This is a genomic window from Williamsia sp. Y853 (genome assembly GCF_056786495.1).
In genome coordinates, this window is the sequence record NZ_JBXCJC010000001.1 from 454,589 (window position 1) to 510,705 (window position 56,117).

Annotated in this window: 59 protein-coding genes (2 of these 59 running past the window's edge); 29 read left to right on the top strand and 30 right to left on the bottom strand. The window is 64.4% G+C overall.

The window, feature by feature from the left end; all coding sequences use genetic code 11:
- Nucleotides 1-1,785, top strand: partial view of an N-acetylmuramoyl-L-alanine amidase gene (locus tag AC1TPF_RS02240; protein ID WP_482136722.1) — the 3' portion only. 210 nt of this gene lie to the left of the window's left edge; 1,785 of the gene's 1,995 nt are visible here — the last part of the coding sequence; its start codon lies beyond the left edge, outside the window; it ends in the stop codon at nt 1,783-1,785.
- Nucleotides 1,786-1,899: 114 nt separating this feature from the next.
- On the opposite strand, the gene AC1TPF_RS02245 is transcribed toward AC1TPF_RS02240, so the two are convergent.
- Nucleotides 1,900-2,730 carry an HAD family hydrolase gene (locus AC1TPF_RS02245; protein WP_482142463.1) on the bottom strand — a complete coding sequence of 277 codons (831 nt, stop codon included), beginning with the start codon at nt 2,728-2,730 and terminating at the stop codon, nt 1,900-1,902.
- A 1-nt stretch (nt 2,731) separates the two neighbouring features.
- The gene (locus tag AC1TPF_RS02250; protein WP_482142465.1) at nt 2,732-3,490 is read right to left on the bottom strand and encodes a lysophospholipid acyltransferase family protein; all 759 of its coding nucleotides are present in this window, start codon (nt 3,488-3,490) and stop codon (nt 2,732-2,734) included.
- Nucleotides 3,491-3,689: 199 nt separating this feature from the next.
- On the opposite strand from AC1TPF_RS02250, the gene AC1TPF_RS02255 reads away from it, so the two are divergent.
- The gene (locus AC1TPF_RS02255) at nt 3,690-4,118 is read left to right on the top strand and encodes an STAS domain-containing protein (RefSeq protein WP_482142467.1); all 429 of its coding nucleotides are present in this window, start codon (nt 3,690-3,692) and stop codon (nt 4,116-4,118) included.
- A 47-nt stretch (nt 4,119-4,165) separates the two neighbouring features.
- Nucleotides 4,166-4,615 (top strand): ATP-binding protein, encoded by a 450-nt coding sequence (locus tag AC1TPF_RS02260; RefSeq protein ID WP_482142468.1) that lies wholly within the window; start codon nt 4,166-4,168, stop codon nt 4,613-4,615.
- On the opposite strand, the gene AC1TPF_RS02265 is transcribed toward AC1TPF_RS02260, so the two are convergent.
- Complete coding sequence (locus tag AC1TPF_RS02265; protein ID WP_482136717.1) at nt 4,603-5,373, bottom strand: lysophospholipid acyltransferase family protein; 771 nt, start codon at nt 5,371-5,373, stop codon at nt 4,603-4,605. The genes AC1TPF_RS02260 and AC1TPF_RS02265 overlap by 13 nt on opposite strands.
- 94 nt (nt 5,374-5,467) lie before the next feature.
- On the opposite strand from AC1TPF_RS02265, the gene AC1TPF_RS02270 reads away from it, so the two are divergent.
- Both AC1TPF_RS02270 and AC1TPF_RS02275 read left to right on the top strand, forming a co-directional pair.
- On the top strand, nt 5,468-7,030 hold the full coding sequence (locus AC1TPF_RS02270) for a Rieske 2Fe-2S domain-containing protein (protein ID WP_482142470.1): 1,563 nt from the start codon (nt 5,468-5,470) through the stop codon (nt 7,028-7,030).
- A gap of 102 nt (nt 7,031-7,132) precedes the next feature.
- The gene (locus AC1TPF_RS02275) at nt 7,133-8,626 is read left to right on the top strand and encodes an FAD-dependent oxidoreductase (protein ID WP_482136715.1); all 1,494 of its coding nucleotides are present in this window, start codon (nt 7,133-7,135) and stop codon (nt 8,624-8,626) included.
- 23 nt (nt 8,627-8,649) lie between these two features.
- Here AC1TPF_RS02275 and AC1TPF_RS02280 read toward each other — a convergent pair whose 3' ends face one another.
- Both AC1TPF_RS02280 and AC1TPF_RS02285 read right to left on the bottom strand, forming a co-directional pair.
- Entirely contained in the window at nt 8,650-9,051 is a 402-nt protein-coding gene (locus tag AC1TPF_RS02280) for an ATP-binding protein (protein WP_482136714.1), read from the bottom strand.
- Nucleotides 9,052-9,177: 126 nt separating this feature from the next.
- Entirely contained in the window at nt 9,178-10,005 is an 828-nt protein-coding gene (locus tag AC1TPF_RS02285; RefSeq protein WP_482136713.1) for a SigB/SigF/SigG family RNA polymerase sigma factor, read from the bottom strand.
- A gap of 164 nt (nt 10,006-10,169) precedes the next feature.
- On the opposite strand from AC1TPF_RS02285, the gene AC1TPF_RS02290 reads away from it, so the two are divergent.
- Nucleotides 10,170-11,348 (top strand): zinc-dependent alcohol dehydrogenase, encoded by a 1,179-nt coding sequence (locus AC1TPF_RS02290; protein ID WP_482142472.1) that lies wholly within the window; start codon nt 10,170-10,172, stop codon nt 11,346-11,348.
- Here the strand turns inward: AC1TPF_RS02290 and AC1TPF_RS02295 are convergent.
- From AC1TPF_RS02295 to AC1TPF_RS02320, 6 genes are all read right to left on the bottom strand, one after another.
- The gene (locus AC1TPF_RS02295; RefSeq protein ID WP_482137308.1) at nt 11,326-11,658 is read right to left on the bottom strand and encodes an HNH endonuclease; all 333 of its coding nucleotides are present in this window, start codon (nt 11,656-11,658) and stop codon (nt 11,326-11,328) included. The two genes, AC1TPF_RS02290 and AC1TPF_RS02295, sit on opposite strands and share 23 nt — an antisense overlap.
- A 100-nt stretch (nt 11,659-11,758) precedes the next feature.
- Entirely contained in the window at nt 11,759-12,265 is a 507-nt protein-coding gene (locus AC1TPF_RS02300; RefSeq protein WP_482136711.1) for a hypothetical protein, read from the bottom strand.
- Nucleotides 12,262-13,173, bottom strand: coding sequence for a hypothetical protein (locus tag AC1TPF_RS02305; RefSeq protein WP_482136710.1), 912 nt, complete (start codon nt 13,171-13,173; stop codon nt 12,262-12,264). The genes AC1TPF_RS02300 and AC1TPF_RS02305 overlap by 4 nt, the downstream gene beginning before the upstream one ends.
- A 91-nt stretch (nt 13,174-13,264) precedes the next feature.
- The gene (locus AC1TPF_RS02310) at nt 13,265-13,585 is read right to left on the bottom strand and encodes a hypothetical protein (RefSeq protein WP_482142474.1); all 321 of its coding nucleotides are present in this window, start codon (nt 13,583-13,585) and stop codon (nt 13,265-13,267) included.
- A gap of 93 nt (nt 13,586-13,678) precedes the next feature.
- Nucleotides 13,679-14,935 (bottom strand): serine--tRNA ligase, encoded by a 1,257-nt coding sequence (serS, locus tag AC1TPF_RS02315; protein WP_482142476.1) that lies wholly within the window; start codon nt 14,933-14,935, stop codon nt 13,679-13,681.
- 10 nt (nt 14,936-14,945) lie between these two features.
- The gene (locus AC1TPF_RS02320) at nt 14,946-15,377 is read right to left on the bottom strand and encodes an ankyrin repeat domain-containing protein (RefSeq protein ID WP_482136706.1); all 432 of its coding nucleotides are present in this window, start codon (nt 15,375-15,377) and stop codon (nt 14,946-14,948) included.
- A gap of 93 nt (nt 15,378-15,470) precedes the next feature.
- Between AC1TPF_RS02320 and AC1TPF_RS02325 the strand changes: the two genes are divergently transcribed.
- On the top strand, nt 15,471-16,643 hold the full coding sequence (locus tag AC1TPF_RS02325; RefSeq protein WP_482142478.1) for a septum formation family protein: 1,173 nt from the start codon (nt 15,471-15,473) through the stop codon (nt 16,641-16,643).
- A 3-nt stretch (nt 16,644-16,646) separates the two neighbouring features.
- Entirely contained in the window at nt 16,647-16,997 is a 351-nt protein-coding gene (locus AC1TPF_RS02330; RefSeq protein ID WP_482142479.1) for a metallopeptidase family protein, read from the top strand.
- Nucleotides 16,998-17,035: 38 nt separating this feature from the next.
- Here AC1TPF_RS02330 and AC1TPF_RS02335 read toward each other — a convergent pair whose 3' ends face one another.
- Nucleotides 17,036-17,698, bottom strand: a complete 663-nt coding sequence (locus AC1TPF_RS02335; RefSeq protein ID WP_482142480.1) for a histidine phosphatase family protein — start codon at nt 17,696-17,698, stop codon at nt 17,036-17,038.
- Nucleotides 17,695-18,612, bottom strand: coding sequence for a prephenate dehydratase (gene pheA, locus AC1TPF_RS02340; RefSeq protein ID WP_482142482.1), 918 nt, complete (start codon nt 18,610-18,612; stop codon nt 17,695-17,697). The genes AC1TPF_RS02335 and pheA overlap by 4 nt, the downstream gene beginning before the upstream one ends.
- A 111-nt stretch (nt 18,613-18,723) precedes the next feature.
- Here pheA and AC1TPF_RS02345 point away from each other — a divergent pair, with 111 nt between their 5' ends.
- The 6 genes from AC1TPF_RS02345 (at nt 18,724) to AC1TPF_RS02370 (ending at nt 24,553) form a co-directional block, all read left to right on the top strand.
- Nucleotides 18,724-19,488 carry a DUF2470 domain-containing protein gene (locus AC1TPF_RS02345; RefSeq protein ID WP_482142483.1) on the top strand — a complete coding sequence of 255 codons (765 nt, stop codon included), beginning with the start codon at nt 18,724-18,726 and terminating at the stop codon, nt 19,486-19,488.
- Nucleotides 19,489-19,524: 36 nt separating this feature from the next.
- Entirely contained in the window at nt 19,525-20,331 is an 807-nt protein-coding gene (locus tag AC1TPF_RS02350) for a CPBP family intramembrane glutamic endopeptidase (RefSeq protein WP_482142484.1), read from the top strand.
- A 10-nt stretch (nt 20,332-20,341) separates the two neighbouring features.
- A complete protein-coding gene (locus tag AC1TPF_RS02355) occupies nt 20,342-21,745 on the top strand; it encodes an LCP family protein (RefSeq protein ID WP_482142485.1) in 1,404 nt (467 codons plus the stop codon).
- Nucleotides 21,746-21,829: 84 nt separating this feature from the next.
- Nucleotides 21,830-22,258 (top strand): MarR family winged helix-turn-helix transcriptional regulator, encoded by a 429-nt coding sequence (locus AC1TPF_RS02360; protein WP_482136698.1) that lies wholly within the window; start codon nt 21,830-21,832, stop codon nt 22,256-22,258.
- Complete coding sequence (locus AC1TPF_RS02365) at nt 22,242-23,657, top strand: MFS transporter (protein WP_482142486.1); 1,416 nt, start codon at nt 22,242-22,244, stop codon at nt 23,655-23,657. The genes AC1TPF_RS02360 and AC1TPF_RS02365 overlap by 17 nt, the downstream gene beginning before the upstream one ends.
- Nucleotides 23,658-24,013: 356 nt before the next feature.
- The gene (locus AC1TPF_RS02370) at nt 24,014-24,553 is read left to right on the top strand and encodes a ferritin (RefSeq protein ID WP_482142488.1); all 540 of its coding nucleotides are present in this window, start codon (nt 24,014-24,016) and stop codon (nt 24,551-24,553) included.
- 82 nt (nt 24,554-24,635) lie between these two features.
- On the opposite strand, the gene AC1TPF_RS02375 is transcribed toward AC1TPF_RS02370, so the two are convergent.
- The 5 genes from AC1TPF_RS02375 to AC1TPF_RS02395 all read right to left on the bottom strand — a co-directional run bounded on the left by AC1TPF_RS02375 (nt 24,636) and on the right by AC1TPF_RS02395 (nt 29,043).
- Nucleotides 24,636-25,550, bottom strand: coding sequence for a DUF5926 family protein (locus tag AC1TPF_RS02375; protein WP_482136695.1), 915 nt, complete (start codon nt 25,548-25,550; stop codon nt 24,636-24,638).
- A 9-nt stretch (nt 25,551-25,559) separates the two neighbouring features.
- A complete protein-coding gene (locus AC1TPF_RS02380; RefSeq protein ID WP_482136694.1) occupies nt 25,560-26,345 on the bottom strand; it encodes a glycerophosphodiester phosphodiesterase in 786 nt (261 codons plus the stop codon).
- Complete coding sequence (locus AC1TPF_RS02385; RefSeq protein WP_482142490.1) at nt 26,342-27,406, bottom strand: DUF4328 domain-containing protein; 1,065 nt, start codon at nt 27,404-27,406, stop codon at nt 26,342-26,344. The genes AC1TPF_RS02380 and AC1TPF_RS02385 overlap by 4 nt, the downstream gene beginning before the upstream one ends.
- The gene (locus AC1TPF_RS02390) at nt 27,403-27,765 is read right to left on the bottom strand and encodes a rhodanese-like domain-containing protein (RefSeq protein ID WP_482143997.1); all 363 of its coding nucleotides are present in this window, start codon (nt 27,763-27,765) and stop codon (nt 27,403-27,405) included. Before AC1TPF_RS02390 ends, AC1TPF_RS02385 begins: the two co-directional genes overlap by 4 nt.
- Before the next feature lie 408 nt (nt 27,766-28,173).
- Complete coding sequence (locus tag AC1TPF_RS02395) at nt 28,174-29,043, bottom strand: S49 family peptidase (RefSeq protein WP_482142491.1); 870 nt, start codon at nt 29,041-29,043, stop codon at nt 28,174-28,176.
- Between the two features lie 73 nt (nt 29,044-29,116).
- Between AC1TPF_RS02395 and AC1TPF_RS02400 the strand changes: the two genes are divergently transcribed.
- Entirely contained in the window at nt 29,117-29,860 is a 744-nt protein-coding gene (locus AC1TPF_RS02400) for a VOC family protein (protein WP_482136691.1), read from the top strand.
- A gap of 10 nt (nt 29,861-29,870) precedes the next feature.
- Here the strand turns inward: AC1TPF_RS02400 and AC1TPF_RS02405 are convergent, their stop codons facing one another.
- The 5 genes from AC1TPF_RS02405 to AC1TPF_RS02425 all read right to left on the bottom strand — a co-directional run bounded on the left by AC1TPF_RS02405 (nt 29,871) and on the right by AC1TPF_RS02425 (nt 38,138).
- Nucleotides 29,871-30,968, bottom strand: a complete 1,098-nt coding sequence (locus AC1TPF_RS02405; protein WP_482136690.1) for a winged helix DNA-binding domain-containing protein — start codon at nt 30,966-30,968, stop codon at nt 29,871-29,873.
- 13 nt (nt 30,969-30,981) lie between these two features.
- Entirely contained in the window at nt 30,982-34,506 is a 3,525-nt protein-coding gene (locus AC1TPF_RS02410; RefSeq protein ID WP_482136689.1) for an ATP-binding protein, read from the bottom strand.
- Nucleotides 34,503-35,303, bottom strand: coding sequence for a DUF4194 domain-containing protein (locus AC1TPF_RS02415; RefSeq protein WP_482136688.1), 801 nt, complete (start codon nt 35,301-35,303; stop codon nt 34,503-34,505). The genes AC1TPF_RS02410 and AC1TPF_RS02415 overlap by 4 nt, the downstream gene beginning before the upstream one ends.
- A complete protein-coding gene (locus tag AC1TPF_RS02420; RefSeq protein ID WP_482136687.1) occupies nt 35,300-36,853 on the bottom strand; it encodes a DUF3375 domain-containing protein in 1,554 nt (517 codons plus the stop codon). Before AC1TPF_RS02420 ends, AC1TPF_RS02415 begins: the two co-directional genes overlap by 4 nt.
- 124 nt (nt 36,854-36,977) lie before the next feature.
- A complete protein-coding gene (locus AC1TPF_RS02425) occupies nt 36,978-38,138 on the bottom strand; it encodes an iron-containing alcohol dehydrogenase (protein WP_482142492.1) in 1,161 nt (386 codons plus the stop codon).
- Between the two features lie 172 nt (nt 38,139-38,310).
- Here AC1TPF_RS02425 and AC1TPF_RS02430 point away from each other — a divergent pair, with 172 nt between their 5' ends.
- The 6 genes from AC1TPF_RS02430 (at nt 38,311) to AC1TPF_RS02455 (ending at nt 43,041) form a co-directional block, all read left to right on the top strand.
- Nucleotides 38,311-38,475 (top strand): hypothetical protein, encoded by a 165-nt coding sequence (locus tag AC1TPF_RS02430; protein ID WP_482136685.1) that lies wholly within the window; start codon nt 38,311-38,313, stop codon nt 38,473-38,475.
- Between the two features lie 196 nt (nt 38,476-38,671).
- A complete protein-coding gene (locus AC1TPF_RS02435; protein WP_482136684.1) occupies nt 38,672-39,274 on the top strand; it encodes a superoxide dismutase in 603 nt (200 codons plus the stop codon).
- A gap of 273 nt (nt 39,275-39,547) precedes the next feature.
- Nucleotides 39,548-40,105, top strand: coding sequence for a peptidase (locus tag AC1TPF_RS02440; protein ID WP_482136683.1), 558 nt, complete (start codon nt 39,548-39,550; stop codon nt 40,103-40,105).
- A 180-nt stretch (nt 40,106-40,285) separates the two neighbouring features.
- Nucleotides 40,286-41,014: a TMEM165/GDT1 family protein gene (locus AC1TPF_RS02445; RefSeq protein ID WP_482136682.1), complete on the top strand. Its 729-nt coding sequence runs from the start codon at nt 40,286-40,288 to the stop codon at nt 41,012-41,014.
- A 64-nt stretch (nt 41,015-41,078) separates the two neighbouring features.
- Complete coding sequence (locus AC1TPF_RS02450) at nt 41,079-41,840, top strand: SDR family NAD(P)-dependent oxidoreductase (RefSeq protein ID WP_482136681.1); 762 nt, start codon at nt 41,079-41,081, stop codon at nt 41,838-41,840.
- A 181-nt stretch (nt 41,841-42,021) separates the two neighbouring features.
- Complete coding sequence (locus AC1TPF_RS02455) at nt 42,022-43,041, top strand: zinc-dependent alcohol dehydrogenase family protein (protein WP_482136680.1); 1,020 nt, start codon at nt 42,022-42,024, stop codon at nt 43,039-43,041.
- Between the two features lie 78 nt (nt 43,042-43,119).
- Here AC1TPF_RS02455 and AC1TPF_RS02460 read toward each other — a convergent pair whose 3' ends face one another.
- The 3 genes from AC1TPF_RS02460 to AC1TPF_RS02470 are packed head-to-tail and all read right to left on the bottom strand — an operon-like array spanning nt 43,120 to nt 45,340.
- Nucleotides 43,120-44,256, bottom strand: a complete 1,137-nt coding sequence (locus AC1TPF_RS02460) for an MAB_1171c family putative transporter (protein ID WP_482136679.1) — start codon at nt 44,254-44,256, stop codon at nt 43,120-43,122.
- Nucleotides 44,247-44,774, bottom strand: coding sequence for a hypothetical protein (locus AC1TPF_RS02465; RefSeq protein WP_482136678.1), 528 nt, complete (start codon nt 44,772-44,774; stop codon nt 44,247-44,249). Before AC1TPF_RS02465 ends, AC1TPF_RS02460 begins: the two co-directional genes overlap by 10 nt.
- Before the next feature lie 32 nt (nt 44,775-44,806).
- Entirely contained in the window at nt 44,807-45,340 is a 534-nt protein-coding gene (locus tag AC1TPF_RS02470) for a helix-turn-helix domain-containing protein (protein WP_482136677.1), read from the bottom strand.
- A 269-nt stretch (nt 45,341-45,609) separates the two neighbouring features.
- Here AC1TPF_RS02470 and AC1TPF_RS02475 point away from each other — a divergent pair, with 269 nt between their 5' ends.
- The gene (locus AC1TPF_RS02475; RefSeq protein ID WP_482136676.1) at nt 45,610-46,383 is read left to right on the top strand and encodes a hypothetical protein; all 774 of its coding nucleotides are present in this window, start codon (nt 45,610-45,612) and stop codon (nt 46,381-46,383) included.
- Nucleotides 46,384-46,420: 37 nt separating this feature from the next.
- Here the strand turns inward: AC1TPF_RS02475 and AC1TPF_RS02480 are convergent, their stop codons facing one another.
- Nucleotides 46,421-48,058, bottom strand: a complete 1,638-nt coding sequence (locus tag AC1TPF_RS02480) for a TM0106 family RecB-like putative nuclease (RefSeq protein ID WP_482136675.1) — start codon at nt 48,056-48,058, stop codon at nt 46,421-46,423.
- 142 nt (nt 48,059-48,200) lie between these two features.
- Between AC1TPF_RS02480 and AC1TPF_RS02485 the strand changes: the two genes are divergently transcribed.
- The 6 genes from AC1TPF_RS02485 (at nt 48,201) to AC1TPF_RS02510 (ending at nt 52,213) form a co-directional block, all read left to right on the top strand.
- Nucleotides 48,201-48,896, top strand: coding sequence for a DUF6474 family protein (locus AC1TPF_RS02485; RefSeq protein WP_482136674.1), 696 nt, complete (start codon nt 48,201-48,203; stop codon nt 48,894-48,896).
- A 53-nt stretch (nt 48,897-48,949) separates the two neighbouring features.
- Nucleotides 48,950-49,378, top strand: a complete 429-nt coding sequence (locus AC1TPF_RS02490) for a YtxH domain-containing protein (RefSeq protein ID WP_482136673.1) — start codon at nt 48,950-48,952, stop codon at nt 49,376-49,378.
- Between the two features lie 74 nt (nt 49,379-49,452).
- Complete coding sequence (locus AC1TPF_RS02495; RefSeq protein WP_482142493.1) at nt 49,453-50,142, top strand: YcnI family copper-binding membrane protein; 690 nt, start codon at nt 49,453-49,455, stop codon at nt 50,140-50,142.
- Nucleotides 50,139-50,651: a copper resistance CopC family protein gene (locus tag AC1TPF_RS02500; RefSeq protein ID WP_482142495.1), complete on the top strand. Its 513-nt coding sequence runs from the start codon at nt 50,139-50,141 to the stop codon at nt 50,649-50,651. The genes AC1TPF_RS02495 and AC1TPF_RS02500 overlap by 4 nt, the downstream gene beginning before the upstream one ends.
- A gap of 4 nt (nt 50,652-50,655) precedes the next feature.
- Nucleotides 50,656-51,579, top strand: coding sequence for a copper resistance D family protein (locus tag AC1TPF_RS02505; protein WP_482142497.1), 924 nt, complete (start codon nt 50,656-50,658; stop codon nt 51,577-51,579).
- 103 nt (nt 51,580-51,682) lie between these two features.
- Entirely contained in the window at nt 51,683-52,213 is a 531-nt protein-coding gene (locus AC1TPF_RS02510) for a hypothetical protein (protein ID WP_482136669.1), read from the top strand.
- Nucleotides 52,214-52,248: 35 nt separating this feature from the next.
- Here the strand turns inward: AC1TPF_RS02510 and AC1TPF_RS02515 are convergent, their stop codons facing one another.
- The 3 genes from AC1TPF_RS02515 to AC1TPF_RS02525 are packed head-to-tail and all read right to left on the bottom strand — an operon-like array spanning nt 52,249 to nt 54,572.
- Entirely contained in the window at nt 52,249-53,802 is a 1,554-nt protein-coding gene (locus AC1TPF_RS02515; protein ID WP_482136668.1) for a succinic semialdehyde dehydrogenase, read from the bottom strand.
- A gap of 10 nt (nt 53,803-53,812) precedes the next feature.
- On the bottom strand, nt 53,813-54,301 hold the full coding sequence (gene rraA, locus AC1TPF_RS02520; RefSeq protein ID WP_482142499.1) for a ribonuclease E activity regulator RraA: 489 nt from the start codon (nt 54,299-54,301) through the stop codon (nt 53,813-53,815).
- Nucleotides 54,302-54,350: 49 nt separating this feature from the next.
- Nucleotides 54,351-54,572, bottom strand: coding sequence for an RNA-binding S4 domain-containing protein (locus AC1TPF_RS02525; RefSeq protein ID WP_482136666.1), 222 nt, complete (start codon nt 54,570-54,572; stop codon nt 54,351-54,353).
- A gap of 63 nt (nt 54,573-54,635) precedes the next feature.
- Here AC1TPF_RS02525 and lysX point away from each other — a divergent pair, with 63 nt between their 5' ends.
- Nucleotides 54,636-56,117: the start of a bifunctional lysylphosphatidylglycerol synthetase/lysine--tRNA ligase LysX gene (gene lysX, locus AC1TPF_RS02530; protein WP_482142500.1), read on the top strand. Its footprint extends 1,869 nt past the window's final position; the window shows 1,482 of its 3,351 coding nt (coding positions 1-1,482); its start codon is at nt 54,636-54,638; the stop codon falls past the right edge of the window.

The window sequence follows — 56,117 nt, forward strand, 5'->3', positions numbered from 1 at the left end:
TCAGGACTGGCGGATGTGGGTGTGACGCTCCCGCCGATCGACATCTCCGGGATCGAGCTGCCCGACATCCCACTGGAGATCCCGAGCGGCCTTCTCCCGTCCACCACCGCGCCCGCCACCACCGTCCCGGAGTCCACCACTCCTTCCAGCGGCGCACCGGCCCAACCCGCCGCACCCGAGGGCGCACTGGTCAAAGAGATCAGCCAGGACACCCCATTCTCGATGGTCGGACTGACCTGGGACGGACTGGCCGACACCGCCGCGTTCATCCGCGCCAAGGCACCCGACGGATCATGGGGCCCATGGCTCTCGGCCGACAAGATTGACGGCGTCAGCGACAAGGACCCGAACAAGCAAGGCACAGAACCGATCTGGATCGGTGAAGCGAACGTCATCCAGATCGCCGTCACCAACGACGGCGTTGCCGCTCCGGGCAGCGGGCCGGCCGACCCCGCCGCCGGACCGTCCGGAACCCAACCGTCGACGACCTCCACGTTCACCACACCTCCGGTGCCGCAACGCACCGAAACCTCGATCCCGACATCGACGGTCGCTCCGGGTGAGATCGCGCCCCGCGTATTCACGCCCAAGGACCAGCCGTTGCTGACCACCACCGGTGCACCCCAACAGGATCTGGTGCAGGCCCTGTCATCGATCAGCGCCGCACTGATCTCGCCCGGAACGAGCGCACCGATCGCAGAAGGTCAAACTCCTGCCGCAGAGGTCGCCCCTCCCGCCGCACCGGCAGTTCCCGGTGTCCCGCAGGTGATCTCCCGGGCCCAGTGGGGTGCCGATGAATCGCTGCGCTGCTCGGAGCCGACATATGACGACGCGTTGGAGGACACGGTCGTCCACCACACGGCAGGCTCGAACGACTACACCCCCGAGCAGTCCGCCGAGATCGTCCGCGGCATCTACGCGTACCACGCGCAGACCCTGGGCTGGTGCGACATCGGATACAACGTGCTCGTCGACAAGTACGGCCAGACCTTCGAGGGCACGGCCGGTGGACTCGACAAAAACGTCCAGGGCGTCCACACCGGCGGGTTCAACGAGGACACCATGGGCCTGGCGATGATGGGCAACCTCAACGAGGTGCAGCCGACACCCGAGATGATCAACGCGGCCGGAACCTTCCTCGGATGGAAGCTGCGACTGGCCGGACTCGATCCGAATGGACAGAGTTCGCTGGAATCCATCGGATTCCCGGGTGGCCTGTACGCCGCCGGTGAGACGGCAACGGTGTCGATGATCAGTGGTCACCGCGACTTCTACAGCACCGACTGCCCCGGCCAGTTCGGCTACGACGCACTGCCACAGATCCGCGCGATCGCAGCAGGCAACGGCCAGTTGCCGACCGCCAATCCGCAGGTCCTGTCCACCACCGACACCGGCGCCATCGCCCAGCAGTGGATGACAACCGGCGGCCCTTCCGGCGAGCTCGGCAACGCGACAACCGTCGAGCAGACCACCCCCGACGGCACCGCCAAGTACGCCGACTTCGAGAACGGCAAGATCTACTGGTCCGAGGCCACCGGCGCACAGGTGATCAAGGGCGCCATCGAGACAGCTTGGGCGGCACTGGGATTCGAAACCGGATCCCTGGGCCTGCCGACGTCGGGTGAAACCTCCGGACCACAGGGCATCAGCCAGTCGTTCCAGGGCGGAACGTTGATCTTCAACCTGATCACCGGCATCGTCGAGGTGCTCCGCATCTACATCGACGAGTTCAACAACAGCTACAACCAGCAGCGCGACCTGGCGACCACCGCACCGCCTGCCTGACCCAAGAATCCGCTCCACCTACTTGTATTCGCTCCTGTTACACAACGGGAGCGGACGCAGGTAGGTGGAGCGGATTCCTTTTTGGATGTCAACCAGCGGATGAGAACGAGCGGGTCAGAACCAGCGGGCCAGAACCTGGCCCACGCCACCGTCATTGTTGTCCGGGGCGATCTCGTCGGCCGCGTCGATGGCGGCCTGATGCCCGTCGGCCATCGCGAAACCTCTTGTCGCCCAACGCAACATCTCGATGTCGTTGGGCATGTCACCAAAGGCCACCGACGCATCGACCGGCAGATCACGAAGGCGTGCAAGCACTTGAAGGCCACTGGCCTTGCTGACCCCGGGCGCCGCGAGTTCGATCAAGCCGCTGTCGGTGGAGTACGTGACGTCCGCGAGATCGCCGACGACCGAGGCCATCCGGCGAGCCATCTCATCGCTGGTCATCTCCGGACGCCGCACCAGCAGCTTCACCGCTTCTTGTGACAGCACATCGGCTTCACTCATCTCGATGTGATCCGGGTTGAGCCAGGCGTGCTGGTAACCCGACGTCGCCACAAACGGTGGGGTCGCGGCGTCGTGGGCACTCTTGCCGACCCTCTCCACCGCCAGTCCGCATCCGGGAATCTGTCGGTACGCAAACTCGGCCAGCTTCTCGAGCACGGATGCGCCCAGGGTTTGCGAGTGCAGGATGCGGTCGGTCGCGACGTCATAGACGATCGCACCGTTGGCGCACACCGCATACGGTTCGACGTCGAGTTGGTCGGTGATCTCGGCGATCCATCGGGGCGGACGTCCGGTGGCGATCACGAAGGTGGCACCGGCGGCAGTCGCCTTGTTGATCATCGAGCGCACCAATTCGGGCACCAGGTTGTTGTCGTCGATGAGCGTGCCATCGACATCGCTGGCGATCAGTGTGGGCGGGCCTACGAACTCCGGGGGCGGCATTTCATCCATTTTGCCTTTTCGCCAACCGCGCGGCTGCGTCGGCCATGTCCATCGCTTCGGCCTCCTCCAGCGTCGGGGCGCTCCCACCGAGGCGGGCCGGCACCCAATATGCCCCGGCCGGGTGGTCGCCGTACCGCTCCTGGACCTCGAGCAGCATGCACTGCATGGTCTGCTTCAGCATGGTGACCAGCGCGTCAGTGGTCGCGGTACCGGCCGCAGGCGGCGCGATCGGATCTCCGAACGCGACGATGACCGGCGTCTTGGTCCTTCCCAGATTGCGCGGACCACCCTTCGCCGCGATGCGTTGGGCTCCCCAGACGATCACCGGCACAATCGGAGCCTGCGCATCAATCGACATCCGCGCCACACCCGACTTGAACCCCTTGATCTCAAAACTCCGGCTGATCGTCGCCTCGGGATACACGCCGACCACTTCCCCACTGCGAAGGGTCCGCACCGCGACCTCGTATGCCTGGGCGCCCGCGGTCCGATCAACCGACACCGTCTTGGTGTGTTTGATCAGAAAGCGCATGACGGCAATCTTCTCCATCTCCGACTTGATCATGAATCGCACGCGCCTGCCGCAACGGTGAACGCCCAGTGCAGCAGGCAGGAAGTCGAGATATCCCGTGTGGTTGATCGCCAACACCACTCCACCGCGGGCCGGCAGCTTGTCCAGGTCGACGAAGTCGAGCTTCAATCCCTGCGCCCTGACCAGCGTCTTCGCGGTCATTTCGAGCGCTCGGAATACCGGTTCCATGGCGGACAGCCTAATTCAGGGCAGCGCAGGCGCAGCCCGATTTCCGCGACGTCGCGCACCTGATCTTCCGTGTGTTCAGGGCTACAGCGGCATGCCACACAGGACTTCGGCCCCGCCAACATCAATTGTGCAAATATGAACGAGGCCGGTTCACTGATGAGCCGCCACGTTCATCTGACACACGGCACAAGGGGTTTCGATGGACTCGATCGACAAACACTCGACTCACACTCGCGAAGACAACGATTTACCCGCCGGAAGCGGACTGACCATTGCCGCCGACCGCCAGGGCGGACTGGTTGTCTTGACCGTGCGCGGCAGCATCGACGTACTGACCGTCCCGCAGTTGTCCGATGCCGTCGGCGAAGCGATCAGCGGGGTCCCCACCGGACTCATCATCGACATCTCGGCCGTCGACTTCCTGTCCTCTGCAGGCATGACGGCACTGGTCACGGCGCACGAGAACATCGCACCGACCGGACGCCTTGCCGTGGTGGCCGACGGACCAGCAACTGCCCGGCCCATGCACCTGGTCGGGCTGGACCAGACCGTCACCGTGTACGCCACGGTGGACGAAGCTATAGCCCAATTAGGTGAAGAACGCCGCGCCGACCCCTACACCGCATAAAACCCACTCCCCCTGGGTAACACCGAAGGGTGGATGGCGACCAAACCATGACGAACCTGCCGATCGAGAACCCGCAGCTCGCGTTCACCGACGTGACTGCCGATCCGGCAGCGGCAACTCGGCTTCGCCAACACCTGGCGAGCTGGCTGCAAGACGAGGTTCCCGAGGCCGATGGCCACGCCGACGCGATCGCCCTTGCGGTGTACGAAGCCCTGGCCAACGCCGTGGAACACGCGTACGCGCATCTCGCCGGACCGGGGACGATGAACCTGCGCGCCATCTATGACCGGTACGACTACCTGCTCAGTGTGACCGTCCAAGACCACGGCCACTGGCAGCAGGCGAAGGCATCATCCTCCGCGGGACTACGCGGGCGAGGGATCCCATTGATGCAGGCGCTCTCCGATCACCCGCGCATCAACCCGACCGCCTTCGGCACCACCGTCATCCTGGAATGGAACGTCGGTCGCGATTCTTCGCGACCTCAGCCGCCGTGACCGGCCTCGGTCCGGGCGGCTCGTTTGGCAGCCTTCTCGGCCTGCTCATCGGCGTCCATCTGATTCGCTTCCTCCAGCGTCGGTGCACCGCCGCCGAGACGGGCCGGAACCCAGAACTCACCCTGCGGATGCGGGCCGTACGATTCCTGAAGTTCCAGCAACAGCTCGCTCATCACCCTGTGCAGCTCTGCGGTGACCGCGGCCGGATCGCCGCTTGCGTCGACAGGCTTGCCCACCCCGATCGAGATGGGGATGTTCGTCCGGCCCAGTCGCTTGGGATGGCCCTTGGTCCACACCCGCTGGGCGCCCCAGACCACGGTCGGAACGATCGGCACGCCCGCCTCGTGAGCCATCCGGGCCGCACCCGACTTGAGCGCCTTGATCTCGAAACTGCGGCTGATGGTGGCCTCGGGATACACACCAACGAGTTCGCCTGCCCGCAAGTAGTCGACCGCGGCCCGGTAGCTCTCGGCGCCGGCGCCACGGTCAACCGGGATGTGCCGGAGGCTGCGCATGATCGGTCCGCTGATCTTGTTGTCGAAGACCTCTTTTTTGGCCATGAATCGGACCTTGCGTTTACCCTGCACGAACGCGGGCAACCCGGCGTAGGTGAAGTCGAGGTAGCCGGTGTGGTTGATCGCGATCACCGCGCCGCCGGTTTTCGGCACATTCTCGACGCCGGTTACCGTGAACGTCAGCCCCTCGGCCGCCCACAGCGAACGGGCCAGGGCGATGACTGTGTCGTAGACCGGTTCCATTCCGCGAGCTTAGCGTTGGCTGGCAGGCGGCCATCCCCATGCGGTCGATACTCTGGGGACCGCAGCAAGAGCACCACAATTTTGGAGGCAGTACGTGCAGGTCACGAGCGTTGGACACGCAGGATTCCACATCCAGACGGCAGCGGGGTCCATCCTGTGTGATCCATGGGTCAACCCCGCATACTTTGCGTCGTGGATCCCATTTCCGGACAACAGTGAGCTGGACTGGAAAGCCCTTGGCGACTGTGACTACCTCTACGTCAGCCATCTGCACAAGGACCATTTCGACGAGCAGAACCTGCGGGACAACGTCAACAAAGACGCCACCGTCCTGCTGCCCGACTACCCGGTTCCCGACCTGCGACGGGCGCTGGAAGAACTCGGTTTCCACAAATTCCTGGAGACCGAGGACTCGGTGAAGACCACGGTCACCAATGACAAGGGCAGCCTCGACGTCATGATCGTGGCGTTGCGGGCACCCGCCGACGGCCCGATCGGGGACAGCGGGATCGTCGTCTCCGACGGTCAGACCACCGTGTTCAACATGAACGACGCCCGGCCGGTCGATCTCGACGTCATCACCGAGCAGTTCGGTCACATCGATGTCCACATGCTGCAGTACTCGGGCGCGATCTGGTATCCGATGGTCTACGACATCCCGAAGCGTTCCAAGGCCAACTTCGCGGCGCAGAAACGTCAGCGCGGCATGGACCGCGCGCGGTCGTACATCGAACAGGTCGATGCCACCTGGGTCGTGCCGTCGGCCGGGCCGCCGATGTTCCTCGACGAGGAGCTGCGGTACCTCAACGACATCGAGAACGACCCCACCAGCATCTTCCCGGATCAGGAAACGTTCCTCGATCAGATGAAGGAACACGGCACCGACGACGGCGTCAAGCATCGCGGGCTGATGATGGTCTCCGGGTCCACCGCGGAGTTCACCGGTTCACAACTCGACGAGATCAGCCATCCGTACCCGCCGGAACAGGTCTTCGGCAAGAACAAGGCCGACTACCTCGACAAGATGGCGGTGAAGTTCGCCCCGATCATCGCCGCGCAGAAGGCAACCTGGGCACCGGCCGAAGGTGAACCACTACTCGAGCCCCTCAAGTCGCTCTTCGAGCCGATCATGGCGCAGAGTGATCAGATCTGCGATGGGATCGGTTACCCCGTCGGGCTTGTGATGGGCGACGAGACAGTCGTTCTCGACTTCCCCAACCGCACGGTCCGTGAACCCAAGGAGAACGAGGGCAAGTACCGGTACGGCTTCCGGATCGCACCCGAGTTGGTCCGGACCGTTCTGCGGGACAACGAACCCGACTGGGTGAACACGATCTTCCTCTCGACCCGATTCACCACGTGGCGCATCGGCGGATACAACGAATACCTCTACACCTTCTTCAAGTGTCTGACCGATGAGCGAATCGCCTACGCGGACGGATGGTTTGCCGAGGCGCACGACGATTCGTCGTCAATCGTGAAGGACGGCTGGGAGATTCAGCGACGCTGCCCCCACCTGAAGGCCGATCTGAGCAAGTTCGGTGTCATCGAGGGCGAAAAACTGACCTGCAACCTGCACGGCTGGTCGTGGGATCTGCGCAGCGGCCGTTGCCTGACCTCGAAGGGTCACGAACTCCGCAGCAGCAAGGTCGAGTAGTCGCCAGATCTCTGTTCAGATCGGTGGGCATTGGTCGAAGACGCCAACTCGGACTGATTCGCAGCGTGTTTGGTCGGCCCGTCATCGGGGTATGGCGATCCGGTGTCCTCATTTTGGCGTGACCGAGTCAATGTCGAGACGCCCTCGGGAGCAGTCACCGACACCCGCTACGAATACGTCGTGGTGGGGGGTGGGATCACCGGGCTGGCCACCGCGCTACTGCTGTCACGGGCCGGCTCCCAGGTAGCGGTACTGGAAGCCCGCCACGTGGGTTTCGGCGCCACGGGCAACACGACCGCAAAACTCAGTTTGCTGCAGGGCACGCGGTTGTCGAGCATTGCGGCCAAACACACGGCCGACACCGTCAGACGATATGTCGAGGCCAACTTCGAAGGTCAGCGATGGTTGCTCGATCTGATGCGCGACAAGGGTGCCGCGTTTCAACTCAGGGACGCGTACACCTACGCCCAGTCCGACGACGGTATCGAGGCCGTCGAAACGGAGTTCCGGGTCGCACGACGAGCGGGATTGCCGGTCCAACGTGTGGACCAACTCGACACGGCATTCCCGGCGCGCTCGGCGGTGGTCTTGACCGATCAGGCCCAGTTCGACCCGATGGATGTATTGGCGGTTCTCGCCGCAGAGGCGCAAACGCAGGGCACCGACATCTTCGAGAACGTCCGGGTGCGGTCGGTCCGCACCGACCGGGGCGACCAGGTCTTGGGCACCGATCAGGGCGATGTACGGGCCGGCACAATTGTATTGGCAACCGGTACACCAATTCTCGATCGTGGTGGATACTTTGCGCGGCTCCATCCCGAAAGGTCTTACACCGCCGCCTTCGACGTGTCCGAAGAGCTTCCCAGCGGAATGTTTCTCTCAGCCGACCAGCCGTCGCGGTCGGTCCGTACCGTTCCGACCACCGAGGGCGAGGTGTTGCTCACCGGCGGGGCGGGCCACACCGTCGGCCGGACCCGATCTGAACAATCACTGGTTGACGAACTCATCGAATGGACCATGCAGTCATTCCCGACCGCCCGCCTCCGAGCTCGTTGGTCGGCACAGGATTACGTCTCCATCGACGAGCTGCCCTATGTCGGTCCGCTCGTTCCTGGGCACGACAACATCGTGGTGGCCACGGGGTACGCCAAATGGGGGATGTCGAACGGGATCGCGGCCGCACTCATGCTGTCCGGGCAACTACACGGAGCCCACAAGTCCTGGGCGAGCGCATTCAATTCTTCTCGCTACCAACAGCTTTCAGGACTTCCCACCGCCGCGATGATCAACGGTGCTGTCGGACTGGAATTGGTCAAGGGTTGGGTTGGCGCCGCGATCGCCGGTTCACCGGAGTCGCACGCATCGGCCACCGAGCGCACGGGCGAGGTTCGCAGGGACGGTGCACATCCGGTAGGGGTCTGCACCGTGGGTGGCAGGCAACACCGGGTTTCCGCGATCTGTCCGCATCTGTTCGGGATTCTGAAGTGGAATGACGCCGAATCATCCTGGGATTGCCCACTTCACGGGTCACGCTTCCGTCACGATGGCGAGATCCTCGAAGGACCTGCCACGTCACCGCTGCGCCGGCTCAAGTGATCAGCCGTCGCTCGGGGATCCGGCTATTTCGAGAGTTCGATGGCAACCAGGCGTCCGCCGTTGTCGACAGCGCCCTCGTGCACGGCGACGGAGCTGGTGAGCGTCTGAAGGACGTGCCATCCGAATCCGGTTTGTGACAGGCTTTTCCCGACCGGTACCCACGACTGGACGACGGCGCGGAAGTCGCGGTCCGACGTGGTGAATCCGATGATGAGTTCGGCTTCCGGTGCGGCACAGCCGATGATCGACGACGCCGCTTCGTCAACCGCCAGTTTGATGTCGGCCACCTCGTCGAGCGAGAAGTCCGCAAGCACGGCCAACGTCTCGGCGATCGCCCGCACCATCGGTACCTGCGACTCATCGGCTCTGACCCGGATACTCACCGGAGCCACTGCGATCCCATCGATGTCCACAACGTCACCCACTACGTTTGTCCCCCTTTGCCCGGCAGGTTAACCCGCAAGGTTCGATGTTCCCGTTTCAACACGGCGACAACCCTTTCCTCTACTCACTGGTCGTGTACCCATGACGTTGATTGCCAATCACTGCACTCATCCCAGCAATGAACTGATGTCGGTCTCGGTTGGCCCCAGGTCTTCACGGAGCTTCTTCAGCGTGCTCGAGAGGATTCGCGACACATGCATCTGCGAGATGCCGAGCTGCTTGGCGATCTCGGTCTGTGTTTGAGAACCGAAGAAGCGGAGCACCAGGATTCGGCGTTCCCGTTCCGTGAGCTTGGCCAGTGCCGGCCGGATCATGACGTAACTCTCGACGTGAGAATACTCCGGATCCTCTTCACCTATCGTCTCGAGCAGTGGCGCCCCGATCTCGTCGTCCGCTGCGCCGGAATCGGTCGAGAGTGCTTGATACGCCCCTCTGGCGAGCAAACCCTCTGTCACCTCGGCGACATCGAGTCCGAGTTCGACTGCGATCTCACTCGCCGACGGCGATCGCCCCAGCCTGTGCGACAAATCTTCCGAGGCGTCGTTGATCGACTTGTGAAGTTCTTTGAGACGCCGGGGAACTCGGGTCGCCCACGCGGCGTCGCGGAAGTACCTGCGCACCTCGCCCATGATCGTCGGCACGGCAAACGATACGAACTCCGAACCGTGTTCCGGATTGAAGCGATCCACCGCGTTCACGAGGCCGAGGCGGGCGACCTGCACCAGGTCGTCGTGATTCTCACCGCGGCCGCCGAAGCGACGTGCGATGTTCTCGGCCAACGGTAGGCAACGCGTGATCACGTCATCGCGGAGACGGTTGGTCGCAGGGGTATCGGGATCACCCGCTCGCAACTGCTCGATCAAGCCGACAACATCGGAATAGTCGTCTGAGGTGCGGGCCTTGGATTCAGATCGGTCCAATACTGTCCCATCCACGCAATCGTCTTCTCACTCACCCGGCCTACCCGCTGCGAGTAGTTCTCAAACCCCCACTCTGTCATCCCTGGTGCCCACATCCACATCGTGATTGCGCCCGGCGCTCGAGGGGTACCTCCCGACAGGGGCGGATGACCTGAAGTTCGCCGTAACAAGGAGCCGATATGAGAGCAGTGACTTGGCAAGGCAAGCGTGATGTGCGCGTCGAGACCGTGCCGGACCCGAAAATCGAAGAACCGACGGACGCGATCATTTCGCTGACGACGACCAACATCTGTGGATCAGATCTTCATCTCTACGAGATTTTCGGACCGTTCATGTCTCCCGGAGACATCCTCGGGCACGAACCGATGGGAAAGGTGGTCGAAGTCGGCTCGGCGGTGAAGAACCTGTCCGTCGGGGATCGGGTTGTCATCCCGTTTCAGATCGCCTGTGGCACTTGCCACATGTGCAACCATCAACTGCCCACACAGTGCGAGACCACACAGGTGACCTCTCAGGGGCGGGGTGCGGCCCTGTTCGGCTTTTCCAAACTCTATGGTCAGGTGCCCGGCGCGCAGGCGGAGTACCTCCGTGTCCCGCACGCTGACTTCACGCACATCAAAGTGCCGGAGGGTCCGTCGGATTCGCGGTTTGTGTATCTCTCCGACGTATTGCCCACCGCGTGGCAATCCGTGGAGTACGCCAACATCCCCGACGGTGGCTCGGTGACGGTCCTCGGCCTCGGCCCGATCGGTGACATGGCGGCACGAGTGGCAGCCCACAAGGGCTACCAGGTCACCGCGGTCGACCTCGTCCCCGAACGGCTCGAACGGGCCAGGGCACGCGGTATCGACACCATCGATCTGTCGCGCAATGACAACATCGCCGAGATCATCCGAGATCGAACCGATGGCCGCGGAACCGATTCGGTCATCGACGCGGTCGGCGCGGAAGCACACGGTGCACTGGGGGCCAAGGTGATTCAGGCGATGACCGGCATGCTGCCCGACGCCATCGCCCAGCCGCTGTTCAAGACTGCGGGCGTGGACCGTCTCAGCGCGGTCTACACCGCCCTCGACGCGGTGCGGCGTGGCGGCACGGTCTCACTGATCGGGGTCTACGGAGGCGACATGGATCCGCTCCCGCTCGGAACGATGTTCGACAAGCAGATCACGATGCGGATGGGACAGGCCAACGTCAAGCGGTGGGTCGACGACATCATGCCGCTGCTCACCGACGACGACCCGCTGGGCGTGGATACGTTTGCCACACACGAATTGTCGTTGGAGCAGGCACCCCACGCCTACGAGATCTTTCAGAAGAAACAGGATGGAGCCGTCAAGATCCTGCTGCATCCGTGACCGACTCGGCGTCCGCCGGGTGAGAGATCCGCATCGCTGCGCTGATCTCTATGTGGCGCTCCAGAAACGCGCGCTCGTTGAGCTTCTTGCGCCGCAGCCACCCGGTGACCTCGTCATTGCATTTGCTGGCGTTACAAGAACCGCAGGCCGGCGCGATGTTGTCGATGGTGTAGCGGCCGCCCCTGGAGATCGGTAGGACGCAATCGCGTTGCAGCGGTTTATCGGTCGCACCGCAGTAGGCGCAGCCGCCCCAGGCGGCTTTCAGTTCTGTCCACTGCTCGGGTCGCAGATCGTGCTCGACGGCATCCATCCGGCGTTTGCGTTTGCGCGCGTATCTGGCCTTGCGACTTCGATTGACCGGCACCGGACCATCTTAAGTCGTGATCACCCGAAGACCCGCGACATCGGCGCTACGGATTCTTGGCGTCGGTGATCGCAGCCCTGATCGCCTCCGCGCACTCGGCGCCGGCCGGTTCGGGCCCGAGGCCGACGTAGAACGTGCCGGGCTGGCCGTGGTCGCCAGGGAATCCACCGATGGTGATGCCGGAATCCTCCACCGCGGAGAACGAATCCTCCAGCGCACCTCCGACCCGTACCGAGGCCTGCGAGAGGGGTACCGAAAGTGCTGCGGTGCCACGTTTCTCACCAGCGGTCACCACCAGGAGATGAGTGGTGTGCAGTACCACCAGGACATCGTGTTCGGAATCCTTGTCAGTGGCGTTGGCACTGCGCCCGAACAACTTTCCGAGAATTGACTGAGACGGCTGATTGACACTGTGGGTGAGCCAGGCAGGCATGTCGTCGGCGAGCACCAACTGCTGGCTCGCAGAGTGCTTCGCAAGCTCTTCTGTCATCGCCATCGACAGTTGGTCGAACCGCACCATCTTCGTGGATCGCTCATACATGGACACGCTCATACCACTGCCTTCTCTCCGCCTCGCTCCGCTTCTGCACTGGCCTCCACCGCCCCCGACCAGGCGACCGCAACAGCCCCGACGACGGCGAAGATGAATCCGAGTACAGCCAACCAGGTTCGGCCGGGGAGTGCATTGTCGCCGAGCCAGATGATACCGACAAGACCGGGAATCACGGTCTCGCCGACCACCAGGGCTGCGGTGGCACCGTTGACCGAACCCAATTGCAGCGCAACGGTATGTAGATAGAAGCCGCCGATCCCGGATATCACCAGAGCGTAAGCTGCCGGGTCGGCCAGGATCTGACCGATGTCGAAGTCGGAGATACCGTCCATGACCCGTACCGAAATCGCCACCACGCCGAACATCGTTCCGGCGCAAAGCCCCGCGGCGATGGCTGCTTTGGAGCCGAGCCACCGGATCAGACCGATCGAGCCCGCCATCAGAACCAACGTGATCGCCAACAAGCCCCAATGGAACCATGAGCTGTCGCGACCGGTGCCCTCGGGTTCAGCCGAGAAACCCAATGCGAACAACGCCAGGATCACAACGCTGATCGCAATCCAGTCCCGGCGATGCAGGTTGATTCCCAGCACGAAGATGCCGAGGACCGCGGTCACCACCAGGTTGGCGCTGATGATCGTCTGCGACAGGAACAACGGGACCAGCCGGGCCGAGACCGCGCCGCCGATGAAACCGAATACGTCCAAACAGGTTCCGACGATGAAGGCCAGCGTCAACGCTGCCGCGATGGTCGACTTCATGGAGGGGGCGCCGGTTTCGGTCTCGAAGCCCTCCAGCCCGTCGGCCACTGCCTTCTGCTTGGACTGCCGGGCGCCGTACGCCTGCATCACAGACGAGACGCCGTAGGCCACACACGCGAACAGCGCTGCCAGAACTCCGATGATCATGCTCAGCAGTATGGCGGCAAAAACCCGGATCTGCCTCTACCGGACGCACGAAGTCCGCAGACCGGCCCGAATCCGCCTCCGCTTCCCCGAGTTACGCGGGCTGTGGGAACGGACTGATGGCGGCAGCGATCTTCAGCCCCGTCTCGTGAGCCTCCCGTAGCCGTCGGACATGCACTTCGGACTGTTCGGCGTGGCTGTCATAAAGGAGGGTCAGGCTCGCCGTGGTGATCCCCGAATAGTCCGCGAGTCCGCCGAGCAGGCGGGTGGCCAGAGACGCGTGGTAACCGCGTCGGACGAAGGTGTCCTCGCCTACGCCCGCCACCCCGACAAAATGCAGATCGGGTACCGCGGTGCGGAACCCGTCCACATCCTCGGAGTCCTCATAGGCCTCGTCGTGACCAACTGTCAGCACGGATCGATCAGCTCATCGAGTATCGGACTCGTCTCGACGAGTTGCGCGCCGAAGTCGTCGACGAGAACCAGTCCGTGCTCGGGGCGTGATTCTCTAGCGCGGTTTCAGTACGTCGGTGCCGACAAAAGGCACCAGGGCTTCCGGGACCCGCACACTGCCGTCGGGTTGCTGATGATTCTCGAGAATTGCCACGATCCAGCGTGTGGTGGCCAAGGTGCCGTTGAGTGTTGCCGCGATCTGCGGCTTGCCATTCTCGCCGCGGTAACGCACCTGCAGCCGACGTGCCTGGTACGTGGTGCAGTTCGATGTCGAGGTCAGCTCGCGATAGGTGTTCTGGGTGGGAACCCAGGCCTCACAGTCGAACTTGCGGGCCGCAGACGAACCGAGATCACCACCGGCGACGTCGATCACCCGATACGGCACCTCGATGGCGGCCAGCATTTCCTTCTGCCAGCCCAGGATCTTTTCGTGCTCGGCCTCGGCCTCTTCGGGGCGGCAGTAGATGAACCCCTCGACCTTGTCGAACTGATGGACACGGATGATTCCGCGGGTGTCCTTGCCATAGCTGCCTGCCTCACGGCGGAAGCAACTCGACCACCCGGCGTACCGCTTGGGGCCGTCGGACAGGTCGAGGATCTCGTTCATGTGATAGCCGGCCATCGGCACCTCAGAGGTTCCGACGAGGAAAAGATCGTCGTCTGGGAGGTGGTAGACCTCGGCCGAATGTTCGCCGAGGAATCCGGTGCCCTCCATGACCTCTGGGCGGACCAGGACCGGTGGGATCATCATCGTGAAACCGTTTGCCGTCGCCTTCTGCGCGGCGAGCTGCAGTAGCCCGAGCTGCAGCATGGCGCCCGCACCGGTGAGGAAGTAGAAGCGCGATCCCGAGACCTTCGCGCCGCGCTCCATGTCGATCACGCCGAGACTCTCCCCGAGTTCGAGGTGATCTTTCGGGTTCTCGATCTTCGGGATCTCGCCGACGGTCTCCAGCAGGACGAAGTCTTGTTCCCCACCGGCAGGCGCCTGCGGGGCGACGATGTTGTTGATCGCGCGGTGCGCGGCGACCATCTTGTCGTTGGCGGCGGCTTCGCGGGCGTGCGCGGCCTTGACCCGCTCGGCCAGTTCCTTGCCCTTGGCCAACAGCGCCTGCTTCTCCTCGGCCGGTGCCTTCCCGATCAGCTTTCCGAGGTCTTTCTGCTCGGAACGCAGCTGATCGGCTTCGACGATGGCGGCACGGCGTTCGGTGTCGGCGGCGAGCAGAACGTCGACCAACGCCGGGTCCTGACCGCGCGTGCGCTGGGAAGCCCGGACAACATCAGGATGCTCACGCAGAATCTTCAGGTCGATCACGTGTGAAACCCTACTTGCCGAGCAAACTGAGGTAATCTTCGCGGCCGAACATGTGGGCTGCGTCTCGGGCTGTGGGCGTGCCCGCGTCCGGATCGGCGCCCCCATCGATCAGCGCCCGAACCACCTCGTCGTGCGACTTGAACACCGCACCGGCCAGCGGGGTCTGATTCTTGTCGTTGGCGCGATCCACGTCCGCCCCCCGCTCCAACAGGCCTTTCACCACCTCTGCGTGGCCGTGATAGGCCGCCAGCATCAGCACGGTGTCGCCGGCCTGGTTGGTCAGATTCACCGGTACGCCCGCATCCACGTACTGCAGCATCGCCAGATCACCCGAACGCGCCATGGCGAATATCCGGCCGGCCAGCTCGGCCACGTCGGCAGGGGGCTCGGTGTTGTCAGGGTTCTTCGGATCGGCCGATTCGCCGTGCACATTCGGGTCCATGAGCCGACGATAGCGCCCGCTGCCGACCCGGGTCGTCCGGTTGTGCGCCCCATCCGGCCACGGGGCCTGCCGACAAGGGCATGATGGACACCGATGGTTGACAGGCAAGAAGGTGACGATTCCGCCTCACAAGAAGGCGGCGATTCAGCCTCGCATGAAGACGACAATCCCTCGGTGGAGAGTCGGCGAGGTCGGTTCGGGCAGCTGATGCACGAGCACCCCATCCGGGTCTTGCTCGCGGCGATACTCGTGGGCGCAGTGGTCTGCGCCGCAGTTGTCGGACTTGTCGGTGGTTTCGATGACGCAGGCAAGGTTCAGCGCGATGAGGTCGGGGACACCAAGCCGACGCCGGAGTCCACACCGTTCTCCGAATCGCAGGCCGGGGATTGCCTCACCTGGCCGGTGGCCGAACCGGCCGAACAGTCCCTGGTCGATTGCAGCCAGGAGCATGTGTTCGAGGTGGCCGGTGCCGTCGACACCTCGGTGTACCCGGGCGTGCAGTTCGGTGAGGACGCCCCCTGGCCCGGGGCCGACCAGTTCAACGCCATCCGCGACGAGTACTGCCCGACAATCGTCAACAACTACCTCGGCGGAAAGCTCGACCCGGCCGGACGCTTCACCGTCAATCTGATGTATCCCTCGGAAGAGCAATGGAACAACGGGGAGCGCAGCCTGCGGTGTGGACTGCAGATGTCCGGCACCACCGGCACACTTGCGCCGTTCACCGGGTTCGTCCGCGACCTGGACCAGGCCCAGCAGTGGCCGGTGGGCACCTGCATCGGGATCGATCCCTCCACCCGTCAACCCACCGATCCGGTGGATTGCTCCGAGCCCCACGCATTCCAGGTGACCGGGGTGGTCGACCTGGGTGTCGAGTTCGGAGGTCCCGCATCAGGTCAGCCATGGCCGAACCTCGAGGCGCAGAACGCGTATCTGGAAGGGATCTGCCCCGGTCTGACCGACCAGTTCCTCGGCAGTGCCGACCGACTCGCCCAGACCACACTCAACCTGCAATGGTCGACCCTGGCGGAGACGAGCTGGATGGCCGGGAGCCGAACCTCGGTGTGCTACATCGGCTTACCTGATGCGGGCGGATTCGCGACCCTCGTCGGCGATGCCAGGGGAGATTTGTTGATCAATGGCCAGGTGCCGGTACCGTCGGCCGAAGATTCCGACGGCCGCATCGTCCCGACACCGGTGCCGTTGCCGCCTGGCGTAGAGGTCAATCCGACACTCGAGGTCCCAGCCCCGGCCGGCGGCGGCTGATCTATGCCGGTTGCGATGACCGACAAGGACTTCGAGAACCTTGTCTCAGACGCCCTCGACACCATCCCCGAAGATCTTGCCGCCGCGATGAACAACGTCGTGATCCTCGTGGAGCCCTTCAACGACGAGGAACCCGATCTGCTCGGGCTGTACTTCGGCATTGCGCTGACCGAACGGGACAGCCACTACGGCGGCACCCTTCCGGACACCATCACGATCTACCGCGATCCGATACTCACCATGTGCGACACCGAGGAGCAGGTGATCTCCGAGGTCGCGATCACGGTCGTACACGAAATCGCACACCATTTCGGGATTTCCGACGATTGGCTCCACGCCAACGGCTGGGGCTGAACACCTCCGGAGCGAGGTGACCCGCGGACGCCGCTGGGTCAGCCCATCGGGTCGCGGGCGAGTTCGGCAGGATCGGTCGTGTGGAACGGCGGCAGCTCCAGGCCCCACCGCGTGCACGTCCAGCCGTCGGCAGTGCGCTCCAATTCGATTGAGCCGGTGTTCTTCAGGTGATGTTTGAGCGCGAACTCGGCAGGCATGTTCACCAGCCGCGCCGCGATGAGCCGGATCGCCGCACCATGGCTGACCAGATGGACATCCGGCGCATCAGGATCATCGAGATACTCGTCGACGATGTCGTCGATGACCGGCAGGTACCGCGCGTACACGTCGTCGAGTGATTCACCTCCGGGGATGCGGACCCCGGTCTGGCCCTCGAACCAACTGCGTACGGTTTTCGCGAAAACCTGATGCGATTCCTCGGAGGTCTGGTCCTCCAGGTCGCCGACCTGCACCTCGAAGAGCCCATCGCGCACCTGATTCTGCACCGCCCACACCGAGCCGATCAGTTCAGCGGTCTGCTGCGCGCGCGAGGCCACCGACGAAATCAGTACCGGTGCATCGGGTTTCGGACGTTCGAGCGCGTAACGCACGGCTTGTCGCGCACCGAAATCGGTCAGGTTGGCACCTGGCAACGCAGTATCCAAGCGCTGCAACACATTCGACGTGGTCTCGCCGTGGCGGACCAGATACAACCGGCTCATGGCTCCAGACCCAGCCGAATCGACTCAAGCCAACGATCACTCGCAGCATGACGGGGCGGTGGCGTTCCGTTGGGTCGGGCCGACGGCCACGAACCCAGGAAGTGCAACGCAGGCACGCGCCGGTACAACGCACCCAACGCCTCGGCGATCGGCGAATCATCGAGATGCCCGACGACATCGAGGTTGAAATAGAAACCTCCGGTGTGCCGGGGCCGCGATTCGATCCGGGTGAGATCGATACCCCGACTGGCGAACTCGTACATCGCCGACATCAGTGAACCCGGGACATTCGGCAGATCCAGCGTCACCGAGGTGCGGTCCCGCCCTGTTCGCGCCGGCACCGGACCAGGCTTGCCGACCAGGACAAACCGGGTGTTGGCCTCGTCGGAGTCGACGATGCCGGTTGCGATGTCATGAAGATCATGAAGGCGGGCCGCCACCGGAGTGGTCACGGCGGCGTCGACGATCCCGTCCGCCGCATCCTTGGCCGCCGCCGCGTTCGATGCACTCGTCACCACCTGCGCATCGGGAAAACGCGCGGCCAGCGTTTCACGGACCTGCGCCGCCGCCACCGGATACGCCCCGATCGTCTTGATGTCTCCGGGCGCCACCTCACCGCGTGCGGCCAGGGTGAACGCGATATCGAGCACCGTCTCGGCAAAGATCTGCATCCGACTGCCCTTGATCAGGGCATCCAGCGTTGCAGGCACGGAGCCCTCGATCGAACTCTCGATGGGCACACACCCGTATCGGGCCTGGCCCTCGCGGACCAGACTCAACGTGGCACCGGGACTGTTGGCGCTGATCCGTTCCAGTTCACCTTCGGCGGTGAGCCACGGGTTCTCGATCAACAGACGGTCAAGGGCCATCTCGGTGAACGTTCCGGATGGGCCGAAGTAAGCGATCGCAGGCACGTTCCGAGGTTACGGCAGCAAGTAATGCAAATTGAGGCTTGCCTTCGATCGGGTCGCGTGGTTAGGGTAGCTTTACCTACACAGCGTGAACCGAATCACCGAGGACCGTGGATGACAAAAACAGCGATCGACCGCCCCACCGATGCCGAGTTCATCCGCACCGCATGTATGCACGTGACGGACGCGATGCTGGCGATCGAGGGCAGCGAGCCCGCACCGGTCACGATGGTGCATCTGTACGACTCGCAAGCGTTCGTCCTGGTCCCCTCCGACAGCGCCGCCTGCGCATTGGCCTGGCAGGCAGGCAGCGCCGGACTCCCCGCGATGGTGGAGGTCACCGACATGGCCCCCATTACTCTGCGTGAACAGGTCCGTTCCCTCATCTGGCTCAACGGCACCCTGCATTCGGTTCCCTCCGATCTCGAACGCGACCTGGCCTGCGAGATCGCCACCGACCACCCGTCGCCCGGACTGCTCGACATCGGCCACGGATTCTCGCTACTGCGACTGGGCCTGTCGTCGGCAGTTCTGGCAAACAGTTCCGGTGCCGCCTCGGTGACCTCGACCGACCTCGCCCAGGCCGACCCCGACCCCTTTTGGGAGTTCGAAGCCGATTGGCTTGCGCACATGGACACCGATCACGCCGACATGATCTCCGCACTGAGCGGCCGGCTCCCAGCCGAACTGCGCGACGGCAGGGTACGACCACTCGGCATCGACCGCTTCGGGATCCGATTCCGCGTCGAGGGATCTGAGAGCGATTCCGACGTTCGACTGTCATTCCCACGACCGGTCAGCGACCTCCCCGAGCTGTCCCGGGCGATCCGAACCCTTGCCGGATGCCCCTTCCTGAACAGCCTGCCCGGCCAAGGCTGACGCCACACCGCGCCACCCGTCAGTAACCTCAACCGGGTGAACCTGCGCCCGTGGCTACAACCGGCACGTCCGGCGCAGCCGGAAGTCGTCACCGACCCGACCGCGCGACGCGCCATCGGGATCGAGATCACCATCGTCCTGGTCCTGACGTTCGGACTGTCAGCGGTGTCGTCAGCGCTTTCCCTGATCGAGAAGGCGATGTCGGAGCCCGGTATCAGCGGCAGCTCCGTGGCCCTGAACGTCAGCTCGTCCGAACTCGGTGCCATCGACTTCTTCCGGCAATTGCTCTCGGCGACCAAACTCTTCGGTATCGCCGCGCTGGCCGTCTACCTGATCTGGTGGGCCGGAGTTCCGTTGGCGCGCATCGGGTTACCCGCACTACGCGCCAAGTTCGACATCCCGCTCGGCATCGGCCTCGCCGCGATCATCGGCATCCCCGGCCTGGGCCTGTACGTCATCGCCCGCGCCATGGACCTCAATGTCCAGGTGGTGCCGTCGGATCTCAACGAGACCTTCTGGCGCCTGCCGATGCTGGTGTTCTCGGCCATCGCGAACTCTGCGGCCGAAGAGTTGCTCGTGGTGGCCTATCTCATCACCCGGCTGCGCCAACTGGGTTGGACCGAAAATCGCAGCCTGCTGTTCTCGGCGATACTGCGCGGCGGGTATCACCTGTACCAGGGACTCGGCGCCGGGTTCGGAAACGTGCTGATGGGTCTGGTCTACGGCCGGGTGTTCCAGCGCACCGGTCGGGTGTGGCCACTGATCATCGGGCACGCGTTGATCGACACTGTCGCCTTTGTCGGGTACGCGCTCCTGAGAGATCATCTCAGCTGGCTTGACTAGAGTCTGTGCAATGACTGACCAGGACGAGCCTTTCCTCCGCCGCCCCGGCGGTGCGAGACGTCCCGATCAGGGTTCGTTCCCCCCGCCGGCATCACCGCCTGCGAATGGTCGCACCCGGCGCATGATGCCGGGCCCGACCGGACCGCCTCCGCAGCGCGGGCCGGGCCAACCCGCCGGGCAACGTCCACCGCACCAGGGACCGCCGCCGCAAGGACCGCCGCCGCAGGGTCCAGCCAGGCCGCAACAGGCTCCACCACCGGCCACCCGGGTAGGACCACCGCAGCCGGCCGACCCCGGTTACCAGCCACCTCGGGCCTGGTCGCAGGCAGAGAGTCCGGAAACGCGCACGGCTCGACCGCCGCAGCGTCCGGCGCCGCCGATAATGGCGTACAACCGCCAGCCCCCCAAGCCGCCGCAGGGGCCACCTCGCCGGGTCACGCCGGGGCCGACGCGTCCACCGGAGCGCAAACGTCGCCGACGCATCCCGATCCTTCGAACCCTGCTGATCCTGCTGCTCGTCATGGTGCTCGGCACGGTCGGGTTGCTTGTCTACTTCGACACCAAGCTCAACCGGGTGGACGCATTGTCGAACTACGCGGGCCGCGTGGCGAGCAGTGCGGGAACCACCTGGCTGTTGGTCGGATCCGACTCGCGCGAAGGCTTGAGCGACGCCGAGCGCGCCGCCCTGTCCACCGGCGACAGTGAGGGTTCGCGGACCGACACGATCATGCTGGTGCACTACGGCTCCGGCGGGAAGCCGATGATCATCTCGATCCCCCGCGACCTCTACGTCGACATCCCGGACAACGGCGCACACAAGATCAACGCCGCCTTTGCGATCGGTGGCCCACAACTGTTGGTGCAGACCATCGAAACCAACACCGGGCTGCGCATCGACCACTACGCGGAGATCGGATTCGGCGGCTTCGACAAGATCGTCGACGCCGTCGGTGGCATCGAGATGTGCCTGGACGCACCGATCAACGACCCGCTGGCCGGGATCAACCTGCAGGCCGGTTGCCAAACACTCAATGGGCGTGAGGCACTGGGCTTCGTCCGCACCCGGGCATTTGCCAACGCCGACCTCACCCGTGTGGTGAATCAACGAAAGTTCATGTCCGCGTTGATGCAGAAGGCGACCAGCGCCTCGACGATCCTCAACCCGTTCCGGTTCTGGCCGCTGGTCAACGGTGTCGTGGACTCCCTGACCGTCGACAAGAGTGATCACCTCTGGCACTTGGCCCGGCTGGCCTGGGCACTGCGCAGCGATCCGGTCACCGTCACCACCCCGAACGCCGGACCGGTCTTCACCGACGACGGCGATTCATTGGCCTGGGGCGACAACACAACCCAGTTCTTCAAAACCATCGCCGACGGTAAAGAGCTTCCGAAGGAGCTCCTTCAGACCGGCTGAGCGAACCCCGGGATACCTCTCCAGTGACAAACACAACTCGATTTAATCAACTAGGTTGATCAATTTGGTTGTACATTTATTTGCATGCCGCCCTCACAGTCCACCGCCCAGCAACTCCGGGAAGCGTTGTATCCGCTCTGGCGCAGACTCACCGCGGATCGGACGATCTCGGTGGGCAAGATGGGCATTCTCGCGTACCTCTCGAAACACGGCCCGACATCGGCCTCCACGCTCGCCACGTCCCAGAAGGTCAGCCCCCAGGCGATCACCACCGCGGTACGGGAACTCGAAGCCCCCGAATTGATCGTTCGCACGCCCGATGAGAACGACCGTCGCCGGATCTGGATCGACATCACCGAAGCCGGCCGCACCCGGCTCGCCAAAGAACGGGCGATCGGCGCGGATTGGTTGAACGAGGCCATCGCCGCCCGACTCGACGACGACGAGCAGAAGGCACTCGAGGCGCTCATCCCGATACTCCACAAACTGGTGACCGATGACAATCTCGACTGAAACCCGGGTGCACCCAAGACTCTCGTCGGCCTTGGTGTTTGCCGCTCTCACCACCGCGGTCGTGAGCTCGCTCGGCATGTTGCTGGTCCCGACCATCTCGCACGAACTGGACGTCGACGTGAGCACCGCACAGTGGATGCTCACGATCAATCTCCTGGTCGGCGCGATCTCGACACCGATCATGGGCCGCCTGAGCGATGGCCCGCACAAGAAACGGCTTCTCATCGGGTCGCTCGTCTGCATTCTCGTCGGCTCGATCCTGGCGGCGGCCGCACCGAACTTCATCGTGTTCCTGCTCGGCAGAGCGCTACAGGGTTTGAGCTACGGAATCGTGCCGGTGACAATCGCCTTGGCCCGGCGGTACCTCGACGAAGACAAGGTTCGATCCGGAATATCAAGCCTATCCGTCACCGTCGCAACAGGTTTGGGCGTTGGCTATCCACTGACGGGCATACTTGCCTCATTGCTGGGCTTCCGTTTCGCCTTCTGGTTCGCCGCCCTGTTCCTGGTGGTCGCGATAGCCGTGGTCTGGCGGATCGTGCCCGATGGTCCCGACGAACACGCGCCGCGCGCACCGTTCGATTTCACCGGCGCCGTACTCATCGGTGCCGGCCTGTCATGCCTGCTGCTCGCCATCAGTGAGGGCTCGGGCTGGGGCTGGATCGCTCCACCGACGCTGGCCTTCTTCGGTTCTGCGGCCGCCATTCTGACGGTGTGGTGCTTCGTCGAACTCCGGGTGTCACATCCGTTGATCAACCTTCGTGTCCTGAGGACCCCAGATGTGTTGGTGGCCAACAGTACGGCGATAGGACTCGGCGCCGCGATGTACATCAGCCTGTCGATCATCAGCCTCATCGCCCAGGCTCCGGAATCGACCGGATACGGGATCGCGATGCCGTTGTTCTGGGCCGGATTCGTGATGTTCCCCCTATCGGTGGGCAGTTTCGGCGCAAACCGGGTGGTCCGACTGGTATCCCACCGGATTCGCGTGCGCACGCTGCTGCTCGTCGGCGCCGGCATCTTCACCATCTCGAGCGTGTACCTGTGGCTCGATCACGACTCCCTGTGGGAGATCCTGATCGGCATGCTCGGATTCGGTATCGGAATGGGTACCGCCTACGCGGCGATGCCCGCACTGATCACACGAAGCGTTGCCGACACCGCGCTCGGCAGTGCCGTGAGCTTCAATCAGGTTCTGCGAACCGTCGGCGGAGCCTTCGGCAGTGCCCTGTCAGGGGCTGTCCTCGCCGCGCATATGAACACCGACCTCCACCCGACTGAGCACGGCATCGAATTGGCACTCGGGATCGGGTCCATCGGATGCGCCGTCGTATTCGCCGCATTGGTCATCAACCACCTGACGTCGCAACGGCAGAAAGAACACTCACCTGCCACCTGAGTTCACGAGGGGCGCGAATGAGATACCCACCACACTCAGTCGCCCCGGGTCGGCGCGGGGTTGTGTCCTGTGCCACAGCAGGAATACTGTTCACGTTGCGGCGCCGCTCGACCGGGCGCCGGTTGCGGCATGGGCCAGGTTTCCGAAATCAATTGCCAGACACGGGTGTTCAGTAGTTTAGCAAGTACGACCGACCACTTCGGCCCAGCGTCACACCTCCCGAACCGCTTCCGGGCGATCAGCGGAATGCGCTGTCAGGCAAGGTAATCCTTCCCTTCGGACCCTTTGGATAAGCCACCCTAAGTAAGGATGAGCTTGGATGACAACGGCTTTGACCTGCACCTACGCTCGTTGACATGAGCACCAAACGTACACATTTCCACGAGCTCCTGCACGACCAGATCCGCGAAGAATTTTCGTCCGCGCAGCAGTACATCGCAGTGGCCACGTACTACGACAGCGAAGACATGCCCCAGCTGGCCGCGCACTTCTACGCCCAGGCCGCTGAAGAGCGCAACCACGCAATGATGATCACGCAGTACTTCCTCGACCGCGATCTGCCCGTCTACACCCCGGGCATCGATCAGCCGGAGAACAACTTCGCCGACTACCGGGCGCCGATCAAGCTGGCCCTGGCACAGGAACAGCGCGTCACCGACCAGGTCGTCGCGCTGGCCAAGGCCGCCCGCGACGAGGGCGACTACCTCGGCGAGCAGTTCATGCAGTGGTTCCTCAAGGAACAGCTCGAAGAGGTCGCCACCATGCGCACCCTGCAGACCATCGCGCAGCGTTGCGAAGGCAACCTGTTCGATCTCGAGAACTTTGTCGCCAGAGAGATCGCCAAGGCCGCCGCGCCCGACGCGACGGCTCCGGCGGTTGCCGGTGGCAGCCGGTAGTTCCTCCACCACTAAGCGGGCCCGACCGGATCTGATCCGGTCGGGCCCGCTTTGTATTGTCTGGACTGCGCTGTCGCGAGCCTTAGCGCAGTGTGACCTGGCGTGCCCGGATCCCGTCGCGGGACCGGCGCTCTTCGCTGGTCAGCTCGGCGTCCGTGGCCAGGGCCTCGTTGAGCTGTTGGTTGAACCTCTCGGCGCCCGCAGTCCATTCCTGGGCGTGCAGTTCGCGGTCCAGGTCGAATACCGGGACGAGTAGTCCGTGTGTGCGGAACGAGCCGGCAAAACGCGACCCTTCGCCCAGCGTCAGGCCACCGGCCGCGTGAACGCGTGCCAGGGCGGCCATCATCTCGTCTTCGTCCTCGGGCCGAACCCAGCGCAGATGGGCACGTTCACCGGCATCGACCCACCACGGGGCGCCGACGAAATCGCCTTCCAGGCGTGCGGACGGATGGATCGCGGCGTTGGCCTGCTCGATCATCGCCTTGATCTGGGGAGCCGGATCGGCCTGCCCCTCGATCCACCAGTTGAAGTCGTCGTGGACGGTGACCGTCAGCGACTTGGTCGGATCGAACACCTCGGTCAGCGGCTTGGAGTCAGCCGTCGCGACCTGCGAAAGCGAGTCTCCGGCAGCACTTTCCGTCGCCCACTGGATCGCCGCGGCCAGAGCAAGGCCCGGATCTTCGGGTTCGGGCTGGGTCTGCAATGCGACAAGACCGACGGTCGCCGAATCCTCGTCACGCACCAGCGCGGGACCGGCTCCGGGCAGGACCGTGACCAGCCGGACCGGGTTGGCGCCCGGAGCGATCAGGGGCAGGTCAGCGGTTGCCGAGGCCACGAACGAACGCAGGGCCACCAGGTCGCATTCGGCGGCGAGGCCGGCGAATGGACGGGGTACCTGCGCGACCGCCTCGGCCAGCCGCTCTTTCCGGGCTGCTACCCGCTCGGCGCGATTACTTCCGGGGCGTGGACCACTGCCACGTTTACTCTTCTTTGCCACGCCCCGAACTTACGCAGCGAGCCAACCCCGGACCCGGTCGGGGTAGTTGGTTGCGATCCATCCGACGCCCAGGTCGGCGCAGAACGTGGCGTCGCGGCGTTCGTCAACGGTCCAGCAGTAGGTCGCGCGACCCGCAGCGGCCGCGCGGTCGACGGCATCGGGATGTTCGCGAAGCGTGGAGATCGACGGCCCGATCGCGGTGGCACCCACCGCCGTCGCGGCACTGCCGCCGAGGAAACGAGCGGTGTCCCCCAGCAGGACTGTCGGCAACATCGGGGCGTTGCGGCGGATCCGCCAGACGCCTGCGGTGGAGAACGAGATCACCACCGCCCGGCTGTGGTCGGCCGATGCCGGGCTCGCGACGCCGAATCGTTGCAGCTCGGCCAGCAGCAACTGCTCCACCAGCCCGCCGAATCGCACCGGATGTTTGGTCTCGATGAACAGCCGCACCGGCCGCTTCCAGTCGAGCGTCAGCGACAGCAATTGGGGCAGTGTGAGGATCTCGGCCTGCATACCCGAACTGTGCCGGGCACCGAAGTTGTACTCCCGGAGCTGGGCAAGTGTGAGTTCGCTGACGACACCGGAACCGTCCGAGGTCCGATCGATCGTACGGTCGTGCACGCAGACCAACTCGTGGTCGGCGGTGAGCCGCACGTCGCATTCGAGCCCGTCGGCGCCTTGTTCCAAAGCGAGTTCGTACGCCGCGAGGGTGTGTTCCGGCAGATGGCCCGAGGCGCCGCGATGCGCAACGACCGCAGGCTTCTCCTGCCGGACCACCCTCGGGGTGTCACTCATGCCGCGACCACGAATCGCTTCGGGACCGAAACCGGCGCTTCCCGCGCCAGGAGCCGGGTGATGGTCCACCACAGCGCCACCGCGAACAACGCACTGAGCAGGTTGGTGACGATCACCAGCACCAGCGCGTTCGACTGCCACACCAGGGAGTCGGCAAAGATGCGGATGCCGACCCCGGTGGCCACCAGCGCGTTGACAACCAGCCAGCCCGCCCACAGCCACCACAGTCGCTTGCCCGTGTAGTCGGGAAGCAGATCGTCCCGGCGGTCGAGGAGCTCACGGAAGAACGCCAACGGCTTGACCAGGTTCAGGATCGGGATCCAGCAGCCCAACATGATCTGTTCGGGCGTACGGGGGTCCCGCTGATCATGGCGGCGGTAGGCCACACGACGCTCCTCGATCAGCCAGCCCGCGAGCGCGAACAGGCACGCGATCATCATGCCGACCGCGGCCACCCCGGTGGCGATCACCGCGGTCCGGGCCGCGACCACCATCGCGTAGCTGACCGGGGCGTCCAGATTGATCACGAGCAGCACGTACAGCCAGGTCTGAGCGAGCGCGGCGAGCGTGAGGACGACCGCGGAGGCGATGAGTAGCTGCGGCAACTTCGCCGCCATCCGCTCGATATACGTCTTTTCCGGTGCGACCGGCTCGGAAAGCGGGGTGTCGACCAGACCCCAGCCGGGGTTGTGGTCGTAGTGGGGGGTCGGTGTGGGCTCCGCGGCCACCCGCCGTCGACCTGCCGTTCGCGCCACCCCCGAATACGTCACCACCCATTTCACGCGCCGCTGGGGCCGAGGTGCCGGACGTGATGTGCCGGCTCCGGTCGTCCGGGCCGGTACGTAGGTGTGATTGCGTTCGGCCTGCGTGATCGGGCGGCCGGGAGCACTCATCTGGGCGCCGGGAGCGGCCCCCGGCCGCGCGATCCGGCCGTAGGCGTCCAACGGGGTGAGCGGACCGTTGCACCGCGGACAATGGGGGCGGCCGGGATCGTGAGGACCCGCGATGCGGCAATTCGGGCAGTAGTCCCGTGCCGGCGGTGCTCCGGTGGGTCTGCTCACGGGGAATTCCCCGGGTCAGGGCTGGCTCCCCCTGCCCCCGAACCGTATTCCAGCGGTCGACCGGACTGCGCCCAGGACACCATGCCGCCGATGACGTTGGCGCCCTGAAATCCCCGCTGCATCAGGTAGCCGAGCACCCGCGCGGACCGGCCGCCGGAATGGCAGATGACATAGAGGTCTGCATCCGGGTCGATTTCGTCGATGCGGGCGGGCACATCCCCGAGAGGGATATGGAGGGCACCGGGCGCATGACCTTCCGCCCATTCGTCGGACTCACGCACGTCCAACAGAATCGCATTGGCCGCGCCGACGAAATCGGCGGGCAGCTCGGTTACGGGTACCGAAGGGATTTCCGACATACTCACTCGACCATGGTGGCACGCACGGCGTGCGCGCGGCACGAGCTGGGACTTATCAACAAGTTATCCACAGGGCCTTCATTTTGGTCAATTCCGTGCCGAATTAGGGTCGACGATTGAGCATCTGACATGTTCTGTGACCAGCTTCAACTGAAATTGTGACGCGGTTCACTCTATGTCCACCTTTCTTGGTGACTTCTCCACAGTTTCCACAGCCTCATCCACAGGTTGACCCTTGGTCGGCACCCTTTGAACCAGCACATTAGGGGGTGCCTGTGGATAACTTTCGGTCTACGTCCGTCGGCTACTCACAGGCAATCTCAAACAACGGGCCCATTTATCCACAACCCACCCGTCACTTCTGCACCACCAGCGGGTTTGCATTCTGGCGCCGAAAAGGGGAGAGATCTAGACCCCGAATCGCATCCGCTGAGCGCGGCGCTCGACCGCTGAGATGGCACCGCCGACGACGCCGTCGACCGCTTCGGCGCTCGCTCCGGCCACCGTGGTGTCCGATGCCACACCTCCGACGAGTCGGGCCAACAACGGCTTGGGCGAGGCGATGATCTCCAGTTCGGCATCCGGGAATCGCTCGGCCATCACCGACCTGAGGACACCGATACCGTCGACGAGTCCCACATCGGCCGCCGCGCGACCAACCCAGACATCGCCGTTGAAGAGTTCCGCGTCCGTCCCCACGAGTTTTGTGCCGCGGCGCTGTCGCACCCACGTGATGAAGGCACCGTGGAGGTCGTCCTGCAGACCACGTAACCAGGCGACGTCCTCGGGCTCCTCCGGGGTGAAGGGGTCGAGCCGGGACTTGTTCTCACCGGCGGTATGGACCCGACGCTCCACCCCGACCCGGCTGATCAGGTCCTGCAGGCCGAAGCCGGACGAGACCACCCCGATCGAACCCACGATCGACGTGTGCGCCGCATAGATCTCGTCGGCGGCGCACGCGATCCAGTAACCACCGGAGGCCGCGATGTCCTCGCAGAAGGCCATGACGCGCACGCCCTTCTCCGACGACAACTGCCTGATGCGCTCCGCGATGTACTCCGACTGCGTCGGCGATCCACCGGGTGAATTGATCACCAGAACAACCGCTTTGAGTCGTTCGGTCTCGAATGCGCGCGTCAGGTTCGATTCGAGGTTTTCTGCGGTCATCCCACTGCGACCGGGCCCGATCCCACCGATGGTCCCCTCCAGACGCACAACTGCAACCTTGTCGGCGTGCGCCTTTGCCATCCTGCGTGCGATCTTCTTCAAGGGACCCATCAGTCCACAGTAAGCGGACCCGTCCACCGGAATGACGGGGCAGCGCCGGCCCCGACCCCCCACACTGGCCTATATGACAGTCCGATGGCTCTCCGCCTTCTTAGACTTCCCGCGCGAGAGTTTCAGCGACGAAGTGACGTTCTGGCGGGCGATCGCCGGCAGCACGGTGTCACCGGCCCGTGGCTCCAACCGCGAGTTCGCCTCGCTCGAACCCTTCAACGGCGACCCCCACCTTCGGGTCCAACGGATCGATTCCGGCGATGGTGGCGTGCACCTGGATCTCCATGTCGACAATCTGACCGAGTCGATCCACCAGGCGAGTGCGCTCGGCGCCACCATCGTCTCGAAGAATCCCGGCGTCGCGGTCCTGCGTTCACCCGGCGGTTTCAGTTTCTGCCTGGTCCCCTGGCAGGGCGAAAGCCGTCGCTCCCGCCCGATCCGCTGGCCCGGCGACACGATCAGCATCATCGATCAGCTCTCCATCGACGTCCCCACCGCCGACTACGACATCGAGTGCGACTTCTGGGCGGCACTGACCGCCTGGCCGTGGCGGCAGGGTCTACTACCGGAGTTCCGCAACCTACGCCGACCCGACGAGATGCCGCTGCGCATCATGTTGCAGCGGGTGAGATCCCGGCACATCGGCGGTCATCTGGATCTGGCGAGCACCCATCCCGAGGAGGAGGTTGCCCGGCACGAGGGCTGGGGCGCCAAAGTGGTCGAACACCAACGCTTCTGGACCGTGATGGAAGATCCGATCGGACGGCGCTACTGCATCACCCACCGCAATCCGCGGTCCGGGAATTTGGCGCAGTGACACACAAGGGTTAGGTGCCTGACGAGTCTGCAGTGCAGAACGCAGTGAGGCGCTCGCGTTCTGACTCCACACCACGTTTCTCAGACGCAGACACCTTGACCAGGTAGTTGACGTCGATGGCGGTGTTCTTTCCGTCTTTCACCGGCTTCCAGGTGCCCGCCACCCGGCCGTCGACCAACACGAATCCGGGTGATCTTCCGTTGGGGGTGACCAGATGCGGGAACACGTCGTCATCGACCACCCGTCGGCGATCGGTTCCCTGCGCGACCACGATGTTGTCGAAGGGCGCCACCAGACGGGCCTGCGCAGGCAGGGTTTCGTCGGCAAGGGCCATGCCCGCGAGGTCGAACAGTTCCTCGCCGTCCGGGCCGGTCAATTTGTCCAGCTCCCAATCGGCTTCCATCGCCTCGACGACGGGACGGAGTCGTGTCATGCCCGCCCAGCTCTGGATCCCCTTGATCGTCGCGGGGCCGAACCCGCGTAGGTACAGGCGGATGAGATCTTTGACCGCCTCGTCCCCGGTCACGGCCGACTCACCGGGACCACACCAGTCGTCGTAGAGGCTGTAGGTGGTGGTGGCCGACCCCTCCCACGTTCCCCGCGGCGGTACCTGGACCAGCGGCACCAGGCAGCGGACAACGGTTGCCAAAGACGCCGCGACGGCGTCCGGCCAACGCTGCGCCAGGGCGGCGCTGAGATCTTTCACGGAAAGCTCTGTACCGCTGAGCAACTCACGTCCGTGCCGGGCCACGTCCTCGGGATCGGCGCCTGCCAGATGCTTGACGTGGTTGTTCCGCATCTCGCCGTCCATACTCGCCTGGGCCAGCGGTCGCACCCAGCGCGCGTCTTCGGCATCCATGAGGAAGACGGTGCTGCGCAGTAGTGCCATCCGCACCACTTCGCGACCGGTCATCAACTCATCGAGGTCCGCCGGGTCGAAATCGGCTATCCGCGACCACAATCCGTAGAACGCGACCTTGGGATCCTGGGACTGCAACCCGACGCAACGATCGAGTACGTCGAGCACATCCTCGTCAACCCGTTCGAGGAGGTGCTGCCGCTGCAACAACGTCCGGTTCCACTGCCGCAAGCTGATCGGTCCGGCCATAGCTCACCCGTTTCTATTTACGTCCACCCGAGGTCCGCGCATCGGCCAACTCGCCGAACGTGGCGGCCCGGGCATCGGAGCGAGCCCCGGTTTCACCGACCTGCTTGTCCACCAGGATGACCTGGCCGATGAATGGTTCGACGATTCCGACCATGCGGATCGGGGCCGCGATGATCAGCTGGAATCCGAACTGCTCGAACGCCCGCAACGACTGCGAACTGAAGGTCTCATCGGACTTGCTGAACGCCTCATCGAGCATCAACGGTGCAAAGCTGGGCCGAGGGTCGAGCTCCGCCTGCCCCTTCGCCTCGTGCCCACCGTGGCTCAATGAATAGCTCAGCGCCGCAGCCAAACAGAACGCCACCAGCTTCTCCTGCTCGCCACCGGAGTTCGATGCGGTGTTGCGGTAGGTGTGCACCGGTGGATCGTCCGCAGGTGCACCGGCCGCAAGCTCCTTGCCATAGAACGTGTAGCTGTTGCGGACGTCCAGGACGTTGTCGCACCAGCGACGGCTCTCGGCATCGGTACCGGTGAGCCGGGCCACCAGATCGCGGATGCGATAGAACTGGCGGGCCAGCACCGCACCGTCGCCACCCTTGGCAGCCGGGGCATCCCGGATCATCTGGTCGACGATCTTGGCGAACTCCCGGGACTCGTCGGTGGGATTGTGCAGCTGCGCGATCTGCAGATAGGTGCCCTCGTTGAAGTCCACGCGGTGCAGTCCGAGGTTGACCTCGGCGATACCGCGCGTGATGCGCTTGTTGGTGTCGGTGATCTCCTTGTACAGGTTCGACACCGAATGGCTGATGTCCGTGGTGATCAGCTGCCGGAAGCGCTGCTGCGTGGAGGCCAGACCGTGCTCGACGAGGCTGGTGTGAATGGACACCAGATCAGCGGCGTACTCGATGGTGGCGCTCAGGTTCGCCGACGCCTCGGGCCATTCCCGCAAGAAGGCCTCTGTCGCCCGCACGACTTTGTTCTCCGCGCCATCGCGTTCGGCATTCGCCTTGCCGACAATCGCTTCCAGTGCGTTCCGCAGATCCGAACGCACCTCGCCGTAGTTGTCCAGGGTCAGCGTCTTGCCACCCACGGACAAGGTCTCGGCGAGCACCTCTGCGAGGTACCCGCGGTCTCCGTCGTCGATCTTGAAGTTCTCGGCCTTGACCTGCTCGAACTCGGCAAACCACCGGTCCCAGTCAGATCCGATGTGGCCCAACTGATCACCGAGTGCGCCCACCCGGGCCACGGCCTCACGCCAGTCGGCGCGCGCGATCTCGACCTGCTCTTCGAGTTCGGCGAGGTCGACGCGGTTCTCGCGGACCCGGTCGATGCGGGCGTTCAACTCGTCGGCATCGCGCTGCGACGACCACCAGTTGAGTTCGGCCCACGATGCATATCCGGCCAGCGAATCGGCATTCTTCGCGCGTTCCCGGTTCTGCTCCAACAGATCTCGTTTGTCCTGGGCAGCCTGACGCGCCTCCCGGTACACCGCTTCGAGATGATCCCGAGACTCCTCGAGGGCAGCGCGTTTACCGTCGGTGTTCGACCCGAGAATCCACTGGGTACGGTCCGACACCGACCGGCGGTCGTCCTTACGGAAGCGGTCACGGCCGGACTTCACCAGACCCTGCGGCGTCACCGCCAGCAGATGGTTCTCGAGTTGGGCAGGCAGATCGACGCACATGTGTTCGGCACTGTGCGCCACCACATTCGCCAGCCACGACCCCGCCGGATGGCGACGGTCGACCAGAAGCTTCTCCGCCAACGATCCGGGCACGGGCACGCCCGGCGACGACGCATTCTCTTGGTAGACGCGGTATTCCAGGACGCCACCGAGGTTGGTGCGGTTGACGAAGTCGCCGATCGTCCGCCGGTGGGTCTCCGGCACGAGCATCGTCATACCGAGGCCACGGAGCACCCGTTCGGCAGCGCCGGCCCAGCGGTCCTTCTCTTCGGGGTCGACGTCGATCAGTTCGGCGGCAAACGGGAGGTCCTCGGGCGGCACACCGGTGGCCTGCGCGATCCCGTCACGTTGCCCGAGCACCTCACGGGGCAGCAGCGACCGACGGGTGTTGAGGCTCGACAGTTCTTCGACCGCACCTTCGTACGCGCGGCGCGCATCGGTCTCGGCAGCGAAGAACGAATGCGCCGACGTCGCGAGCCGTTCTGCCGATTCCCTTGCTGCCCGGGCGATCTCCGGTGCCCGCAACCTCAAGGCCGCGAATTCGTCCTGGGTCTCCGGGGTCTGTTCACCGAGTCCGCCCACCAATGTGGAGTAGCGCTCGTAGGCCCGGTTACGTGCGGTCACCTGCTGTTCGAACGACTTCAGTTCCGATTCGAGGGTGGTCAGCTCGCCCTTCTCGGACGTCAGCTGATCACGCAAGGACCCATGGCGTTCTTCACGTTCGTCGGCCAGGTTCTCCCAATTGGCGACCTCGTTGTCCAGGCGCAATCGGTCGGCGTCGATCCGGTCGAGACGTTCCTGCAACAACGTCATCCGATGCTCGCGCATGAAACCACGCATCGGTGGACCAAGCAGTGTTCCGGCCCTGGTGGTGGATTCCTCTGCGCTGCAATAGGTTTTCCACGCCTCCGGGATCGGGCGCAACACCTGCTCCTGCGCATTCGCGCGCGCCGCGGCCTGGTACGCCTCATCGAGTTGGGTGAAGTTCTCCACCAACCGCTCGGCCTTCGCGTAGGTCTCCGGGCGATCGAGCATGTAGGTACGGATGAACAGGTTGAGGTCGCCGACGTTCTTCATCGCCTTGGCCTTGCCCATCAACGACAGCGCGGCCGACGACTGGCCGATGCCCACCCGCCGGCGCAAGGCCTCCTGATAGGCACTCTGCACGTCGAAACACTCGACCGTCGGGTTGGTCGTCCGGAAACGCCGGATGTCGAAACCGCCTTGGGCCCAGGCATTGAGCGACAACAGATCCCAGTGCCCGTCGTGTAGCTGGTACCACGACCGCAGCGAACTGCCATCGGTACCCGAACCGGGGAACCACTTGATCGCAACCGCGGTTGTCGCCGACCCTGCACCGTTGTCGTAGGTGGCCGCGATCGCCGACCAGGTGGCACCGTCGGCGCGTAGGTACTGAACCTGCGACTGGTTGTAGCGATCGTCGTTCTCCGCCCATGCACCCCGCACGTAGTCGGCCATCGAACGGGCAGCCTTCTTGGCGCCCTTGGCGGTGAGGTCGGCCGACGCGTTGAAGACCTGGTCGTAGGTGGGCAGCAGGACCACCGAGTGGCCGTCCATCATCGACGACTTACCCGACCCCGACGGACCCGTCAGCATCACGCCGCGCTCGTCGATCGGGTAGTCCTTGTATCCGTCGAACGTGCCCCAGTTGACCATTTGGAGTCTGGTCAAACGGAACTGCCCGATGTTGAGCGTGCGCCTGCCTGCCAGTTCGGAGGGTCGAGCTCCGCCTCCGGCTTCGTCTCCGGATGGTCGAGCTCCGCCTTCGGCTTCGTCTCCGGCGAGTTCGGATGGTCGGGCGCCGTTTTCGTCACGTTCCAGGATCTCGGTCATGATGTGCGCTCCTGGTCATCGAGTTCGGCCAGATCGGTACCGGCCTCCTCATAGTCACCGGCCAGGCGTCGATACGCCTCCGTGTACGCGGCCACCTGCTCGGGTCCGAGCAGGGAGGCGATCACGCCCAGCACCACAAAGCGGTCGGTGCCCGGAAGTGCCCTGATGATCTTGCGGGATTCGAGCTGATTGATCGCGGCGTCGATACGTTTGACGAATCCGGCCTCGTCCGTATCCGACACCGGCTTGTAGGTGAGCATGTGGTCGATGATCTCGCCACGTTCGACCACCACCGACTCGTCGGCACTGGTCAGGTACTTCTGGCGGAGGAACAGCGCCAGCACCGAGGCCGCCAACGTCAGTGTCTGCGCTCGCAGGATGTTGCGCTGCCTCGGGTCGTTTTCCGAGACCTGCCTGGTGAACGCGTACTTGTGTTCCCGATTGATCTCCAGCTGCAGATTCAGCTCTGACAGCCTCGACCGGATGACCTCTTCATGGATCTCGATCGTCTTCCAGTTGCGTGATCGCACCGAAACATGCGCCGCGGCAACAAGTTCCTGTAGGGCGTAGCAAACCGGTGCGGGCAGCGCCGAGGTGTCGCCCTCGAATCGCGCGTCGACCCGGACCTCACTGATGCTCCCGACCGGTACCGATCCGTCGAATGCGAAGTGGGACAAGTCGACCGGAGGCGCATCGAATGCCTCGGGAGAGTCGACGAACAGGTCATCGCCGTCCTGCTCCACCGCGACCTGTGGTGCGTCCGCCTGTTCGGGGACTTGATCTTCCGATGTGGTCATCGACCTCTCCTGGTAGAACTGGGGGCGGATGCACTGGGGGCGGTGTCATCGGGACCTGGCTCATCGAGCAAGTGCATCACCTCGTGCGGCAACGCCGTGATCGGATCGGGTAGCGCGCTGGTGAATCGCACTGCGGGCAAGTAGATTTCACGCAGCCCACGGGCGGTGTGGGCCAAAACGGTGACGGTGCTGTCGTTGTCGGTGGCGCCGTGACGCTGGGCCAGCGACCAGATGCCGACCACGTCACCGGTCCGGGCTTTCGGCAACCGGGCGAGTACCTCGTCGATGCCCGCCGGACCGATGCTCAGCGCCTCGTTGACCGCATCGGTCAGCGAATGCCAGTCGATCGACTCCACACCCACCAGGTCGATGGGGTTGATGCTGATCTCACCTGCGGTATCGGCGACCGCACCCGGCGACTCGACGATTCCGTCGTGGAATATCAGTGCGCCAACGGAATTGGTGACCGCGGCACTCATGGGGACCTCGATTCCCATGTCGCGGCCCGGACCGGCTTCGGTGAACGCGACCATCGCGGCCCGCTGGGCATCGGCGATCTGCGCCCGCAACGCGCGGTAGTGCAGGAAGTCGCCGTCCTTGACGAAGGTGTTGATGCGGCGGTAGACCTGCCCGCGCACCTCGTCGACCGCCTGTACCTCGTCCCACATACGGTCGATGAACCCGGTCAAGGTGTCGAGGAGGTCGGGCGGCAGATTCGGCAGCCCGGTGGCGATCCGCTCGATGCTCGACTCCAGAGCCTCTCGCAGACGGTGATCTGCGATGAGCGTGTAGAAGGTGTCGAAGGCCTTGCCCTCGTCGGAATCGGCCAGGGCGTCATGTCCGTCGAACATGCGGTTGAGGACGTCGGCGTGCGATCCCTGCTCGGCATCGATGCCGGTGGTCAACAGTGCCCGCGAGTTCTCGCGCATCTTCTCGCCGTATCCGATGATGTCCGCGGGCATGCGCTCCGCGAGTGAAGTGACCATCCGAATGTCGTCGAGCACCCGTCGGGTATCCACTGTCGGCACCGCACCGGCGGCCAATTCTTCCCGCCGCCTGGATAATTCAGCGATCTTGCGGTCGATGTCCCGGATGTGCTCACCGGGGTCGGGGTCGATCGACACCGCGATGTTGGACAACCGCGACATCACGAGTTCGAGCACGGTCTCGGTGGCCACCGTACGGTTCTGCCGAACCGCCTGCACCTGTGCGATTGCCTGGGTGGCACCCCGGGTGAGTTGATAACGCTCGATGGCGGAATCGTTGTGGAGTGTGCGCGCCAGGTATCCGGCCCGCACCCACCGGTCGAGGAGGTCGTCCGGCGTCGGCAGTTCCCAGCCACGATCGGTCCAGTGGCCGGCCAGGTCGTCGAGGTCCTTCTCGATGCCGGCCGCAAGGTGGTCGCCGTCGACCTGCCCGTCGGCCAGCCGTGCCGCCATGATCGCCAGGTACGGCACCGCGCTACGGGAACGCAGGAGCCGCAGTGTGACGTCGCTGTCGGCGTTGTCACCGTAGGCGGCATACAGTTGCGCGGCAGTCGGCCGTGCCATGTGTCCCCCTCGGTTCTTCTCACTTCGTGTGTTGCGGTCGTCCAGCCTTGGACGCGCGGCAACCCTCGCAGGTTGCCCGCAGGCGATGATAGTTGCCGCTTCGGTGCGCCGAAGACCTCACGTATCAGCTGTAGATCTCCGCGTAGAGCTTCTCGATCTCTCCGGCGGACGGGATTCGCGGATTGTTGGCAGGGGAACCCGACTCGATCGCCTGGCGCGCCATCAGCGGGATCAATTCGTCCCACCGCTCCGGCGCGATACCGCTGCGCTGCGGGGTGGGGACCGCCAGTTCCTCCGACAGCCTGGTGAGTTCGTCGACGAGTAGACCAGCTGCGCGTTGATCGGAGTCTGTCACCGCGGCACAGCCCAGTGCGCGAGCGCAGTCCGCGTAACGCTCGGTGGCGCTGTCCAGGGAGAACCGGGTCACCGCCGCGAACAGCATGGCGTTCGACAGACCGTGCGCGACGTGGAAGTGCGCGCCGATCGGCCTGCTCATGCCGTGGACCAGCGCCACGGATGAGTTGGAGAAGGCGATCCCGGCATGGAGCGCCGCCTGCATCATCGCCGACCTGGCGTCGCGATCTGAACCGTCGGCATACACCCGTCGCAGGTGCCCGCCGATCGCCGTGATCGCTCGCAGGCAGAAGTCGTCGGAAAACGTGTTGTTCTTCCGGCTGACGTACGCCTCCACGGCGTGGGTCAGCGCGTCGATACCCGTGTCGGCGGTGAGCCGGGCGGGCATCGACAGCGTCAGCTCGTAGTCGACGATCGCCGCGACCGGCAAGAACGCGCGTCCGATGCAGAGCATCTTCTCGTCGCTTTCGCTGTCGGTGATGATCGTGAACTGTGTGGCCTCGGATCCGCTTCCCGCGGTGGTCGGCACGGCCACCACCGGCAATCCCGGCGCATCGTTGCGTAGTGGGGCCTTGTAGTCGCGCATCGTTCCATTTCGGACCGCGAGCAGAGCCAACGCCTTCGCCGTGTCCATCGGGCTGCCGCCACCGAAACCGATCAACAGGTCCGCCCCGTGATCGCGGACGGCCCGCAGCCCCGATTCCAGCGATGCGGTGGTGGGATCGGGAACGGTTCCGTCGAAGTAGTCGGCGTCGAGTCCGGCAGCCTCCAACGCCCGCACGACGCGTTCTGGCGCACCCTGCGAAGACAGGAAACTGTCGGTGACCAGGAGTGGTCGACGAGCGCCGAGTCCGACGATCACATCGGGTAGCTGATCGATCGCCCCGGCTCCGATGCGGATCTCTCGCGGCAGTGCGATGGAGCTGATCATCGGGTAATCCTAACCACCCACCCGATCGGGATCTCCCGGTCACAACAAGGGTGCCGATTTACCCGTTCGGGTTGAGTCGCGGGAGCAGACGTGTTTAGCTGTGCGACACAAAGCCCCTGTGATCACAGTCACTTCGGGCCGAAAAAGCTGATTGCTGACGGTAGGAGATCGGGTGGCATCCTCGACCAGCTCAGGCGCAGGCGCCCGACGGTTCGAGCGTCGCCGAAGCGCGTGGCCGGGGTCCGAACCCATCAATGTCGCGACCCGGTGCGTCACCACAAGCATCAGCATCGTCGCCCTCCTTGCGCTCCTGCTGATCCTCATCTTCTTCGCATAGCCGCTGGTCCACGACCTGTAGACCGCCACAATCGGACACCTCAAACCTCAACTGGGCTTGAGGTGCATTCGGCGTGCGGTATTGCACATCCCAACCGCCTACGGAAGGGTAGAACTGCGTTCAATTGGGTAAGCCCCTTAAATGCCCAGCGCCGACTACCAAGCGGGGACGACCGGTCCCCAGTGAGAGGAACATCGTGTCTGACTACACCTTGCCGGAACTCGACTATGACTACGCAGCTCTCGAGCCGCACATCTCCGGCAGGATCATGGAGCTGCACCACAGCAAGCACCATGCCACCTACGTTGCCGGCCTCAACGCCACGCTCGGCAAGCTGGCCGAGGCACGCGAAGACGGCACGATCGCAGACAAGGTCGCAGGCCTGACGAAGACGCTGGCCTTCCACCTCGGTGGCCACACCAACCACTCCATCTTCTGGAAGAACCTGTCCCCCAACGGTGGAGACAAGCCCGAGGGCGAGCTCGCCGCAGCCATCGACGACCAGTTCGGCAGCTTCGACAAGTTCCGCGCCCACTTCACCGCCGCCGCCGCCACCCTTCAGGGCAGTGGCTGGGCCATGCTGGCGTACGACGAATTCATCGGCCAGCTCGTGATCCTGCAGCTCACCGATCAGAGCGGCAACATCCCGCCGAACCAGACCCCGATCGTGCTGCTGGACATGTGGGAGCACGCCTTCTACCTGGACTACCAGAACGTCAAGCCCGACTACATCAAGGCTTGGTGGAACATCGTCAACTGGGCCGACGCCGCTGAGCGTTTCGCCAAGGCGACTGCTTGATCTCGTAAATCCGGCAGGTAACTGCGCGGCAGATCTACTCGAACGGCGATCTCCCCCAGCCCGGGGGATGGTCGCCGTTTGGCGTTCGCGGGCGAAACTTCTCCTCAACCCGCCGTTGTGGCAGTCGAGTCGGCTTGTATGCCAACCGTTTACCGGGCATGCTTCCAATACAGCTCCGCAAAACCGACAGCTCCACAACACCGCGATATGCGTCGCGACCGGTCAAAGGCGACCCACAGCAGTGACATTCACTTCCGGCAACAGGAGGTCACCATGAACGAGGACGCCACCGGACGCCATGCACCGCGGTCCGGACTGAAACCGATCGGCCTCACGCCCTTCCATCAAGAGGGCCAACTGCGAGGCATTCTGATCTCCGGCCGCTGGCCTGACACCACCCTGGAATGGACACAGACGCTGGTCGCCTCGGTCCGCATCGCGTGCCGACCCGGATTTCTTCGGACCACAACTGTATTCAGCGTCATCGAGGATCGGCCCGAGGCTTGCGATCCGGACACGGTCGGCCTGATGCTCGCGGTGGGCAGTGTCTTCGACAACAGTTTCGCCGAATCCGGGCACTTCACGACCCCGCCGCCTGCACTGCTGATGCTCCATCCGCCCTCGGAGACCAAGCCGTCCCTGCCGGAATGTTCCGATGTCGCGTCGGGGTGCGTGCTGCTTCCGGGCCTCCCTGAACTCGGACTCGATCATCGTGCGGGCTGGGCCGAGGCAGAGGCCGACGGGACTGTCGTCATGATGCGAAATCAGATCGGCGTGGACCTCGGTACCGACCCCGACACCGCAGTTCTCGCGATGTTGCTCGCCGCCTGAGTACCGCCGGATCACGCAGTCCGCGCACGTCAGGACCACGCGGAGAACCGAGCAGGTAAACGCGGGTAAGGGAAACCTAAGTTTCGGGTAGCCTAACTTTTAAAAAAGGTCGCCCTACCTGCATAAATACGGGTGAACAATCACTTGCGCAAATATGAGAATGCCATTTACGTTGGCTAAGTGATTACCGCATTCCTGGTCAGCTTCGGCGTGATCTTCGTGGCCGAACTCGGCGACAAGTCACAGCTGATGGCGATGACCTATGCCCTCAAGTACCGCTGGTGGGTGGTGCTCACGGGCATCACCATCGCGACAACCCTGGTGCATGCGGTGTCGGTCGGGTTCGGCCATTTCCTCGGTTTGTCCATCCCCTCCGATCTGCTCACGATCGTCGGTGGCCTGGCGATGCTGGTCTTCGGCTTCTGGACCATCCGCGGCGACAGCCTCGACGACGACGAGTCGGTCAAGGCCGACCGCGTCACCAAGTCCGTGTTGTTCGCCGTGATCGGATCGTTCTTCCTCGCCGAACTCGGCGACAAGACGATGCTCGCGACCATCACCCTCTCGACCGACAACAACTGGCTCGGCGTGTGGATCGGTTCGACCATCGGCATGGTCGCCGCCGACGCCCTGGCGATCGGAGTCGGCGCGATGCTCGGCCGGCGCCTGCCGGAGAAGACGATCGCCGTCGGCGCCGCAGCACTCTTCTTCGTCTTCGCCGCCTGGCTGACCATCGACGGTCTGGTCAGCGCCGACGATCTCACCATCACCATCGCGACGATCAGCCTGGTCGCGATCATCACAGCGGTCGGCGTGTGGTTGATCAGGGCCCGTCGCGAGGAAGCCGCGCAGTTGGCCCGAGCCAACCAGACAGCAGCCGACCGGGCTGCCGCGAAAGTCTCTGACTAGGGTGTATAGACGCGGGGTCTAGGACGTTCCCCGTGGACACTCATCGAAGGGACGGCATCAAGTCGTGGAGATCTCAGGATCAGCAGTATTGGTCACCGGTGGAGCCTCAGGTCTGGGCGCGGCCACCGCCAAGCGTTTCGCCGATGCAGGCGCGGTTGTCTTCGGGCTGGACCTGCAGCCGTCGATCGACAAGGCCGAGCCGGTAGAGGGTGTCACCCTCCTGGCCGCCGACGTCACCAGCGAAGCCGACGTCGAAGCCGCTCTCGACACCATCGCAGAGTCCGGTGCTCCGCTGCGGGTTGCCGTGAACTGCGCCGGTGTCGGCTGGGCCAGCCGCATCCTGACCAAAAAAGGTCCGCACGAGCTCGAACTCTTCCGCAAGATCATCGAGATCAACCTGCTCGGCACGTTCAACGTGATGCGCCTGGCCGCAAACCGCATGCAGAGCCAGGAGCCGGTCGACGAGAACGACCAGCGCGGCGTCATCATCAACACCGCCTCCGTGGCAGCGTTCGAAGGCCAGGTCGGTCAGATCGCCTACTCCGCCTCCAAGGGTGGCGTGCACGCGATGACCATCACCGCGGCCCGCGACCTCGCCCAGGTCGGCGTGCGCGTGTGCACCATCGCCCCCGGCACCATCAAGACCCCGATGCTCGACGGCCTCACGCCGGAATTCACGAAGTCCCTGGAAGCCGGCATTCCATTCCCGAAGCGTCTGGGCGTACCCGACGACTACGCGAAGCTGGCGGCGTTCATCGTCGACCACGACTACCTCAACGGCGAGACCATCCGGATGGATGGCGCGCTGCGGATGGCTCCGCGCTAGCCACCTCAGATCTACCGCAAAAGCCGGGTTCCTTCACGGGGCCCGGCTTTTGCATCTCCCGATCGGACCTCCGTTCAAACCAATCGAGGGGCTTCCTGGCGATACATCTCTCCTCAGTGACTCCCGCTGGCCACCAGATGCTGGTTATGTGGAGGTATCACCCCCGATGAAGGGAGCACTCATGCGAGGAGTCATTCTCAACCAGCCCGGTGACGTGCGGGTCGAAGAGCGTCCCAACCCGGTGATCGTCGAGCCGACCGATGCGATCATTCGTCTCGCGGCGACCTGCGTCTGCGGATCGGACCTGTGGCCCTACCGCGGCGACGACCCCGCCGATCACATGCCCATGGGGCATGAGTACGTCGGTACGGTCACGCACATCGGCGACTCCGTGGAGAATCTTTCGGTCGGCGATTTCGTCGTCGGGTCATTCTTCGCCTCGGACAACACCTGCGAAATCTGCCAAGCGGGCTACCAATCGCGGTGCGTGAACGCAATCCCCATCGGCGCGATCGGCACCCAGGCCGAGTACGCCCGCATCCCCCTTGCCGACGGAACACTCGTCGCCACACCCGGTCAGCCCGACCCAGACCTGATCCCATCGCTACTCGCGGCCTCCGACGTCCTGGGCACCGGATGGTTCGGTGCCGTCGCCGCCGAGGCCGGACCGGGTAAAACCGTCGCCGTTGTCGGTGACGGCGCCGTCGGACTGCTCGCAGTCCTGGCTGCCAAAGAGCTCGGCGCCGATCGGATCATCGCCATGAGCCGTCACGCCGACCGCCAGGCCCTGGCCCGGGAGTTCGGCGCCACCGACATCGTCGAAGAGCGCGGAGAAGACGGCATCGCGAAGATCAAGGAACTCACCGGCGGTCTGGGCGCGCACTCGGTCGTCGAGGCAGTGGGCACGCAACAATCGATGATGCAGGCCATCGGCTCCACCCGTCCCGGAGGCCACGTCGGGTACGTCGGCGTCTCCCACGACGTCGAACTCCCCGGACTGGACTTGTTCTTCTCCGAAGTTCATCTGCATGGCGGACCGGCACCGGTGCGCCGTTTCCTACCCGAACTGATCGACCTCATCTGGAACCGCACCATCGACCCCGGCAAGGTCTTCGATCTCACTTTGCCGCTCGAACAAGCCGCCGAGGGCTACCAGGCCATGAGCGAACGCCGCGCCACCAAGGTCTTGCTGACCGTCTGACGCGAAATCGACCGTGGCGGATGAAAACCCACGTCCGACAACGGGTTCGCCAGGGAATTCGCGTTCCCACACACGAAGCTAGGCCACCCGGTGTCGTACCCGCGTGGTGCCGGAGGCCGCGCGACCCAACTCCCGCGAGAGTCGTCGTAGCGGCCTGGCATCGGAGTCGAGATCGTCGGCGGCCCCGACGAGCACCTCGCGAACCGCACCGGACGAACCACCGGCTTCCCGGTAGGTGGCGACGGCAACGAACATGGCGTCGGCCTGCTCGGCGATCGGCCGACTGTCGAAGTCTTCCGGTAGGTACGGACTGAGTTGCAGGACCGCGTCCCGAATCTCGATGACACGACGCTGGTACATCAGGTTGATCGAGCCCTCGACGCGGCCGCCGGTTCGCGGCGGCAGGACCACCTCCGGTATCGCGGAGGTGGTCAGGGTCCACAGCGATTCGAGTTCTCGATGGTGCCGTCGATGGCGGATGTCGTGGCGCAGCGTCATCCACCGCGCCCGCACCATCGGGTAGGAGATGCCTGCGAGGAACAACACCGCACCGACCGCCGAGATCACCCCTGCGATCGTCAGCAGGACCGGAAGGCTGAACAGACCCAGACCGGCCGACACCACAAAGACTGTCTGGATGAGCGCGCCGACGCCGACCATCGTCAAACCTGCCAGCAGGGCGATCAGCGAGTGCCGCAGATAGCCCTCCGCCAGGCCGACATAGCGCGCGATCGACAGGACACAGGCGCCAAGCGCGTAGACGAGATAGCTGCCGGCGATGACAAAGAACAACGCAAAACCGATGTGCTGGACAGTCCACTCCGACACGCCACTGGTCCGCACCGGGGTCGGGGTCGCGAGCATCGCGACGTTGAGCCCGATCATTGCGACAACCAGCGGTACCGCTTCCATTCCGGCGCGGCGCCTGCGACCGCTCTCAGCGGTCCCGAAGAAGAAGACGACCACCAGGGCGGCCACCCCGATGGCCAACAGGCAGTAGAACAACACCCGTCCGGCCCCGGTGAACAGAGCCGAATCGAGCCACTCGCGCACCTGCGCGTTGGTGTCGACAAATGCCAACGTCATCGCGGCGACAGCCACCGTCAAAGCAAGTGGTTGGAGGCCGGCACGCTCTCGCCGGATCCGATCGATGCGCCAGCACAGTGCGACGGCGAAGATCACCAAGGCAGCAGCGTTGACAACACCTACAACCATCCCGAATGCCCCCCGAGCACGCTTTGAATACCGCGCAATCCCCCATGTCTAGCCGATCGTCCAACACCTTGCACAGCCTTCGCCGCCCATTCCCTGATGATCGTCGCCAGCATCTCGGCTTCCCACTCACGCTCATCGGAGTAACAGGTACGACCCAGGGCGTCGTGCATGGGCTGTTCGTCGCCACCAGCGGGCGACAACGCGCCACCGACCACCATCGAGGGATCAGAACCGAGGATCTGATGACCGGCGATCAGGTGCCCGAACTCGTGGACGACGATCTGATCGCGGTGAATTCTGGTGGTGCTGGCCTGATAGAAGAAGTAGTCGGCGTCCTCGGCCATCATCCAGACGCCGTTCGGCATCCCAGCCGGAAGCGGGTGCGCGATGATCTTGATGGCTCGCCCGCGCTTCTCGCCGTACAACCGACACAGCTGTTCGGCATCGAGCGGCAGATCGAGCGACAGATCGGCGAGCTCGCGGCGACACAGCGCCCGCAAAGCTCTTTCGGACCGCATGACCCCGTACGGTACCGCCCCCCCCTCGAAAGCTAGTCGGCGGCTTCGTGCCTTTCGACAACGCGCAGCCCGGAGTGGCCGTGGCCGAGTTCGGGTTCAGAGGACTTCAACAGATCCGGCGGATCCGCGGACAGACCCTGCTGGACGCGAAGCACCTTGATCAATTCGTTGACGACCGTCACCGAATCACTCGACAAGCCGGCGAGACGGAACGCCGCCAACTGCACGTTCGTGTCGGCCTGCAGGCGCATCAGGTCGATCTGGTCGCGGGTGCGCTGGGCAGCGCGGTCTTCGAGGAAATAGTGGACGTCCACACCGAACGCCGCCGATATGCCCTCCACCGTGCGGAAGGAAGGCGACTTCGCCTTACCGGACCGCAGTTGACTCAAGTACGACTCCCCGAGTCGGAATCCGAGTTCGGTCGACCGATTGGCGATGGCCTTGGCGCTGTAAGCGCGACCGTTGGGCCCGGGTACGGTCCGAAACAGCTCTTCGAGTCGCCGGGCGAACAGACCCGGGTCGAAGGTGGTTGTCTCTGGATCTACCGGTTGCACATTGTCAGTCATTCCATGCTCCACACGCATCAAAGGTGTCCCTCTGTGAGGCCGATCGCCGCAGCACGAACGGCTAGCAGTTCGGAAAATTCACTACGCCGTATGCCCTGTTTGCCATATGGTAGCTTACTGCAAAATAGCTGCCAATCAGGTTCAGGCGCTCCGGGGGATGCATGATTTTTCCGGTTTGGGCGGAGTCGACGCTGACTTGCCCACCTGAATAAACCGTGAACAGGCGAAAATTTCAATAGCTGATTTGTGGAAGCCAACCTGGAGGATGGATGCCGAAGCATCGGGCGCGCCGTGTGAGCACCCTGCGGTGGTCGGCATTTCTCGGAATGTGCGCTCTGCTCATCGGCAGTATTTCCCTGTTGGTGACCAATTCCGCGGCTTCCGCACACTGCATTCCGGCATGGTCGAACTGCGAACATCAACACTCGCCGACCCAGACCAGCACACCAACCGAGACCAGCACCGAAGTGCCCGTCGATCCGGGATCACCCACAAGCACCACGACAACGCGGACCCGACCTCCGGCTCCGCCCTACAACCCGCCTGCAGGCGGTGGCGCCACATCGACGTCGTCCGATGGCAATTCGCTGCGGACCTCGACCAGGCCGCCGGGCCGGCTCCCGAAGTCGAACACCCCGGCAACGCCCGACACCCAGGACGCAGGCGTCACCCCGCTCGCGCCGACCGGCGGTGGGACGGGTGGCGGTGGGACGGGAGACGGTGGCGGCGCCATCGGCAGCAGCGTTGCGGTCGAATCAATTCCGACGGTCGAACCCGCGACAAGCATCCCCGCCCCGACGGCACCCCACCCGGATTCACAACTACAGAACCCGGCCCCGGCAACCGTCGCACCCGTGAACACCGCCATCGACCCGGTGTCGGCCTCCGCGCAATGCGCTTTGGGAACCACGGATTCGGGCGGCTGCTTCGGGGCCGATACCGCACGCGACCTCGCACCGGCCGGCCTACTCGTCCTCGGTGCGCTCGCACTGCTGGGAAGTGGCTCGTTCCTCGAATCGCTGCGCGGCTCACTTCGGAGCTGACAACCTCACTGCCGCTCGGGATTCGCGGCCCCGGGATTCAGTGATCGGACGCAGGGGCGGGCGCCGGTAACTCCGACCCCAGCGGAATGTGCTGTGCTCCCCCATCATCCATCCACTCGCGCAACGCCTTGGTGGCACGGACGTCGTCCTCGTTGTATTCGAGCAACCGCACGCGCTGGGTGTGGTCGACATCGTCACCGTCGAGTCCGACCGCGCGGCGATACCACTGCATCGACGCCTCACCACCGGCCTCGTCATCGCGCCACGTGAAGCCCGCATGGGGGGCTATTTTCTTGAGACCTTTTCCTTCGGGGCTCAGAAAATTGCGGCTGACCGCTTCATAGATATCCACCCAGTGTTCGGAGTTGATGAATGCCGTGACCTCGTCGCGCGTCGGAATACCCGGGTGACCGGCAAATCGATCGGCGGAACCCAGCAGCCACCTGTTCTCGGCCTGCTGTGAATAGCAATATGCCGCGAATGATTTGCCATTCGCAATTGCTGTCTGTAGTTCCGTCATCAGCCACCCCCAGAACTCGGCGAAGGATCGCGCCTCGTCCACGGTCGGCAGCGGCGTCCAGGTGACAAACGGGATGTAGCGCACCGGGCGCGACGGATCGGTGTTGTCGGTCAGGAGGGTGCCCCACAGATATGCGCCGTCGTCCTGATAGCTCTCCATGTCGACGTCGACCTCGACGTCGGCCCGCACCACCTCGACATCGGGCATCCGGCGAATCAACTTCACATCCGCGAGATAGGCCCGCGCCAAGAGGATCGGATCGTCCAGACTCGACAACCCTTCGGGAAGCGGGCCGTCGTACCCCGCGAGTTGATCGATGGTCCGCACCCCGACCGTCGCGAGCATCTGGGTGAGATTCCCGTTGACCACCAGGCTCACATCGTGGGCCTGCTCGAGTTCGGGTCCGCAGACACTCCACCAGATGCAATTACGGCACTCCCCGATCCGCGAGGGCGCTGTTGCGACCTTGCCGCGCGCGATGCCCAGCCGGCGCTGCAGGAGGTCGTCGTAGCGGACCACGGCGTCGGTGAGGTCGTGGACCACCATCGCCGTGGGGTCGAGACCGATCACACCGCCGGTCGGGGTCGTCGCCGCCAAGTCCAGTTTCTGCAGCATGCGATACAGATGCGCCAGGCGGGTGGTGTCGCGAGAGTTGCCGCGGACCTTGCGGGTCTCGTCCACCGACGGCTGCCATGTCCACACTGGGCTGGTGACCGCACCGGACCCCGCATCAAACGATTTGTGATTGACCACGATGACCGGGACGTAACCCGTGTCGGTCCGGATGAGCATTTCCGCCCAGCCCCGACGTCCCGACTCTGGGTCGTCGGGCAGGGTGGCGCCCCAGATCCACTTGGCGCCTGCGTTCATCGCAGAGACGGTCGCCTTCGCCCGTGCCCGCGCCGTCCGACCCGAAGCGACGTCGGCCCAGCGGTGCAACTCGTCGGCATGCAGGCCATGCAGCATCTCGCGGACGCGCTCGCGGTGCGCAGCGGCCGCCTCCTTGCGTAGCGCGACCGACGGGTCGTCAGGAACCGACTCCACCTTGGGAAAGAGGGAATCGCGGGCGAGCCGATGCTCGCAGCCACTCAGATCGCGAGGACTGAGTAACGGGGGTCTTTTCGGGCCAGATGGCACCGATGAACGAATTGCCATCCACATCATCCTTCCGTGCGCGTCAGCGGTGCATGCGCCGGACCCACGCTATGTAATGCTTGTACCGCAACTGCACGACAATTGTGCAAGCCGCTTGCGATGGCGACGGGGCGGGTGGTCACTACGAGAGGGTCTGAACCGTATGGGTCTGTTCAAGTCGGGACGCATCAGGCGGGCAGAGCGCAAAGCCCAGGCGAAGGCACTGAAGGCGAAAGCCAAACTCGAAGTGCGCCTCAAAGACAAATCTGGACGAAAGTTCTCCCAGGCCGAGCTCAAGCAACGGCGCAAGCTCGCCAAGAAGGCACAGAAGTCCCGGTCGAAGTCCGAGAAGAATGCCGCCAAGCTCATCAAGTCGACCAACTCGACCAATCTGAAGATCGCCCAGGCGAACGCCAAGGCTGTCGCCGACGGCAAACTGCTCTCGCCCACCCGCGTGAAGCGTTACCTGTCGGTTGCGAAGGTCCTGTCGCCGGTACTCGTGCCGGTGGCCTACCGCGCCAGCACCGCGGCCCGCGAACAGATCAACCGCATCCAGGCCGATCGGGCCGGGGTACCGGTTGCCGAACTGAACAAATACAGCGGTCACGGCGCGGCGCTGTCCGCCCGGATCGCCGGTGCGAACGAGTCGCTGCAGGCCTTGGCCGCCAAGCACCCCGCAGATGCCGAGACCAAGACGTTCACGACGATCATGAATCAGCGCCTGTCCGATCTGTCGACCGCGGTCACCGCTGCCGAGACCATGCCCGCCGCCCGACGCCGTAGCGCGCACACGGCCATCTCGCGGGAACTCGAGGCCATCGACGCCGATCTGCTGGCCCGACTCGGAGTGCGCCCCTGACTCCTCTGGCGGTTGCCCTCACCGCACCGGCGCTGGCGGTTGCCGCCCACGGTGTGGCGTCGGGCCATCTCCCGAGCACTCCGGGGCTGCTGCTGCTGACCCTGCTCGGCGTGGCTGCCGGGGCCTTGAGCAGGCAGCTCAGGACGGCGACCGGATTACTCGTCCTGTTGACCGGCACCCAGGTCGCCGCACACGTGTCACTCACCGCGGCCGCCGAGCCGGCGGCGATGTCACACCACAGCAATACCGGCGCAATGCTGATCACGCACTTGATTGCAATTCCGTTGTGCGCCTTGTTGATTTCCGGTGCCGACCGCCTGTATCAGGTGATCACCTCGGTCTTGCGGGCGCTCGAGTTCCTGATCGGTGTGCCGATCACGGACCGCAATCGACCAGTCGCACAACAAACTCCGGCCCCTGAGCCACTGATCGCCCTGATCGCCCCCGGAGGCATCGGGGTTCGAGGTCCACCGGCGATCTGATTCCACTCGCCACATTCACCACCCGGACATCCGAGTCGGGTGATGACACCTCTTCTCTACCAAAGGAATCACGCATGTCTTCATTCTCACGTCGAGCCCGGCTCCTCGGCGCCGGTATCGCCACCACCGCACTCATCGGGGCCGGCACACTACTCGGTGTTGGTTCGGCTTCGGCTCATGTGAGCGCCGTCGGCGAAAACCTCACCCAGGGCGGTTACGGCGTCATCGATTTCCGGGTTCCGAACGAATCCGACACCGCCAACACCGTCTCGGTGAGTGTCACCCTGCCGAATCTGAAATCCGCTCGCACCGAACCCATTCCGGGGTGGACCGCGGAGATCACCAAGGATGCAACCACCGAAGAAGCGACGTCCGTGACCTGGAGTGTCGTCGAGGGCAATCCGGGTATCGCGCCCGGCGAGTTCATGCAGTTCCCGCTGTCGGCCGGCCCCCTGCCCAAGCAGGAGACCGTCGAATTCCCGGCGGTGCAGACCTATTCCGACGGAGAGGTCGTCAACTGGGATCAGCCCACCACCGAGGGTGAGCCCGAGCCCGACAAGCCGGCTCCGACCGTGACGCTGGCTGCAGAATCGGCCGACGGCCACGGCCACGGAGGTTCGACCGACGACAGCGCACAGTCCGATGATTCCGAGCACGAGGAAGACAACACCGCCCGCTGGCTCGGCGGTATCGGAATCGCGTTGGGCGCATTGGGTACCGGCATCGGCATCGGCATCGGCGCACTGCTGCGCTCACGCCGATGAGGCGGGCCGCCCTCACCCTGGGGGTATTACTCCTCACCGTGCTGGCGGGTATCGCCACCGCACCGGTCGCGTCGGCGCATGCAGCACTGGTGGGCTCGGATCCCGCCGACGGCGCGTCGCTGGCGGTCGGGCCGTCAAGGGTGACGCTGACCTTCAACGAACCGATGCAGGAGAGCTTTCCGAGCTTGACCGTGGTCGGGCCGGACGAGCACTACTGGCAGTCCGGCGAAGCCACGGTCACCGGCCGCACGATGAGTGCACCGGTCTCCGAGTTGGGGCCCGTGGGCGTGTACACCATCAACTACCGCGTGACGTCTGCTGACGGCCACCCGGTGGAGGGTCGGCTGAGTTTCACGCTGACCACCGAGGGCCAGGGCACGCCCGGCGCCGCGGTCGATGATGGCGGTTCATCGTCGTCGGGAGTCCCGGTGTGGCCGTTCATCGTCGGTGCGGTGGTGCTGTTTGCCGGCGGTCTGGCATTCGCGCTTCGGCCGCAGCGCAAGAAGTAGACACATGACCGCGGGTACGGCACGGCGCGAGTGGTTGCTCGGTGCCGTACCCGCGGCCTGTGTCGGCGTGCTGCTGGCGGCGCTGGTGGCGCACCCGGCCGGACCAGAGCCGGAGGCACCGGCCCAGGCGGTCGCCTTGGTGGCCGCCATGACCGTCCTCGGACTGAGCGGTCTCCGACTCCTCGGCGGCGACCCCGCCGACCCCGGTGCCCTGCGGCTGATGTCCGTCGCCGCCGGGCTGTGGGCGATCTCCGCACTGATCGCATCCTGGCTGCATGCCGCCGAGATTGTCGGTCGGTCCGCCACCGACATCGGTGTCCGCGACTTCGTGCGGGCAGGCGGCACCACACCCACCATCATCAGCGCCGGTTGCGCTGTCGGGATCTGTATCGCGGCAATCGTCTGGATCCGGCGGCCGAACCTTGTCGCACCGGAGGCCGCGGCAGCCATGGCGGCCCTCGGTGTGGTCATCGAGCCGATCACGGGACATCTGCGACAACAGACCGGTGGTGCCGCAGCATTGGCGATCCATGTGCTCGCCGCGGCGTGGTGGTGCGGGTCCCTGATCGCGCTGGCACTGACCGCCAGAGGCCGGAAGGCCTGGGCGTTGGGTCTGCCCAGATTTTCTCGGCAGGCGCAGTGGTGCGTGCTCGCCCTGGTGTGCAGTGGTGTTGTTGCCGCGATCTTGCAACTCGACTCACTGCCGGAACTCTGGACGACCGGGTACGGGCGGATTCTGCTCGCGAAGTCGACCGGCCTGGTGATCCTGCTGATGTCTGCCGTTTACCTCCGCAAACGCTGGGTACCGCAGGCTGCCGGACATCGGCTTCCCGAAACCTCCTCTCTCCGGTTCGCCGTTGCCGAAGTACTGATCATGGCCGTGGTGATCGGACTGGCCGCCGGACTGGGGTCGACCGCACCCAACTGAGCCGGAGGCGCTGCGGACAGGCATCATTGACAGCACGCAACCGCCGACGCCAGCGGAGGCCCAGAAACCCTGTTCGCTGATCCCGCGAAGGAGCGACGCCCGCATGGCAGACCCGGATCCACAGCCCGCATCCGAGCCGCAACCGGACGGTACGCCCGAGCGCCCGGCGGAACCGAACCTGCCTGGGCCGAAGAAAACACCGGCGAAAAAGGCTCCTGCCAAGAAGTCCACCGCCAAGAAAGCGCCGGCCGCGAAGGCACCTGCCAAGAAGGTCCCGGCAAAAAAGGCTGCGACAAAAAAGGCCGGCCCCCAGAAACCGCCGGTCCGGCGCGGTCCCGACAAGCCGCGCAACACGGCCCCGCCGAAGTCCACCCCGGCCCAGGCGGTGGCCGCCAACGGACCTGCTGAACCGCCGGCAACGGTGCCGTCCACACCGGTCGCGCACACCGAACCGCCTACCGAGTCGCCTGCCGCACCCGCCCCGGCACAACCGTCTCGGTTCACCGCACTCAAGCAGACCGAGCCGACCCCGCTGCCTGCCACCCGGTCGGTCGGAGGCAAGCAGTTGGCCTGGCTTATCGCAGCGATCCTGGCTGTCGGCGTCGTGGTGTTTCGCCGTCGGCGCTCGCGCTGAGAACCTTCAGTTGTCCGCGCCCGGTCGCGGAGAGGTCAGCGACCGGGCAACAACTTCAGTGACTTGATGAACGCCGGAACGATCCGCATGAACAACGACCGTGGCACGCCTTTGATGCCGCCGAGGCCGATGATGCGTTGCTCGGCGACGGTCTGCGGTTCGGTGTATTTCAGGAGTCCCTCGACACCGTGACGACGTCCGACGCCAGACTTGCCCATGCCACCCATCGGGGCCGCAGTCGATCCCCAGGCGGCCGCGTAGCCCTCATTGATGTTGACGGTGCCTGCGCGAAGTTCTGCGGCGATCCTTCGACCCTCTTCCGATGAACCGGCAAAAACGCTTGCGTTCAAACCATATTCGGTGTCATTGGCGCGTTCGATGGCCTCGTCGACCGACTCGACCGGATAGATCGACACCAGCGGACCGAACGTCTCGTCGGCATAGCAGTCCATGCCCTCTTCCACACCGGCCAACACCGTCGGCTCATAGAAGAACGGGCCGAGATCCGGACGCCGCCGACCACCGGCCAGGACGGTGGCCCCCTTGGTCTTGGCGTCTTCGACGTGCGCCTCGATCGCGTCGACCTGCGCGGCCGACGCCAGCGAACCCATCTCGGTGGAGAAGTCGTAGGCGTCACCGATGGACATCGCCGCGACCCGGCGTGCGAACTTCGCGGCGAAGTCGGCGGCCGCAGAGTTCTCGACGTAGATCCGTTCGATCGAGATGCAGAGCTGTCCCGAGTTGGAGTACGACGCGCGCACCGCCCCCTCGACGGCCTTGTCGATGTCGGCGGTTTTGGTGATGATCATCGGGTTCTTGCCGCCGAGTTCGGCGGAGAATCCGATGAGCCGACGACCGGCCTGTTCGGCGAGCTGTGCGCCGGTGGCCGAGGAACCGGTGAACATCAGATAGTCGGCGTGGGCGACGATCGCCTGGCCGACCACCGAACCCGGTCCGGGCACCACGGCGAACAGCTCACGAGGCAGACCGGCCCGGTACAGCAGTTCGACCACCGCGAGTGCGCAGTACGGGGTCTGGCTGTCGGGCTTGAGGACCACCCCGTTGCCTGCCATCAGCGCCGCCAGCCCGTCGGACACTGCCAGAGTCATCGGGTAATTCCATGGCGAGATCACCCCGACCACACCTTTGGCCTGGTATCGAACGCGGGTGTCGGTCACGATCGGGAGCATTCCCTTGACCCGGCCCGCGGCCAGTAGTTTCGGGCCGGTCTTGGCGTAGTGCCGGGCGGTCATCGCCACGTCCAGCACCTCTTCCTGGGCGTATCCGCGGGCTTTGCCGGTCTCGGCCTGCGCCATGTCGGCCAGGGCGTCGCGGTTCTTCATCACCAGGTCGGCAAAATCGGTCAGGATCTGCGCCCGGTCCCGCGGCCAGAGCTTCGACCAGTCCGCCTGCGCGATGCGCGCCTTCTCAAAGGCAACGGTGACGTCGTCGGCGGTGCCCACCGGGATCGTCGTCATCTCGGTGCCGCTGAACGCCTCGAGCACCGGCCGTGTCGGCCGCGCGTCGGCATCGTCGATGGCGACCAGCCCACGGAGCCGGTCGAAGGTGCTCTGATCAGGTTTTGCCATGATGCTGCCCCTACTCCGCGGGTGCGACGAGGACGATGCCGTCGTCATCGCTGTACGCGAGATCGCCTGGATTGAATGTGACGCCACCGAGCTCGATCGGGACATCACGCTCGCCGACACCGCTCTTGGTCGACTTGCGCGGGTTGGTCCCGAGCGCCTTGACGCCGATGTTCATCGCGCCGATCAACTTCGAATCGCGGATGGCCCCGTTGACGATGATCCCCGACCATCCATTGCTGCGGCCGAGTTCGGCGATCACGTCGCCGACCAGCGCGGTGTGCAGCGAGTTCGCCCCGTCGATCACCAGGACGCCACCGTTGCCGGGTTCGGAGAGGATCGACTTCAGGAGCGCGTTGTCCTGGAAGCACTTGACCGTGGTGACCGGTCCGACGAACTCCCGGGTGCCGCCGTACTGGGTGAACTGGACATCACAGCTGCGGACATCCGGGCCGATCTCATCGACGAGGTCGGCGGTTGCTACAAACGTCGTTTCGCTCATGACCCTCAGCCTAACGACACTTCCTACTGACGGGTAATAAAGGCACCGATCACTCGGGCGCACCCACGGCGGCTTCGAAGCCGCCGATCTCCACGACGTCGCCGACAACAAGCTGCCGCCCACGACGGGTCTCGACTTCACCGTTGACACTGACCAGGCCGTCGGCGATCACCTCCTTGGCCTCGGCGCCGGATTCGATGAGATTGGCCAGTTTCAGGAACTGGCCCAGACGGATTGAGTCATCACGGATCGGAACTGTTTGTCGGCTCACGATCCAATCATCTCATCCGCACGTTAACGTTGTTACGGACCAGCTGCGGAAAGGCACCCACCTGTGAGCGTCGAAACACCCGAAACCATCTCCGAGACAAGCTCACCCATCGTCAAACCATCCAGATTGACGCCGCCTGCGGGATGGTTCCGGACTGCTCCCCGGTACGCCAGTTGGGTTGTCGGCGTTCTGGCCGGGATCTCCCTGCTCAGCAGCCTTTCGTATCAGTTCCGCCGCCTCACCGAAGTGCCGCGCGATTACATCGACAACTACCTCGTCTCGGCGCCTGACACCAGCCTGGCATGGGCTCTTGTGCTGGCGCTCTTGGCTTTTGCGCTCGCCTCGCGCAAGCGCGTCGCATGGTGGCTGACCGTTGCCTACATCCTGTTGTTCGGTACGGCCAACGTTGTCTACCTGTTCGAGCCGTTGGCATCCGAGAACGGCGTCAACACCGTGGTCCGGATCAACATCTTCATCGGACTCGCGTTCCAGTTGCTCGCCCTGGTGTATCTCGCTGCCAGCTACCAGCAGTTCTACACAAAGGTCCGCCGCGGAGCGATCTGGCGCGCCCTGGGAGTTCTGGTCGCAGGCCTGGTCGCCGCATCGCTCATCGGCTGGGCGCTCGTCGAGATCTGGCCGGACACACTCCCGCAGTCCCACCGTTTGCCGTATGCGATCAATCATGTTGTGACGTTTGGGTCGGTCGACATCTCGACCGACTACGACAAGTACCACTCGTATCAGCCGATCGACACCCTGCTCGGTGTTCTCGGGGCTCTTGCGCTCATTGCAGCGGCGCTGATCCTGTTCCGCTCGCAGCGCTCCGACAACTCGATGACTCCCGACGACGAACGCCTGATCCGCCTGTTGATCGACGGATACAGCGGCGACGATTCACTGGCCTACTTCTCGACGCGGCACGACAAGGCAGTGGTGTTCGCCCCCAACGGATTGGCCGCGATCACCTACCGCGTGGAGGTCGGCACCGCGATGGCTGGTGGAGATCCCGTCGGCGACAAGAAATATTGGCCGGATGCGATCGCCGAGTTCCTGAAGATCTGTGACAAGTACGGCTGGCATCCCGGAGCGATCGGGGTCAGTGTCACCGGTGCCGAACACTGGGATGCCGCCGGTCTCAAAACGCTCAACATCGGCGACGAGGCCATCATCCACGCGCGCGGCTACAACCTCAACGGGCCTGACATGAAGGCGGTGCGGCAGTCGGTGGCGCGCACCAAGCGTGCGGGGATCACCGTCCGGATCTGCCGCCACGAAGATCTGACGCCAGAACAGATGTCCGCCATGATCGCTCGCGCCGATGCCTGGCGGGATACCGACGAGGAGCGCGGCTTCTCGATGGCCCTCGGCCGCCTCGGCGACCCCAAGGACGGGCGGTCGATCCTGGTCGAAGCCGTTCAGAATGCGGGGACAAACGACGAGAAGGTCGTCGGCATGCTGTCGTTCGTGCCCTGGGGCAGCACCGGTGCCTCGCTCGATGTGATGCGGCGCGACCACGATTCGATCAACGGCCTCACCGAGACGATG

What these genes read in the sequence shown, in the direction of transcription:
- AC1TPF_RS02245 (WP_482142463.1), bottom strand. Translation starts at nt 2,730, where the DNA reads ATGCCGCCCCCGGAGTTCGTAGGCCCGCCCACACTGATCGCCAGCGAT.
- AC1TPF_RS02250 (WP_482142465.1), bottom strand. Translation starts at nt 3,490, where the DNA reads ATGGAACCGGTATTCCGAGCGCTCGAAATGACCGCGAAGACGCTGGTC.
- AC1TPF_RS02255 (WP_482142467.1), top strand. Translation starts at nt 3,690, where the DNA reads ATGGACTCGATCGACAAACACTCGACTCACACTCGCGAAGACAACGAT.
- AC1TPF_RS02260 (WP_482142468.1), top strand. Translation starts at nt 4,166, where the DNA reads ATGACGAACCTGCCGATCGAGAACCCGCAGCTCGCGTTCACCGACGTG.
- AC1TPF_RS02265 (WP_482136717.1), bottom strand. Translation starts at nt 5,373, where the DNA reads ATGGAACCGGTCTACGACACAGTCATCGCCCTGGCCCGTTCGCTGTGG.
- AC1TPF_RS02290 (WP_482142472.1), top strand. Translation starts at nt 10,170, where the DNA reads ATGAGAGCAGTGACTTGGCAAGGCAAGCGTGATGTGCGCGTCGAGACC.
- AC1TPF_RS02295 (WP_482137308.1), bottom strand. Translation starts at nt 11,658, where the DNA reads ATGGATGCCGTCGAGCACGATCTGCGACCCGAGCAGTGGACAGAACTG.
- AC1TPF_RS02300 (WP_482136711.1), bottom strand. Translation starts at nt 12,265, where the DNA reads ATGAGCGTGTCCATGTATGAGCGATCCACGAAGATGGTGCGGTTCGAC.
- AC1TPF_RS02305 (WP_482136710.1), bottom strand. Translation starts at nt 13,173, where the DNA reads ATGATCATCGGAGTTCTGGCAGCGCTGTTCGCGTGTGTGGCCTACGGC.
- AC1TPF_RS02320 (WP_482136706.1), bottom strand. Translation starts at nt 15,377, where the DNA reads ATGGACCCGAATGTGCACGGCGAATCGGCCGATCCGAAGAACCCTGAC.
- AC1TPF_RS02325 (WP_482142478.1), top strand. Translation starts at nt 15,471, where the DNA reads ATGGTTGACAGGCAAGAAGGTGACGATTCCGCCTCACAAGAAGGCGGC.
- AC1TPF_RS02330 (WP_482142479.1), top strand. Translation starts at nt 16,647, where the DNA reads ATGCCGGTTGCGATGACCGACAAGGACTTCGAGAACCTTGTCTCAGAC.
- AC1TPF_RS02335 (WP_482142480.1), bottom strand. Translation starts at nt 17,698, where the DNA reads ATGAGCCGGTTGTATCTGGTCCGCCACGGCGAGACCACGTCGAATGTG.
- AC1TPF_RS02345 (WP_482142483.1), top strand. Translation starts at nt 18,724, where the DNA reads ATGACAAAAACAGCGATCGACCGCCCCACCGATGCCGAGTTCATCCGC.
- AC1TPF_RS02355 (WP_482142485.1), top strand. Translation starts at nt 20,342, where the DNA reads ATGACTGACCAGGACGAGCCTTTCCTCCGCCGCCCCGGCGGTGCGAGA.
- AC1TPF_RS02360 (WP_482136698.1), top strand. Translation starts at nt 21,830, where the DNA reads ATGCCGCCCTCACAGTCCACCGCCCAGCAACTCCGGGAAGCGTTGTAT.
- AC1TPF_RS02365 (WP_482142486.1), top strand. Translation starts at nt 22,242, where the DNA reads ATGACAATCTCGACTGAAACCCGGGTGCACCCAAGACTCTCGTCGGCC.
- AC1TPF_RS02370 (WP_482142488.1), top strand. Translation starts at nt 24,014, where the DNA reads ATGAGCACCAAACGTACACATTTCCACGAGCTCCTGCACGACCAGATC.
- AC1TPF_RS02380 (WP_482136694.1), bottom strand. Translation starts at nt 26,345, where the DNA reads ATGAGTGACACCCCGAGGGTGGTCCGGCAGGAGAAGCCTGCGGTCGTT.
- AC1TPF_RS02390 (WP_482143997.1), bottom strand. Translation starts at nt 27,765, where the DNA reads ATGTCGGAAATCCCTTCGGTACCCGTAACCGAGCTGCCCGCCGATTTC.
- AC1TPF_RS02395 (WP_482142491.1), bottom strand. Translation starts at nt 29,043, where the DNA reads ATGGGTCCCTTGAAGAAGATCGCACGCAGGATGGCAAAGGCGCACGCC.
- AC1TPF_RS02400 (WP_482136691.1), top strand. Translation starts at nt 29,117, where the DNA reads ATGACAGTCCGATGGCTCTCCGCCTTCTTAGACTTCCCGCGCGAGAGT.
- AC1TPF_RS02405 (WP_482136690.1), bottom strand. Translation starts at nt 30,968, where the DNA reads ATGGCCGGACCGATCAGCTTGCGGCAGTGGAACCGGACGTTGTTGCAG.
- AC1TPF_RS02410 (WP_482136689.1), bottom strand. Translation starts at nt 34,506, where the DNA reads ATGACCGAGATCCTGGAACGTGACGAAAACGGCGCCCGACCATCCGAA.
- AC1TPF_RS02415 (WP_482136688.1), bottom strand. Translation starts at nt 35,303, where the DNA reads ATGACCACATCGGAAGATCAAGTCCCCGAACAGGCGGACGCACCACAG.
- AC1TPF_RS02420 (WP_482136687.1), bottom strand. Translation starts at nt 36,853, where the DNA reads ATGGCACGGCCGACTGCCGCGCAACTGTATGCCGCCTACGGTGACAAC.
- AC1TPF_RS02425 (WP_482142492.1), bottom strand. Translation starts at nt 38,138, where the DNA reads ATGATCAGCTCCATCGCACTGCCGCGAGAGATCCGCATCGGAGCCGGG.
- AC1TPF_RS02440 (WP_482136683.1), top strand. Translation starts at nt 39,548, where the DNA reads ATGAACGAGGACGCCACCGGACGCCATGCACCGCGGTCCGGACTGAAA.
- AC1TPF_RS02455 (WP_482136680.1), top strand. Translation starts at nt 42,022, where the DNA reads ATGCGAGGAGTCATTCTCAACCAGCCCGGTGACGTGCGGGTCGAAGAG.
- AC1TPF_RS02460 (WP_482136679.1), bottom strand. Translation starts at nt 44,256, where the DNA reads ATGGTTGTAGGTGTTGTCAACGCTGCTGCCTTGGTGATCTTCGCCGTC.
- AC1TPF_RS02465 (WP_482136678.1), bottom strand. Translation starts at nt 44,774, where the DNA reads ATGCGGTCCGAAAGAGCTTTGCGGGCGCTGTGTCGCCGCGAGCTCGCC.
- AC1TPF_RS02470 (WP_482136677.1), bottom strand. Translation starts at nt 45,340, where the DNA reads ATGACTGACAATGTGCAACCGGTAGATCCAGAGACAACCACCTTCGAC.
- AC1TPF_RS02475 (WP_482136676.1), top strand. Translation starts at nt 45,610, where the DNA reads ATGCCGAAGCATCGGGCGCGCCGTGTGAGCACCCTGCGGTGGTCGGCA.
- AC1TPF_RS02480 (WP_482136675.1), bottom strand. Translation starts at nt 48,058, where the DNA reads ATGGCAATTCGTTCATCGGTGCCATCTGGCCCGAAAAGACCCCCGTTA.
- AC1TPF_RS02485 (WP_482136674.1), top strand. Translation starts at nt 48,201, where the DNA reads ATGGGTCTGTTCAAGTCGGGACGCATCAGGCGGGCAGAGCGCAAAGCC.
- AC1TPF_RS02495 (WP_482142493.1), top strand. Translation starts at nt 49,453, where the DNA reads ATGTCTTCATTCTCACGTCGAGCCCGGCTCCTCGGCGCCGGTATCGCC.
- AC1TPF_RS02500 (WP_482142495.1), top strand. Translation starts at nt 50,139, where the DNA reads ATGAGGCGGGCCGCCCTCACCCTGGGGGTATTACTCCTCACCGTGCTG.
- AC1TPF_RS02505 (WP_482142497.1), top strand. Translation starts at nt 50,656, where the DNA reads ATGACCGCGGGTACGGCACGGCGCGAGTGGTTGCTCGGTGCCGTACCC.
- AC1TPF_RS02510 (WP_482136669.1), top strand. Translation starts at nt 51,683, where the DNA reads ATGGCAGACCCGGATCCACAGCCCGCATCCGAGCCGCAACCGGACGGT.
- AC1TPF_RS02515 (WP_482136668.1), bottom strand. Translation starts at nt 53,802, where the DNA reads ATGGCAAAACCTGATCAGAGCACCTTCGACCGGCTCCGTGGGCTGGTC.
- rraA (WP_482142499.1), bottom strand. Translation starts at nt 54,301, where the DNA reads ATGAGCGAAACGACGTTTGTAGCAACCGCCGACCTCGTCGATGAGATC.